The organism is Dyella kyungheensis, assembly GCF_016905005.1.
Taxonomy (GTDB): domain Bacteria; phylum Pseudomonadota; class Gammaproteobacteria; order Xanthomonadales; family Rhodanobacteraceae; genus Dyella; species Dyella kyungheensis.
In genome coordinates this window covers 168684-224336 of record NZ_JADIKC010000005.1, presented here as the reverse complement: position 1 = coordinate 224336, position 55653 = coordinate 168684, and the positions used below count along the sequence as shown (strand labels likewise).

The 55653-nt window shown below is 62.9% G+C and carries 57 protein-coding genes and 2 tRNA genes (2 of these 59 running past the window's edge); 20 read left to right on the top strand and 39 right to left on the bottom strand.

The features are described from left to right. The 5 genes from ISP20_RS12395 to ISP20_RS12375 form a co-directional block, all read right to left on the bottom strand. A protein-coding gene (locus ISP20_RS12395; RefSeq protein WP_204636403.1) for a phospholipase D family protein crosses the window boundary here: on the bottom strand, window positions 1–302 show its 5' portion. Its footprint begins 1270 nt before the window's first position; 302 of the gene's 1572 nt are visible here — the first part of the coding sequence; the start codon lies at window positions 300–302; its stop codon lies beyond the left edge, outside the window. Window positions 303–482: 180 nt separating this feature from the next. Beyond that, window positions 483–1523 carry a cell division protein ZipA gene (gene zipA, locus ISP20_RS12390; protein ID WP_204636402.1) on the bottom strand — a complete coding sequence of 347 codons (1041 nt, stop codon included), beginning with the start codon at window positions 1521–1523 and terminating at the stop codon, window positions 483–485. Between the two features lie 9 nt (window positions 1524–1532). Further along, the gene (smc, locus tag ISP20_RS12385; protein ID WP_204636401.1) at window positions 1533–5042 is read right to left on the bottom strand and encodes a chromosome segregation protein SMC; all 3510 of its coding nucleotides are present in this window, start codon (window positions 5040–5042) and stop codon (window positions 1533–1535) included. Between the two features lie 255 nt (window positions 5043–5297). Then, on the bottom strand, window positions 5298–5549 hold the full coding sequence (locus tag ISP20_RS12380) for a BolA family protein (RefSeq protein WP_425490822.1): 252 nt from the start codon (window positions 5547–5549) through the stop codon (window positions 5298–5300). An 8-nt stretch (window positions 5550–5557) separates the two neighbouring features. Beyond that, window positions 5558–5863, bottom strand: a complete 306-nt coding sequence (locus tag ISP20_RS12375) for a YciI family protein (RefSeq protein ID WP_204636399.1) — start codon at window positions 5861–5863, stop codon at window positions 5558–5560. A 156-nt stretch (window positions 5864–6019) separates the two neighbouring features. Here ISP20_RS12375 and ISP20_RS12370 point away from each other — a divergent pair, with 156 nt between their 5' ends. Next, window positions 6020–6658, top strand: a complete 639-nt coding sequence (locus ISP20_RS12370; RefSeq protein ID WP_204636398.1) for a YidC/Oxa1 family membrane protein insertase — start codon at window positions 6020–6022, stop codon at window positions 6656–6658. Between the two features lie 49 nt (window positions 6659–6707). On the opposite strand, the gene lysS is transcribed toward ISP20_RS12370, so the two are convergent. The 3 genes from lysS to prfB all read right to left on the bottom strand — a co-directional run bounded on the left by lysS (window position 6708) and on the right by prfB (window position 9824). Next, entirely contained in the window at window positions 6708–8228 is a 1521-nt protein-coding gene (gene lysS, locus ISP20_RS12365) for a lysine--tRNA ligase (RefSeq protein ID WP_204636397.1), read from the bottom strand. Between the two features lie 101 nt (window positions 8229–8329). Beyond that, the gene (locus tag ISP20_RS12360) at window positions 8330–8656 is read right to left on the bottom strand and encodes a hypothetical protein (protein ID WP_239535754.1); all 327 of its coding nucleotides are present in this window, start codon (window positions 8654–8656) and stop codon (window positions 8330–8332) included. 42 nt (window positions 8657–8698) lie between these two features. After that, window positions 8699–9824 (bottom strand): peptide chain release factor 2 gene (gene prfB / locus ISP20_RS12355; protein ID WP_204636396.1). Its coding sequence is split into 2 segments (ribosomal slippage): window positions 8699–9748 and window positions 9750–9824, totalling 1125 coding nucleotides; the frame shifts between segments, so codons are not numbered across the junction. Window positions 9825–9988: 164 nt separating this feature from the next. On the opposite strand from prfB, the gene ISP20_RS12350 reads away from it, so the two are divergent. Next, window positions 9989–11320, top strand: coding sequence for an aspartyl protease family protein (locus tag ISP20_RS12350; RefSeq protein ID WP_204636395.1), 1332 nt, complete (start codon window positions 9989–9991; stop codon window positions 11318–11320). Between the two features lie 42 nt (window positions 11321–11362). Here ISP20_RS12350 and asnB read toward each other — a convergent pair whose 3' ends face one another. From asnB to ISP20_RS12330, 5 genes are all read right to left on the bottom strand, one after another. After that, on the bottom strand, window positions 11363–13036 hold the full coding sequence (gene asnB / locus ISP20_RS12345) for an asparagine synthase B (protein ID WP_204636394.1): 1674 nt from the start codon (window positions 13034–13036) through the stop codon (window positions 11363–11365). 92 nt (window positions 13037–13128) lie between these two features. Continuing rightward, window positions 13129–13257 carry a hypothetical protein gene (locus tag ISP20_RS21735; RefSeq protein ID WP_275586806.1) on the bottom strand — a complete coding sequence of 43 codons (129 nt, stop codon included), beginning with the start codon at window positions 13255–13257 and terminating at the stop codon, window positions 13129–13131. A gap of 51 nt (window positions 13258–13308) precedes the next feature. Next, entirely contained in the window at window positions 13309–13701 is a 393-nt protein-coding gene (locus ISP20_RS12340) for a SpoIIAA family protein (protein ID WP_204636393.1), read from the bottom strand. Between the two features lie 133 nt (window positions 13702–13834). Further along, window positions 13835–14773: a TolB family protein gene (locus ISP20_RS12335; protein ID WP_204636392.1), complete on the bottom strand. Its 939-nt coding sequence runs from the start codon at window positions 14771–14773 to the stop codon at window positions 13835–13837. Between the two features lie 60 nt (window positions 14774–14833). After that, window positions 14834–15115 (bottom strand): 2-hydroxyacyl-CoA dehydratase, encoded by a 282-nt coding sequence (locus ISP20_RS12330; RefSeq protein ID WP_204636391.1) that lies wholly within the window; start codon window positions 15113–15115, stop codon window positions 14834–14836. Between the two features lie 252 nt (window positions 15116–15367). On the opposite strand from ISP20_RS12330, the gene ISP20_RS12325 reads away from it, so the two are divergent. Then, window positions 15368–15538: a hypothetical protein gene (locus ISP20_RS12325; protein WP_204636390.1), complete on the top strand. Its 171-nt coding sequence runs from the start codon at window positions 15368–15370 to the stop codon at window positions 15536–15538. Window positions 15539–15568: 30 nt separating this feature from the next. Here ISP20_RS12325 and ISP20_RS12320 read toward each other — a convergent pair whose 3' ends face one another. The 3 genes from ISP20_RS12320 to ISP20_RS12310 all read right to left on the bottom strand — a co-directional run bounded on the left by ISP20_RS12320 (window position 15569) and on the right by ISP20_RS12310 (window position 17394). Next, the gene (locus ISP20_RS12320) at window positions 15569–15988 is read right to left on the bottom strand and encodes a GFA family protein (RefSeq protein ID WP_239535752.1); all 420 of its coding nucleotides are present in this window, start codon (window positions 15986–15988) and stop codon (window positions 15569–15571) included. 85 nt (window positions 15989–16073) lie between these two features. Beyond that, complete coding sequence (locus ISP20_RS12315) at window positions 16074–16304, bottom strand: hypothetical protein (protein ID WP_204636389.1); 231 nt, start codon at window positions 16302–16304, stop codon at window positions 16074–16076. Between the two features lie 214 nt (window positions 16305–16518). Further along, window positions 16519–17394, bottom strand: a complete 876-nt coding sequence (locus ISP20_RS12310; RefSeq protein ID WP_204636388.1) for an alpha/beta fold hydrolase — start codon at window positions 17392–17394, stop codon at window positions 16519–16521. Window positions 17395–17838: 444 nt separating this feature from the next. Here ISP20_RS12310 and ISP20_RS12305 point away from each other — a divergent pair, with 444 nt between their 5' ends. From ISP20_RS12305 to ISP20_RS12290, 4 genes are all read left to right on the top strand, one after another. Then, window positions 17839–18240 (top strand): hypothetical protein, encoded by a 402-nt coding sequence (locus ISP20_RS12305; protein WP_204636387.1) that lies wholly within the window; start codon window positions 17839–17841, stop codon window positions 18238–18240. 179 nt (window positions 18241–18419) lie between these two features. Further along, entirely contained in the window at window positions 18420–19283 is an 864-nt protein-coding gene (locus ISP20_RS12300) for an AraC family transcriptional regulator (protein ID WP_204636386.1), read from the top strand. Between the two features lie 37 nt (window positions 19284–19320). Continuing rightward, window positions 19321–19728 (top strand): DUF2000 domain-containing protein, encoded by a 408-nt coding sequence (locus tag ISP20_RS12295; protein ID WP_204636385.1) that lies wholly within the window; start codon window positions 19321–19323, stop codon window positions 19726–19728. Between the two features lie 828 nt (window positions 19729–20556). Further along, window positions 20557–21024 (top strand): pilin, encoded by a 468-nt coding sequence (locus ISP20_RS12290; RefSeq protein ID WP_204636628.1) that lies wholly within the window; start codon window positions 20557–20559, stop codon window positions 21022–21024. Window positions 21025–21327: 303 nt separating this feature from the next. Here the strand turns inward: ISP20_RS12290 and ISP20_RS12285 are convergent, their stop codons facing one another. The 6 genes from ISP20_RS12285 to ISP20_RS12260 all read right to left on the bottom strand — a co-directional run bounded on the left by ISP20_RS12285 (window position 21328) and on the right by ISP20_RS12260 (window position 24689). After that, window positions 21328–21960, bottom strand: coding sequence for a BRCT domain-containing protein (locus tag ISP20_RS12285; protein ID WP_204636384.1), 633 nt, complete (start codon window positions 21958–21960; stop codon window positions 21328–21330). A 78-nt stretch (window positions 21961–22038) separates the two neighbouring features. Beyond that, window positions 22039–22218 (bottom strand): DUF3606 domain-containing protein, encoded by a 180-nt coding sequence (locus tag ISP20_RS12280; protein WP_204636383.1) that lies wholly within the window; start codon window positions 22216–22218, stop codon window positions 22039–22041. A gap of 306 nt (window positions 22219–22524) precedes the next feature. Beyond that, window positions 22525–22629: transfer RNA gene (locus ISP20_RS12275), tRNA-Leu, on the bottom strand. A gap of 39 nt (window positions 22630–22668) precedes the next feature. Continuing rightward, a complete protein-coding gene (locus tag ISP20_RS12270; RefSeq protein ID WP_204636382.1) occupies window positions 22669–23415 on the bottom strand; it encodes a hypothetical protein in 747 nt (248 codons plus the stop codon). 91 nt (window positions 23416–23506) lie between these two features. Next, window positions 23507–23749, bottom strand: a complete 243-nt coding sequence (locus ISP20_RS12265; protein ID WP_204636381.1) for a hypothetical protein — start codon at window positions 23747–23749, stop codon at window positions 23507–23509. Between the two features lie 40 nt (window positions 23750–23789). After that, window positions 23790–24689 (bottom strand): DUF4393 domain-containing protein, encoded by a 900-nt coding sequence (locus ISP20_RS12260; protein WP_204636380.1) that lies wholly within the window; start codon window positions 24687–24689, stop codon window positions 23790–23792. A gap of 591 nt (window positions 24690–25280) precedes the next feature. Between ISP20_RS12260 and ISP20_RS12255 the strand changes: the two genes are divergently transcribed. The 3 genes from ISP20_RS12255 (at window position 25281) to ISP20_RS12245 (ending at window position 27391) form a co-directional block, all read left to right on the top strand. Beyond that, a complete protein-coding gene (locus tag ISP20_RS12255; protein WP_204636379.1) occupies window positions 25281–25532 on the top strand; it encodes a hypothetical protein in 252 nt (83 codons plus the stop codon). A gap of 139 nt (window positions 25533–25671) precedes the next feature. Beyond that, window positions 25672–25986: a HigA family addiction module antitoxin gene (locus tag ISP20_RS12250; RefSeq protein ID WP_204636378.1), complete on the top strand. Its 315-nt coding sequence runs from the start codon at window positions 25672–25674 to the stop codon at window positions 25984–25986. 256 nt (window positions 25987–26242) lie between these two features. After that, the gene (locus tag ISP20_RS12245; protein WP_204636377.1) at window positions 26243–27391 is read left to right on the top strand and encodes a toll/interleukin-1 receptor domain-containing protein; all 1149 of its coding nucleotides are present in this window, start codon (window positions 26243–26245) and stop codon (window positions 27389–27391) included. A gap of 334 nt (window positions 27392–27725) precedes the next feature. Here ISP20_RS12245 and ISP20_RS12240 read toward each other — a convergent pair whose 3' ends face one another. From ISP20_RS12240 to tpiA, 5 genes are all read right to left on the bottom strand, one after another. Then, window positions 27726–28526: a hypothetical protein gene (locus ISP20_RS12240; protein ID WP_204636376.1), complete on the bottom strand. Its 801-nt coding sequence runs from the start codon at window positions 28524–28526 to the stop codon at window positions 27726–27728. 133 nt (window positions 28527–28659) lie between these two features. Continuing rightward, window positions 28660–29157 (bottom strand): P-loop nucleotide/nucleoside kinase family protein, encoded by a 498-nt coding sequence (locus ISP20_RS12235; protein WP_204636375.1) that lies wholly within the window; start codon window positions 29155–29157, stop codon window positions 28660–28662. A 112-nt stretch (window positions 29158–29269) separates the two neighbouring features. Beyond that, window positions 29270–29354, bottom strand: a tRNA-Leu gene (locus tag ISP20_RS12230). Window positions 29355–29365: 11 nt separating this feature from the next. After that, the gene (gene secG, locus ISP20_RS12225; RefSeq protein ID WP_204636374.1) at window positions 29366–29812 is read right to left on the bottom strand and encodes a preprotein translocase subunit SecG; all 447 of its coding nucleotides are present in this window, start codon (window positions 29810–29812) and stop codon (window positions 29366–29368) included. 25 nt (window positions 29813–29837) lie between these two features. Beyond that, entirely contained in the window at window positions 29838–30587 is a 750-nt protein-coding gene (gene tpiA, locus ISP20_RS12220; protein WP_204636373.1) for a triose-phosphate isomerase, read from the bottom strand. 123 nt (window positions 30588–30710) lie between these two features. Between tpiA and ISP20_RS12215 the strand changes: the two genes are divergently transcribed. Beyond that, complete coding sequence (locus ISP20_RS12215; protein ID WP_204636627.1) at window positions 30711–31523, top strand: SDR family NAD(P)-dependent oxidoreductase; 813 nt, start codon at window positions 30711–30713, stop codon at window positions 31521–31523. On the opposite strand, the gene ISP20_RS12210 is transcribed toward ISP20_RS12215, so the two are convergent. From ISP20_RS12210 to orn, 5 genes are all read right to left on the bottom strand, one after another. Then, entirely contained in the window at window positions 31499–32020 is a 522-nt protein-coding gene (locus tag ISP20_RS12210) for a hypothetical protein (RefSeq protein WP_204636372.1), read from the bottom strand. The two genes, ISP20_RS12215 and ISP20_RS12210, sit on opposite strands and share 25 nt — an antisense overlap. 505 nt (window positions 32021–32525) lie before the next feature. After that, a complete protein-coding gene (locus ISP20_RS12205; protein ID WP_204636371.1) occupies window positions 32526–33461 on the bottom strand; it encodes an isopenicillin N synthase family dioxygenase in 936 nt (311 codons plus the stop codon). Between the two features lie 103 nt (window positions 33462–33564). Continuing rightward, entirely contained in the window at window positions 33565–34911 is a 1347-nt protein-coding gene (gene glmM, locus ISP20_RS12200) for a phosphoglucosamine mutase (protein WP_204636370.1), read from the bottom strand. A 57-nt stretch (window positions 34912–34968) separates the two neighbouring features. Then, a complete protein-coding gene (gene folP, locus ISP20_RS12195) occupies window positions 34969–35877 on the bottom strand; it encodes a dihydropteroate synthase (RefSeq protein WP_204636369.1) in 909 nt (302 codons plus the stop codon). Window positions 35878–35897: 20 nt separating this feature from the next. Beyond that, window positions 35898–36458: an oligoribonuclease gene (gene orn, locus ISP20_RS12190; protein WP_204636368.1), complete on the bottom strand. Its 561-nt coding sequence runs from the start codon at window positions 36456–36458 to the stop codon at window positions 35898–35900. Between the two features lie 128 nt (window positions 36459–36586). Here orn and sbcB point away from each other — a divergent pair, with 128 nt between their 5' ends. Beyond that, a complete protein-coding gene (sbcB, locus tag ISP20_RS12185; RefSeq protein WP_204636367.1) occupies window positions 36587–38035 on the top strand; it encodes an exodeoxyribonuclease I in 1449 nt (482 codons plus the stop codon). Window positions 38036–38046: 11 nt separating this feature from the next. After that, window positions 38047–38733 (top strand): DUF2461 domain-containing protein, encoded by a 687-nt coding sequence (locus ISP20_RS12180; protein ID WP_204636366.1) that lies wholly within the window; start codon window positions 38047–38049, stop codon window positions 38731–38733. Between the two features lie 174 nt (window positions 38734–38907). Here ISP20_RS12180 and ISP20_RS12175 read toward each other — a convergent pair whose 3' ends face one another. Further along, on the bottom strand, window positions 38908–39819 hold the full coding sequence (locus ISP20_RS12175) for a LysR family transcriptional regulator (protein WP_204636365.1): 912 nt from the start codon (window positions 39817–39819) through the stop codon (window positions 38908–38910). Window positions 39820–40097: 278 nt separating this feature from the next. Further along, entirely contained in the window at window positions 40098–42689 is a 2592-nt protein-coding gene (acnB, locus tag ISP20_RS12170) for a bifunctional aconitate hydratase 2/2-methylisocitrate dehydratase (protein WP_204636364.1), read from the bottom strand. A gap of 424 nt (window positions 42690–43113) precedes the next feature. Between acnB and acnA the strand changes: the two genes are divergently transcribed. Then, on the top strand, window positions 43114–45864 hold the full coding sequence (acnA, locus tag ISP20_RS12165) for an aconitate hydratase AcnA (RefSeq protein ID WP_204636363.1): 2751 nt from the start codon (window positions 43114–43116) through the stop codon (window positions 45862–45864). A 147-nt stretch (window positions 45865–46011) separates the two neighbouring features. On the opposite strand, the gene ISP20_RS12160 is transcribed toward acnA, so the two are convergent. Continuing rightward, a complete protein-coding gene (locus ISP20_RS12160) occupies window positions 46012–46458 on the bottom strand; it encodes a hypothetical protein (RefSeq protein ID WP_204636362.1) in 447 nt (148 codons plus the stop codon). Between the two features lie 118 nt (window positions 46459–46576). On the opposite strand from ISP20_RS12160, the gene ISP20_RS12155 reads away from it, so the two are divergent. After that, on the top strand, window positions 46577–48256 hold the full coding sequence (locus tag ISP20_RS12155; RefSeq protein WP_204636361.1) for a long-chain-fatty-acid--CoA ligase: 1680 nt from the start codon (window positions 46577–46579) through the stop codon (window positions 48254–48256). 242 nt (window positions 48257–48498) lie between these two features. On the opposite strand, the gene ISP20_RS12150 is transcribed toward ISP20_RS12155, so the two are convergent. Together ISP20_RS12150 and ISP20_RS12145 are read right to left on the bottom strand one after the other, a co-directional pair. After that, window positions 48499–48867, bottom strand: coding sequence for a PilZ domain-containing protein (locus ISP20_RS12150; RefSeq protein WP_204636360.1), 369 nt, complete (start codon window positions 48865–48867; stop codon window positions 48499–48501). A 96-nt stretch (window positions 48868–48963) separates the two neighbouring features. Beyond that, complete coding sequence (locus tag ISP20_RS12145; protein WP_204636359.1) at window positions 48964–50139, bottom strand: DNA polymerase IV; 1176 nt, start codon at window positions 50137–50139, stop codon at window positions 48964–48966. Between the two features lie 474 nt (window positions 50140–50613). Between ISP20_RS12145 and ISP20_RS12140 the strand changes: the two genes are divergently transcribed. From ISP20_RS12140 to arsC, 4 genes are read left to right on the top strand one after another with little or no spacing between them, the layout of a single operon-like run. Further along, entirely contained in the window at window positions 50614–51525 is a 912-nt protein-coding gene (locus ISP20_RS12140) for a segregation and condensation protein A (RefSeq protein WP_425490820.1), read from the top strand. Window positions 51526–51575: 50 nt separating this feature from the next. Continuing rightward, entirely contained in the window at window positions 51576–52454 is an 879-nt protein-coding gene (scpB, locus tag ISP20_RS12135) for an SMC-Scp complex subunit ScpB (protein WP_204636358.1), read from the top strand. Next, the gene (locus ISP20_RS21730; protein ID WP_204636357.1) at window positions 52451–53968 is read left to right on the top strand and encodes a pseudouridine synthase; all 1518 of its coding nucleotides are present in this window, start codon (window positions 52451–52453) and stop codon (window positions 53966–53968) included. Before scpB ends, ISP20_RS21730 begins: the two co-directional genes overlap by 4 nt. An 11-nt stretch (window positions 53969–53979) precedes the next feature. Next, window positions 53980–54327 (top strand): arsenate reductase (glutaredoxin), encoded by a 348-nt coding sequence (arsC, locus tag ISP20_RS12125; protein WP_204636356.1) that lies wholly within the window; start codon window positions 53980–53982, stop codon window positions 54325–54327. Window positions 54328–54363: 36 nt separating this feature from the next. Here the strand turns inward: arsC and ISP20_RS12120 are convergent, their stop codons facing one another. Both ISP20_RS12120 and ISP20_RS12115 read right to left on the bottom strand, forming a co-directional pair. Then, window positions 54364–54579, bottom strand: a complete 216-nt coding sequence (locus tag ISP20_RS12120) for a helix-turn-helix domain-containing protein (protein ID WP_204636355.1) — start codon at window positions 54577–54579, stop codon at window positions 54364–54366. Between the two features lie 7 nt (window positions 54580–54586). Next, a complete protein-coding gene (locus tag ISP20_RS12115; RefSeq protein WP_204636354.1) occupies window positions 54587–55078 on the bottom strand; it encodes a DUF2975 domain-containing protein in 492 nt (163 codons plus the stop codon). Window positions 55079–55152: 74 nt separating this feature from the next. Between ISP20_RS12115 and ISP20_RS12110 the strand changes: the two genes are divergently transcribed. Beyond that, window positions 55153–55653, top strand: the 5' portion of a protein-coding gene (locus tag ISP20_RS12110; RefSeq protein WP_204636353.1) for a retropepsin-like aspartic protease family protein. The gene runs 831 nt beyond the window's last position; the window shows 501 of its 1332 coding nt (coding positions 1–501); it begins with the start codon at window positions 55153–55155; its stop codon lies off the right edge, out of view.

The window sequence follows — 55653 nt, the reverse complement described above, 5'->3', positions numbered from 1 at the left end:
AGGCCGCCGGTCGCATCGGAATGGAACATGTAGTACTGCAGGTCGAGCGAATGCACGGCGCGATTGGCCAGCGCAATGCGCGCCAGCAAGGCGTCGTTGGAGTCGCTGATCAGCCGCAGGCCGCTGTCGCTGCCATGTTGCGCAGCGATGCGCTTGGCGTACGCCTCCAGCGGCGCATCCGGCTGGACCGGCAGCACCGTGCTGGGAATGCGTGGGTAATCGGGACGAAGATCCGAATGGGTGCAGGCAGCCAGCGCCAACAGCCCTAGACAGGCGAGGCGACGCAACAAGGTGCAGGCCATGTTCCCTCCTTGGAAGCGACTGTGGCTGAGGTAGCAGTCGGGCGCAAGGTCTTGGATGAAGACTGCCCTTTGTGGGAGCGCACCCTGTGCGCGACTAGGCGTCGCTACGTAGCCACGCCCAGTCGCGCACAGGGTGCGCTCCCACAGGGGGAGGTTGCTGCTAGCCGGTCTCTACAGGGATCAACGCCCGAAGGTGATTTCCCGGCCTTCGTGATCGCGATCCCAACCGCGCAGCTCGTCGCGGATATGCGCCACGCGCTGGCGGCCGAGGGCATTGCGCTCCTCGTCCAGCACCTGGCCATCGAGCAGTTCGGCCAGGCGTTGCGCGGTGGGCAGCATGGCGTCCCACGCGTCGAGCGCGGGGATCGGTGCCGGCAGCGTCATGAAGAAACTCAGGCCCGGCGTACGCATGGCGTCCACGCGGCTGAGGTCGAAATTGCCGGGCTTGACCATGTTGGCGACGCTGAAGATCGGACCCAGCTCGCGCTTGCCGTCCAGCAGCCGGTGGTAAATGCCCATGTCGCCGAATTCCAGGCCGGTCTTTTCGGCGGCCACGATGAGGTCGGCGCCGTTGAAGACATTGCCCTCGCGCGCCACCACGAACAGCGTGACGATGCGTTCCACCGGCAGGCGTTCCGGGCGACGGCCAACGTCCGAGCGCGGCGGCACGCGCGGCGTCTCCGGCATCGGCGCAGGGGCCGGGGCGGCTACCGGGGCCGGCTCGGGCTCATGCACGCGCGGCGCGGCGACCTGATCGGCCCCCGTGGCCTGCGCCAGGCTTTGTTCGAACTGCTCCGGCGGTGCGCGCAGCGCATCGACAATGGATGCAGCCATGCCCAGCGGCCGGCCCACCGGTGCCGGATCGACGCGGCCCTTGCCGCCGCGATCCTTGCCGTCCGCAAGCGTGGCGCCCAGACGTTCCAGTTCCTCGCGGAAACCGACGTCGAGCTCGCCCTGTTGCGGCGACTGGCGAGCATCGAGCTCGTCCATGTGGAAATCTTCGCGCGCACTGAACGAGGGTTCGTCGGACGTCTCGCCTTCGGTACCGAAGGTCGGCTCGCGACGCTCGCCCGAGGCCATCACCACCACACGCCGCTTGCCCTGCTCCTTCTTCGGCTGGCCGAACAGCCACATCGCCGCCAGCACGACCAGGCCAAGGATGAGCATCGGGATGCCGACGGCGGCATTCCAGGCGAAAGCGAGTACGGGTTGCGCGGTCATATCAAATCCTCAAGCTGCGCCCGCAAGTTTAGCTGCTTCGGCGAGATCCACCTGCACCAGGCGCGACACGCCCGGTTCGCGCATGGTCACGCCACACAGTTGGGAAGCCGCTTCCATAGTGGCCTTGTTGTGGCTTACGAAGATGAACTGCACCTTTTCGCTCATCTCGCGCACCATGTTGGAGAAGCGCCCCACGTTGGCCTCGTCCAGCGGCGCGTCCACCTCGTCCAGCAGGCAGAACGGCGCGGGGTTGAGGCCGAAGATGGCGAACACCAGCGACACCGCGGTCAACGCCTTCTCGCCGCCGGAAAGCAGCGTGATGTTGGAAACGCGCTTGCCCGGCGGGCGCGCCATGATCGCCACGCCGGTATCGAGCAGGTCGTCGCCGGTGAGTTCGAGGTAGGCGTGGCCACCGCCGAACAGGCGCGGGAACAGTTCCTGCACGCCGGCGTTGACGCGATCGAAGGTTTCCTTGAAGCGCTGGCGCGTTTCGCGATCGATCTTCTTGATCGCCGCCTCCAGCGTTTCCATCGCGCTGACCAGGTCGGTCAGCTGGTTGTCGAGGTACGTCTTGCGCTCGCTCTGCTCGGCGTGTTCCTGGATCGCGGCCAGGTTCACCGGTTCCAGGCGAACGATCTTCTGGCCGATCTCGACCAGCTGCGTGCGCCACTGGCTGGCGTCGGCGTTCTCCGCGAGCTCGGCCAGCAGCAGCTCCAGTTCCAGGCCCGACGCGGTGATGGCTTCGGCCAGCTGCTCGGCGCGCAACTGCAGTGCCTGAGCGGCGAGGCGCTTCTGCGAGAGGTTCTCGCGCAGGCCTTGCAGCAGCTGCTCGATGCGCTGGCGCTCCTGCTCCAGGCGACGGAATTCGCCGTCGCAGTCTTCCAGCGCACGCCGCGCTTCCACCAATTGCTTGTCTACCAGCAGGCGCTGGTCGAGATAGGTCTGGCGTTCGGCTTCCAGTTCCGCGATGGGATCGGACCCGGCGGCCAGCTGTTCGGCAATTTCGCTGCGACGCGCTTCGATCTGGCGCAACTGCGTGTCCATGCGCGCCAGCGACTGTTCCAGCGACGTGAGCGAGGAGCGCTTGGACTCCATCGACAGCGCCAGCGCGTGCGCCTGGTCGGCCGCTTCGCGTGCATTCATGCGTGCTTCTTCGCGCGCTTCGAGCAGCGCGCGGCGCTCGTTCTCGAGTTCGCGACGCTGGTCTTCCATGTCGCCCATGTGGCCGACGGATTCGTCCAGGCGCGCCCGCGCCTCGCGCGTCTGCGTCTGCAATTCGTCGAGCTGGGCAATCAGGTCACTGACTTCGCCGGCGACTTTTTCCGCGCGGGCACGCGCCGTTTCCATCTTGCCGCGATGGCTCTGCACCTGGCCGGCCAGTTCCGACTGACGGCGGTGCGCGTTGTAGAGTTCACGCTGTGCATCGTCGCGCGCACGCTCGGCTTCGAACTTGCTCGTGCGCAAATCGTCCAGCGTGCCAGTGGCTTCTTCGATGCGGTCTTCCAGCGCCTGGATCTGCTCGGCCAGCGTACGCATCTCGCGCTCGCGCGCCAGCACGCCCACCTGGTTGCCCTGTGCACGACGCACGCGCGCCCAGCCCGGGCCCAGCCACTCGCCGCTGCGCGTCATCACCGACTGGTACGGCGCCAGCGCCGAGAGACCGGCAACGATCTGATGCGCGTGTTCAATCGAGTCGGCGGTGAGCACATGATTGAGGATCGACAGCGCCGCCGCCGGACCGCGCACATGCGCCGCCAGCGTGCCGGCGGTATTCACACCGCCGTCGGCGCCGTTGACCAAGGCCACGTCCGCATTCTCCAGCGCGCCGAATTCGGTCGCGAGGGTGTGCGATTCGTCCACCAGCACCGCATCGAGGAAACCGGCGAGCGCCGTTTCGACGGCTGTTTCCCAACCTGCTTCCACCTGCAGCGATTCGCCCAGGCGGCGCGATTTGTCCAACCCCAGACGCGCCAGCCAGCCGCTCGCTGCACTTTCCTCCTGGCCGAGCGCCGCGTGCTGCAGGGCTTCCAGCGAGGCGTGACGGCCACGTGCGGTCTGCAACTGCTGGCGCGCCTCGTTGAGCGACGACTGCACCTGGCGCTCTTCGTCCAACACTTTTTCGTGGCTGAGCTTGTGCTGATCGAGCAGGCTGCCCAGCGATTCGACGCGTTCGCGCTGCGTGTCGTGCTCGACCAGCAACTGCTCGGACGCGGCATCGAGTGCGGCGATATCGGTGGCCTTCTGCTCGGCCTCCAGCGCTTCGCGACGGCGTCCAAGATCGACGCCCTGGCGATCCAGGTAATTGAGCTTGGTGCGCTCCACTTCGGCAGCGCGGCTGGACTCGCCGGCCGTGCGCGTGTGCGAATCCCAGCGTTGCTGCCAGTCGGCCAGCTTGGTTTCGGTGTCTCGCAGCGATTCGGTGGTGTCGTCCTGCATCTGCTGCAGGGCCTCGAGCTTGGGCTCGCCTTCGGCCAGCGCCGTGCGCAGCGTTTCCACCTGCGTGCGGTCGTTGGCGATGTGCTCGGCCAGTTCAGCGTGTTCGCGCTCGGTCTCGCCCTGCGCACGCTGCAGGCGATCGGCGGTTTCGCGGTTGAAACGCACCTGCTGCTCGACGCGGGCGATCTCGGCGCCGACCTTGTAAACCTCGGCCTGCACCTTGTTCAGATGATCGGTGGCATCGGTGTGACGCTCGCGCACCGTTTCCATCTGCGCCTCGTGATGGCGCTGGCTGGCAACGTGCTTCTCGATCTCGATCTCGGCCGCGGACAGGCCCGAGCCTTCCTGGTCGTGCTGGCCCTTGAGGCCGCGGTATTCGAGCGCGCGCAACTCCGCTTCCTTGCGCGTCTGCTCGTCCTTCAAAGCCTTCCAGCGCTCGGCGGCGCGGGCCTGCCGGTTCAGGTGTTCGAGCTGCTTGTCCACTTCGTCGCGCACGTCGCGCACGCGGTCGAGGTTTTCGCGGGTGGCCTTGATGCGGCTCTCGGTTTCCTTGCGGCGCTCCTTGTACTTGGAGATGCCAGCGGCTTCTTCCAGATGCGTGCGCAGTTCGTCGGGCGCGGCCTCGACGATCTGGCTGATCATGCCCTGCTCGATGATCGAGTAGCTGCGCGGACCCAGGCCGGTGCCGAGGAACAGATCCGTGATATCGCGGCGGCGGCAGCGCGCGCCGTTGAGGAAGTACGCCGACTGACCGTCGCGCGTGACCTGGCGCTTCACCGAAATCTCGGCGTACTGCCCGTATTCGCCCTGGATGGTGCCGTCGGCGTTGTCGAAGATCAGCTCGACCGTGGCCTGGCCCACCGGCTTGCGCGCGTTGGAACCGGAAAAGATCACGTCGGTGAGCGAGTCGCCGCGCAAACGGCTGGCCGCGCTTTCGCCCATCACCCAGCGGATGGCGTCGATGATGTTGGACTTGCCGCAACCATTGGGACCGACCACGCCGGTCATATTGGTCGGCAGATGCAGGGTCGTCGGGTCCACGAAGGACTTGAAGCCGGCGAGTTTGATCGTAGTCAGGCGCATGCGGGCATCGGCGGCAAAAGTGGATAAGCCCGGGGGCGCCCGGGCGATGGGTCACTGTGCCAAACGCCGGCCCCAGCCGCAATGCGTTTAGACACTATGTTTCACTTTAACAGCAGCTTGTAAGCCAATGTTATAAAAGAATTTAGGTGACGAAGGAATTTGGCGGGAAGCAAGGCGTCGGGGCGTATGGGCCTGGAACGCCGCGAACTGGCTAAAAAGTAAGCACTTCCCGCCGAAACCGAGCCGCCGCGGGGCTTATTCCCCCGGCGCCTTCGCATCGATGGACAGCGCGTGGATACCGTTGTCCATCAGCCCCTGCAGGGCCGCGTAGACCAGGCGATGACGCTTGATCGAGAGCTGTCCGGCAAAGGCCGCGCTGACGATGCGCACGTGGAAATGCCCCTTCCCTTCGTTGGCGTGGCCGGCGTGCTTGTAGCCCTCGTCCAGCACCTCGAGCGTCGAAGGGTCGAGCGCCTGCTGCAGCCGCTCGCGGATCTGTTCGACCATGGACGCGCTCATGCCCGCGGCAGCGCCTTGATGAACGGCTTCACGCTGACGCTGGCGTAGACGCCGGCGTCGACGTACGGGTCGACCTTGGCCCAGGCTTCCGCCTCGGCCTGCGACGGGAATTCGGCCAGGATCAGGCTGCCGGTGAAGCCGGCCGGGCCCGGATCGTTCGATTCGATGGCGGGAAACGGGCCGGCGATCAACAGGCGGCCTTCGTCCAGCAGCTTCTGCAGGCGCTCGATATGCGCGGGGCGCGCAGCCTTACGCTTTTCCAGCGAATCGGGGACATCGGTTCCGACGATGGCAAACCACATGGGAAACACCTACGGGGCAAAAGCGAAAGTTTAGCCGACTGCGCCACTCCTCCGCTGGGTGGCCTTGCTTTTGGGTCGGCGGCGCCCATGTGGCGTGGGAAGCGGCAGTGCCATCACGGCGCTCGCACCTCGGGGACACCAAGAAGGGAGAGGTAAATGGAGCTGTGGAACGGATTTGTCACCCTGATCAACCAGGTGCTGGGCGGCCTGGCTCACGAACTGGGCAATAGCTACGGGCTCGCCATCATCGTCATGGCACTGGTGGTTCGACTGGGGCTGCTGCCGTTGACCTTGCGCACCGCCGAGCAGGGCTGGCACCAGCGACGCAAGATGGAAGCCATCAAGCCGAAGCTGGAAGAGCTGGCGAAACGCCATGCCGATGACCCGACGGCGCACGCGGCCGCGATGCGCACGCTTTACCGCGAACACGGCATCGGCGCCGGCATGGGCAGCGGGCTGCTGACCGCATTGGTGCAGGCGCCACTCGGACTGGGCGTCTACAGCGCTATCCGCCAGGGTTTGGCCGGCGCCGGATCGTTCCTGTGGATTCCACGGCTGGCACGGCCGGACATCCTGCTGGCGCTGCTGGTCGGGGCGCTTAGCTATGCGGCGATCACGCTCAACCCGGCGATGTCGACCCAGCTCAAAACCGTACTCCAGCTGTTGCCGGTGCTCGTGTCCTTCATCGTGGTGTGGCACGCCGCCGCCGGCCTTGGCCTGTACTGGGCGGCCTCCAGCGCGGTCAACGTACTGCAGTCGGCGTTGCTGCGCCGTCGTCTGCGCGCCTATCGCTGACCCATAAAAAAAGCCCCGGTCTCGCCGGGGCTTTTTCATGCGCGGGTACTCAGGCTTCCGGGCGCATATACGGGAACAGCAACACATCGCGGATCGATGCCGAACCGGTCAGCAGCATCACCAGACGGTCGATGCCGATACCCAGGCCGCCGGTCGGCGGCAGGCCCACTTCCAGCGCGCGGATGTAGTCGGCATCGAAGTGCATCGCTTCGTCGTCGCCGCCAACCTTGGCTTCCACCTGCTTCTGGAAACGGGCGGCCTGGTCTTCCGGGTCGTTCAACTCGGAGAAGCCGTTGGCCAGCTCCTTGGCGTTGATGAACAGCTCGAAGCGGTCGGTGATGCCGGGATTGGTGTCGCTCTCGCGCGCAAGCGGGGACACTTCAACCGGATGATCGGTGATGAAGGTCGGCTGGATCAGCGTGTGCTCCACCGTCTTCTCGAAGATTTCCAGCAGCAGGCGTCCCCAGCCGAAACCGTCCTTCACCTGGCAACCCAGACGCTTGGCGTGCGCGGCCATCGCCTCGCGATTGCGCAGGTCGTCGCGCTTGATCTCCGGGTTCAACTCCAGCACGGCGTCTTCCATGCTCCAGCGGCGGAACGCCGGACCCACGTCGATCTCGTTCCCTTCCCACACCAGCTTGGTGGTGCCGATCACGTTCTTGGCCGTCTCGCGGATCACTTCCTCGGTGATGTCCATGATCTCGGTGTACGTGGCGTACGCCTGGTACAACTCGAGCATGGTGAACTCGGGGTTGTGTCGGGTCGACACGCCCTCGTTGCGGAAGTTGCGGTTGATCTCGTATACGCGGTCGAAACCGCCGACCACCAGGCGCTTGAGGTACAGCTCCGGCGCCACGCGCAGGAACAGGTCCATATCGAGCGCGTTGTGATGCGTCACGAACGGACGCGCCGTGGCGCCGCCCGGGATCACGTGCATCATCGGCGTTTCCACTTCCATGAAGCGGCGCGGCTCGGCTTCCAGCCACTTGCGCATGAAGCCGATGATCTTGGAGCGCTGCGCAAACGTGCGGCGCGCTTCCTCGGTGACGATCAGGTCGACGTAGCGCTGGCGATAGCGCTGCTCCACGTCGGCCATGCCGTGATGCTTGTCCGGCAGCGGACGCAGGCTCTTGGTCAGCAGGCGCAGCACATCCACCTTCACCGACAACTCGCCCGTTCGCGTGCGCATCAGCGTGCCTTCGGCGCCGACGATGTCGCCCATGTCCCAGCTCTTGAACGCCTTGTACGTATCCTCGCCCACCGTGCCCTGGTGGATGAACAACTGGATGCGTCCGTTGACATCCTGCATCTGCACGAAGGCGACCTTACCCTGGTCGCGCTTGAGCATGACGCGACCGGCGACTTTCACGCGGCGAGCAAGGCCTTCGATGGCTTCCGCGGTCCACTTCTCCGCATCGGCAAACTCCGCCTGCAGATCGCCCGTGAACGCGTCGATCTTGAAATCGTTCGGAAACGCCACGCCCTGCCCACGCAACGCCTTGAGTTTCTCGCGGCGCTCGGCGATCAGCTTGTTCTCGTCGATGGGCTGGATATCGGTCGGTTCAGTCATGAGGTTCCCGTCGCTGCCAGCGCCTGCCTCATGTGGCGGACGCATTTTTTTGTTTGTCTTCAGATCGTCTGGGCGAAGGGTTTTCCCCGCGCCACCAATGATCAATCGTCCTTACCGAACGCGTGCTTGACGGCGTGCCTGGTGGCATTCCATCCATCACGCGCGCCGTGCCCGACGGTCAGGGCGGCATCCCTCGTGCCGTGACCCACCGCCACTCCCACATCCTTCGCGCCGTGCCCAACGGACACGGCCGCGTCCTTCGTGGCATGGCCCACGTCGCGGCCCGCGTCGCCGACCTTCTTGCCGGCCGCGCGCGCATCCTTCTTGACGCCCTGGCTGGCAGAGTTGTCCTGCGCAATGACCGTACCCTGGCATGCCATCAAGGCGACACATGCCATCAGCGTCCGAAAAGTCTTCCTGCGATTCATGCGGGCATTACCTCCGGCGTGGCCAGGTTCCATAGGTGTCGATCAGGCATCCACGCGCTTGGCACCAGCATCCAGGCCGGACTTCAAGCTCGCTTCGACGAATTCGTCGAGATCGCCGTCCAACACCTTCTGCGTATCCGAACGCTCGATGCCGGTACGCAGATCCTTGATACGGCTCTGGTCCAGCACGTAGTTGCGGATCTGGCTGCCCCAGCCGATGTCGGACTTGCTCGCTTCCAGCGCATCCTTCTCGGCATTGCGCTTCTGCAACTCCAGCTCGTACAGCTTCGCAGCCAACATCTTCATGGCGCGATCGCGGTTGGCGTGCTGGCTGCGTTCGGTCTGGCAGGCCACCACCGTATTGGTCGGGATATGCGTGATACGCACGGCCGATTCGGTCTTGTTGACGTGCTGACCACCGGCGCCGGACGAGCGGTACACGTCGGTGCGCAGATCGGCCGGGTTGATGTCGATATCGATGTCGTCGTCGACTTCCGGCGACACGAACACCGAGGTGAAGCTGGTGTGGCGGCGGTTGTCCGAATCGAACGGGCTCTTGCGCACCAGGCGGTGCACGCCGATCTCGGTCTTCAGCCAACCATAGGCGTAGTCGCCTTCCACGCGGAACGTGGCGGACTTGATGCCCGCGACTTCGCCGCCGGACACTTCCATCAGCTCGACCTTCCAGCCGCGCGATTCGGCCCAGCGCAAGTACATGCGCAGCAGGATTTCGGCCCAGTCCTGCGCCTCGGTGCCGCCGGCGCCGGCCTGGATGTCCACGAACGCGTTGTTGGCGTCCATCTTGCCGGAGAACATGCGCTGGAATTCGAGCTTGGCGACCTTGGCTTCGAGGCCGGCCAGATCGGCGATCACCGAGTTGGCGGTGTCTTCGTCGCTGTCGGCGGCGGCCATCTCCAGCAACTCGCCAGCATCGGTGAGGCCGGAGGTCAGGGTGTCGATACCGCTGACGATGGTGTCCAGGCGGGCGCGTTCGCGGCCCAGTTCCTGCGCGCGCGGCGGATCGTCCCACACGGTGGGGCTTTCCAGTTCGCGGCTTACTTCTTCGAGGCGCTCACGCTTGGTGGCGTAGTCAAAGATACCCCCTAAGCGACTCGACGCGGCCCTTGAGGTCCGCGATCTGCGCATGGATCGGATTGGTCTCGATCATGTGATTTGAAGTTCCGGATATTCAGCCTTCTAGGATAACAGAGGTGCCTCAGCGGCCGGAATGCGCCCGGTGTAAACGGCCACCGTGAACCTGCGTTCATGTGCGACGGGCCGACCGTTTCCCGGAACGGGCGACAGGAACCGCATCATCACAAGGATTGGCAGATGGGGAATACGCGTAACGATTGGCGGGCTGCGGCCTTGGCCGGCCTGCTGACCCTGGCGAGTGCGGGCGTGGCCGCCGGGGGAATCAGCGTTTCCCATCCCGTGCTTCCTGGCGCCGAAAGCATCGAACAGGAAAACACCGATCTCCAGGCGATCTGGAAGGCGATGCGCTCCGCCGACGCGGACGCACTGGTCAAGCTGTACCAGGACAACCACGACCCGGTCGTCCATGTCTGGTCGGCGATGGCGCTGGAGCGCGTGCATTTCAACCTGGATGCCGCCACCGCCGACGCCAGCGCCTGCGAAAGCGCGCTGCTCGACGTGCGGCCGCTGATTGCCCTGTCGTGCGGCCAGTTTCTCATCGGCAACCTGCAACTGGCGGGACGCTGGGCCGATTCCCGCCAGGCGGAAAGCGAGCTCATCACCCGTTTTCGCGGTCACGGCATCGACCCCGAGCTCGACAAGATGCAGGCCTGGCTAGACAGCCATGCCGACGAGCCGATGCTTTCCTACGACATCCCCGCCGGCGACGTGATCCTGCCGCTGAAGCAAAGAGAGCGACAGATACGACCGGACGACCAGACCACTCCCCGTTTCACCGTTTCTGCCAACGGCCACGAGCTGGATGCCATCCTCGACACCGGCGCCAGCGACATGATCCTGGGCCAGGACGACGCCGACCGCCTGGGCGTGAAGCCGCTCGATCGCAAAGGCCACGTCAACGGCTGGCTCGCCAAGGATGTCCCCACCCAGGCCGGGGTTCTCGAAACACTGGAGATGGGCGGCATCACCCTGCACAACGTACCGGTGACCGTGGTGCCGCGGCATATCGTGTTGATCGGCGGCAACCTGGTGGCGCCGCTGGGCACGCTGGAGATCACCCGCAGCGATATCCACGTCTTCGGCAAGGATTCTCCCGTGCCCGCCTGCGCCACGGCCATGCGCGTCAGCAGCGCGGCCTGGGGCAGCAACATTCGGCTGTATCCGCAGCTGTTGGTCAACGACACGCCTCAATCGGTGATGCTCGATACGGGCGCGAGCCACTACCTGGTCGGCACGCGCGCCGCGCTGGACGAGGTCACCACACTCCATCGCACGAAAACCATGATGGGCGACATCGGCGGCAAGCACGCGTTCGTCAATGCCGACACTGCCAAGGTCAAGCTCACCATCGCAGGCCAGCCGTTCGACATGACGTTCGATGTCTACACTGAAGCCGACAACGTCAAGCATCCCATCACGCTGGGCGCCGGCGCCCTCCGCGACATGGATTTCCTGCTGGATTTCCGCCGCCAGCATCAGTGCTTCCTGCTGCACTCCAACCTGCGTTGATCGCGCGACGGCCGTGCAAACGCGCGGCCGTCATCATAGACATCACGCCAGCGCCTGCTGATGCACCCCGCGCACCGCGCGGCCCGAAGGATCGGCCGCCGCCGCGAACGAGGGATCCCACGCCAACGCGGCAGGCGAAGAACACGCGATCGACTTGCCGCCTGGCACCGTTTCCGCGCAGGCCTGACCGGGGTAGAAACGCTCGAAGATGCGGCGATACAGATACGCCTCCTTGGTGGCCGGCGGGTTGTGCACAAAGCGCGTGGATGCAGCCGCGAATTCGCGATCACTCACCGCCTGCTCGGCATGCGCCTTGAGGCCGTCGATCCAGCCGTAACCCACGCCGTCACTGAACTGTTCTTTCTGGCGCCACAGGATTTCGTCCGGCAGCGCACCCTGGAACGCCTCACGCAACACCGCCTTCTCGATGCGACCCTGCCCCGCCATCTTGTGGCGCGCATCCATGCCCATGGCCACATCGAGGAATTCCAGATCGAGGAACGGCACGCGCGCTTCCACGCCCCAGGCCATCATCGACTTGTTCGCGCGCAGGCAGTCGTAGCTGTGCAGCGCATCGAGCTTGCGCACGGTTTCCTCGTGGAACGCCTCGGCCGATGGCGCCTTGTGGAAATACAGATAGCCCCCGAAGATCTCGTCGGATCCTTCGCCAGACAGCACCATCTTCACGCCCATTGCCTTGATTCGGCGCGCGAGCAGATACATCGGCGTGGAAGCGCGGATGGTGGTGACATCGTAGGTCTCGATATGGCGGATCACTTCCGGCAGCGCGTCCAGGCCTTCCCAGAAGGTATACACAAAGCCATGGTGCACCGTGCCCAGTGCATCGGCGGCTACTTGGGCGGCAGCCAGATCCGGCGAACCTTCCAGGCCAATGGCGAAGGAATGCAAGCGCGGCCACCAGGCTTCGGCGCGATCGTCGTCTTCCACGCGATGCCGCGCAAAGCGCGCGGCGCATGCGGCCACCAGCGAAGAATCCAGGCCGCCGGACAACAGCACGCCGTACGGTACATCGGTCATCAGCTGGCGGTGCACGGCTTGCTCGAACGCGTGACGCAGCTCGGGCAGCGGCACATCGTGTCCCTGTGTCTGCGCGTAGTCCCGCCAGGGCTTCTGATAGTAACGACGCAATTCGCCATCCGCGCTGTCGTAGACGTGCCCCGGAGGAAAGGGCGTCACGTCGTTGCACAGTCCCACCAGCGATTTCATTTCCGACGCCACGCACAGGCGCCCTTCGCCATCGTGTCCCCAGTAGAGCGGGCAAACACCGATGGGGTCGCGGGCAATGAGATAGCGCGAGGCGGCGCTGTCCCACAGGGCAAACGCGAAAATGCCGTTGAGTTGCGCTACCCAGGTCAACGGCGATTCGTTTTCCCGATACAGCGCGTTGATCACTTCGCAATCGGAGCCGGTGGTGAAGTCATAGGCGCTGGCCGCCCGAAGCTCACGGTGGTTGTAGATCTCGCCGTTCACCGCCAACGCCAGCACGTCGTCGCGCGAGCGCAGCGGTTGTGCGCCACTCGCCGGGTCGACGATGGCGAGGCGCTCGTGCACCAGGATTACCCCCGCGTCCACGAAGACGCCGCTCCAGTCCGGCCCCCGGTGACGCTGGCGTTGGGAGAGTTCCAGCGCCTGCTGGCGCAACGCCGCCAGGTCATCGCCGGGCTGGAGATCGAACATGCCGAAGATCGAACACATGACTTGGATTCCTGGTTGTCTTTCGCGTGACGGAAAACAAAAAAGGCCCGCTGGGAGCGGGCCTTTTTGCGTGTGTAATGTGTTGCTGCTGCTTACACGCCGGCCCACCCGTTGCTGCGGGTATTGGTATTGGCGTTGTTATTGTTCAGCGCGCGCAGCGGCTCGTGCGCCGACGCGGAGGCGACGGTCATGGCAACGAGCTGGGCGTGAATGCTGAGCATGGGCCCGACTTCACCACATGTCGCTTCAGCTGACAAGCGCGGCAAAAGGTTTCATTTGTTCCCATCTTCATCGGCTGGGCGCGGCTCGCTGATCCATGCCATGGCTTCATCCAGCTGCGCGTTGTGAAACAGCTTGAACTCCGCCGGCACGGCAAAACCCATGGCCGCCGCCGTCACCCGCAACCACTGCACGTCGGTGACCAGCGCCGCCCGATCCCAGCCGCTGAAATGACGAAAGCCCAGCTGCACGTCTTCCCATACGGCGCCGGGATCGAAGCCGGTGAACTCGGGACCGACGTGATAGAGCAGGCGCAGTTTCCGGTTGATCGCGAACGCCGCCTCGATGTCCGGCACGAGCACTTGCGAGTAATCCGTCGCAGTGACCTGCCCGCTCGCGCGAAACCCCAACGCGCCTGCGGGTAAACCTGGGATCTGTTCGATCATGATCGACATCCTGTGGCCTATGGACGTCTGTATCTCAAAAGCTTTGTTACGGAGGCGTCATCGAAGCAACAAGACTGCCGCGCGCCGTGGATAGGCAACGATGGCGACCGTCTCGTTTACGCGACGTCAGGGTCTAGTGCGCGGCCTTCGCGTGCGCCGCCAACCAGGGGGCCAACGGAATCTGCCAGATGTTGTACTTGCCGTTGTCCCAGTCCGCACGCACCGTGCCGGGCGCGATATCCACCATGCGGTCGCTGGCGAAATAAAGCGTCTGATGGTCAGGACTCAGGCGTGCCTCGGCATCGGAACCCGCGCTGTTCACGCCGTTGCCGAGATGGATCGGCGTGCCCCATTCGCCGTTGTCGCGAAACACGATGAACAAATCGATCCCGCGCGCCGGCGAACGGCTTGAGCCGAACACCACGAAGGATTCATCGGGCGCCACCGCCGGATCGACATCGGTGACGTGGCCATCGCTGAAGGGCAAGGCCTGCGGCTCGTCGTAGCCATTGCGGTGCCAGGCCGCGCGAAACAGCCGGAAATGCTTGGGATCAGCCGCCGGATGCATGAAATAGAGCGAGCCGTCGGCCGCCACGCTGGGCGCAAACGTCGAGTCGCTGCCATTCACCACGTCGGGCAAGCGCACGGGCGCGCTCCACCTGCCGTTGTCCCATGTCACCTTCCACAGATTGCCGCCGCGCTCGGGGAAACTGCGCCCCATGAAGAATCCATCCAGCGGCTTGCCGTGCGGCGTCTTCGGTCGATTGGAAATAAAGACGAGGAAACGCCCATCCGGCGACATGGCCGGCTCCATGTCGCTCCATTGCCCCGAGAACGGCGCAGTGACCGGCGTCGACCAACGCCCCTGCTCGAGATGACTGACCAGAATGGTCGAATTCGTACCTTCGCTGCGCGTGAAATACACGGTGCGTCCGTCCGGCGTGAACGCCGGCGCGCTATCGTGCAGCGGCCCCGAGATCACGCCGGGGGCGAAGACGGTGGGCGTGACATCCTGTGCGACGACATTCGCACCCAGCAAAGCGAACACAGCAGCGAATGCGTAGCGGAACATTCCGATCCCCCGAGAGAAGTGCCGGATGCTAGCGCCCCTGCAAGCGCGGGCAAAGTGTGCTTAGCCTTCCGGTTCCGTTTTCCGGCTGACGCGGCGCTTGCGCGGCGGTGCCGCCTCGGCCGCAGCGATCAGGCTTTGCAGATACGCAATGCCTTCCTCTTCCGGGAAGAAAGCCACCACGTCGGCCACGCTCAAGCGGTGCCGCTCGCGCAAAGCCAGAAACTCGCGACGGGCGCGATCCATCGGCTTCTCATTGGCATCGTGGCGACGCGCCTGTTGTTCCTTGTCCAGAGCGGCCAGTTCTTCCTGGAACTGCCGAAAAGCGTCTTTTTGGATGGCCATCGCAAAAGTGAGTCGCGGCGATGCGGGGCCGGCATTGTCGCACGTCATTTCATGCGATAGGGAACTTGCGTCGCCGCGCGATCGCCATCTACCGGCCGCCATGCGATAGCGCTGTCATGAGAGCGTCATGGCCCTCGATTCCTAGGAATTTCATAAGAATTACGTTCGCCAAAATCCGCGTTTGCTTTAACCGGTCATCAACGACCGGCTCGATAGGCTGAACTTCCCACGCGACAACCACCAGGAGTGCATATGGATCCGATGACCCTTGATGCGCCGATTGCCAGCGCGGAACACGACGCCCGCCGCGTATCGCCCGAGCCCGCCGAGGGCTATGTACTGGACCCCTGGTCGGGCCTTTACACGGAAACCGAGGCAACCTATCGAAGCCGGGTCCAATCCTCCCCGACGCTGATTGCCTGACACGAAAAACCCGCCGCAGCGGGGTTCTTTCTATCCCTCGGGAAATTCCCGGTATTGCGGCAGGTCGTCGGTGATCTCGAACCACGGCGCCTTCGAGCCCACGAATATGTGCTTATTGGGCCGAATGGCCGGCGCATCCACCAGCGTCCCCATCGCCACGTGCACAAAGGCGCCCTCGCGCACCACCGAATAAAGCAGCGAGCCGCAGGCCGCGCAATGCGCGTCATGCCCCTCGGGCTCACCCACGATCAGCAGGCCGCCTGCGCCCTGCACCACCCTCAGCTTCTCCCGCTCGATGCCCGCGAACGGCTTGAACGCCGAGCCCGTGGTCCGGCGACATTGCGAACAATGGCAGTTGGCGGCGTATACAAAGGCGTCCTGCACTTGGTAATGCACCGCGCCGCAATAACACTGGCCCATCAATCGCCGGTCGTCGTGCCCGCTTCCCATGGCGCCTTCTCCTCGCCGTTGCGCTGGGCCGATCTTAGCCGAGCCATACCGGGCCGTACTGACGCCCCGCGGTGCAATGGGTCAGTTACTGCCCCAGCGGGTCAGCATGTGCGCGAATCCCACGCAGCATGATTTCGGCCTGGATATGCCCCGCAATGGCCGCCTCGTCGGCGGCACGGCCATCCAGCGTATCCAGCAGGGTGGCGAACCCATACAGCCAGGCCCGCCAATACACCGCCTCGCCGCGCTCGAAGACCTCGCAGAAGACCTCGACGGGCTCGCCCTCTGCATCAATCAATGTGAAATTCATTTCCATGGCAGCAACCACTTGTTGGAGCACAGCCGTACCCAACCGCGAGACAAGGCGGCACTTGGAAATACGGAATTCCGTGCGGGGACTAAGTTGTTGTTTCTGACTTGGAGAGAATCAAGGAGCGTGCCAGCGGGCAGTGCTGGGCACTATGGCTTATGGCCAAAATAAAGAGACCCGCTGCGAGGCGGGCCTTTCGTTATTTCATTGGAACGCTTTTTTAAGCGCGCTGGACGCTCGATGCGAAGTCGGCAATATTCCGATTCAGCTGAACCTTATGAGTGAAATAGAGCCCATGCGGCGCATCCTTGTAGATAACCAGGCGAGCATTTTCGAATAGATCGCAAGCCGGCTTGGAGGTCACCTCCAGCGGAATCGAAGCATCGGCATCGCCATGGATAAACAGCATCGGCGTCTTGATACCCACCAAGTCCGGGCGGAAGTCCGTGGTCGCCTGGATATCGGCCAGCTCAATCGCAGCCTGATACGTCGCCTGATTCATCATGGCAAGCGTGGCATCGATGATTCCGCGCGAACCCTGATGCGCAAAATAAGCCTGCGACCGGCGTTCGGCCCAACCGGAGAAATCGTCTTTCAACTCCGTCTCGTTGGCGAGCAACCACTCACTGGGAATGCCGGAAGGATTGTCATCCGTCTTGATAAGGAACGGAATGGCCGCCGGAGCAAGCATGAGAACGCCCGAGATTCGCTTGTCGCCATGACGCGTCAGATAGCGCACGATCTCCGCGCTGGAGAACGAGTGGGCAACCACCACGACATCACGCAGACCCAGCGCCTCGATCAACGCCGCCAGATCATCCGCCAACGTGTCGTAGTCATAACCACGCCCCGGATCGCTTGACAGACCGTGCCCGCGCCGATCATAGGCAACGCACCGAAAACCCTGCGCCGCCAGCGGATGCATCTGATAGCCCCACATCGCCGAGTTGAGCGTCCAACCCGAGAGAAACAACAACGGCCTGCCCTTGCCCCAGTCGCGATAGAACAGCTCCGTGCCGTCGGCGGTGGTGATGTAGTTGGGGCGTGCGGCTGTGGTTTCGAGGTGGCAAGGGGCGATGGCGTGTGCGTGGACCATGATCTTCTCCGGTGGCATTGAGTGCGGTCGTTGGGTGCGCTCAATGTCAGTGAAGAGTGGTGGGGGCTCAATTACGTGGGAGGTAATCAAAAACCGGATATGAAAAATTCCGGGGCATTTAGTCGCCTTAGCTCAGGAAGCCCTCAATGCAACGTGATACGCAACACAATGTTTGACGCATCCTCTCTCTCCTAAGAGCTACACCCTTCATCCAAATTGACGCCAGTGAGCGACGACGCGCACCGTTCCATCCGCGCAGCTTGCCTGTGCAGCTATGTGCACGTTTCACGCTGATCGAGGCGAAGGACGGGTCGCAAATAGTTGCGACAAAGAAGCAAGACACTGGCCTCGTTTCAAGGAATACATCTGATCAATCGCCTTCTTGCCAGCGACAGCAAGAGGCCAGAACGTTGCGTCGCATTCACATCTAAGGAGAGAAGTGCAGTGGGCAAGAATCGTTACTTCAAGACATGGGGCCTGGCCTTCGTATTGGCCGGCAGCTTGTTAGCCACCGCTACCGCATCAGCCGCGTCCTTTGTCACTGCAACACAGGTCGTCACCATTCCGGCGGGAAGCTACCCGTCCACCATCACTGCGACATGCCCCGCCGGCTACACCGTTACAGGCGGCGGCTTTCAGGAGATCAACCAGGTTGCAAATAATGGCGGCGGATTCGATCCAGCCACTCTTGCGACGAATCCGTCGGGATATGCATGGCTCTCCACGTTTTACTTCATGGTCTACTCAAGCGCGCCGACTGCCGCGGGGGACGGCTGGACCGTCACGGGTCAAGTCATGCCTATAGCCCCCGCCACGGTGACCGTCTACGCGCGCTGCATGATGTAACAAGATCCCGAAGTCGCTGCTCAGGGCGTTGACGGTGAAAGAGTAATCACCAAAAAACGGGGTTAGGTTCACTTGTATCGTTAGCCTTCAATCCGAGAAGTAAACCTGGCCCCGTTCCCAGCAGTAAACTCCCTATCACATCCATCCGGCCGAAGGGAGCGCCGTGAGCTCCAATTCGCATGAACAACAGCCGCGAAAAATCCAGCGACGACTGGATTCGACTCTCCCGTGATCCCGATACAGGGATCGAGACGGTGCATGCGCACTTTCGCGGTCACGCGTACGACCCGCATGACCACGACGAAGTGCTCGTGGGGGTGACGCAACAGGGAGTTCAGCAATTTCGATGTCACCGGACCACCCACCGGAGCACCGAAGGGCGAGTCATGCTGATCGAGCCCGGCGCGGTTCACGATGGCTACGCTCCGCAAGAGTTCGGCTTTACCTACGCCATGCTTTATCTGCCGCAGCGTTGGCTAGCGTCCATGGCCGGTCGGCTTGATTCGGTGGACGCTTCGGGCATGGGCTCTGCTTTCCGAAAGACGGTGGCCACGGATGACAAGCTGCGGGACACCATCCAGAACGCTTTTCTCGCGCTTCATTTCAAAGAGGCCAAGCTGGCTCGCGATCAATGCCTGGACGAACTGGTTCGGCGGCTCTCCATGCACACAAGCCCGACTGTCACACCGGCATCGAATTCGCCCGACCAGGTTCTCCTCGCCCGCGATTTCCTCCACGACCAGATGGCCCGCGACATTGGCCTGGACGAATTGACCGCGCACTCCGGTATCGACCGCTTCCGCCTGACCCGCCAGTTCAAGCGCATGTTCGGCCTATCGCCGCATGCCTACCTGGTGCGATTGCGATTACGCGTAGCCCGAGCGTTGCTGGCCGGCGGCGGGACGCCAAGCCAGGTTGCGCTGGACGTGGGATTCGCCGACCAGAGCCATATGGGACGCTGGTTCCAGCGAGCGTATCGCCTCTCGCCCGCGGCCTACCAAAGCCAATGCACAAATGTTCTAGATCGCCCGCTAACGCCCTGAGGAATATGTCCGTCTCAGTGCGTGGAAGGAGAATGGAATGTTCGATACGAAAGTCGCCCTCATCGTTCGCGATGACCTGGCGAGCTGGCAGCGACTCAACGTGGCTGCCTTTTTGGCGACAGGCATCGCCGCTGCGGCGCCCGACGCCTTGGGCCTGCCCTATCTCGATGCCGCCGGCACCCCCTACGGGAACATGCTCGGCCAACCCATTTTGATTTTCCAGGCAGACCTGCATGGCCTTCAGTCGGCCCACAAAGCAGCAGTACAAGGACACCTGACAATCATTCCCTATGTCTTCTCGATGTTCTCCACCGGACACGACGAGGCGAACCGGCAGGCTTTTCTCGCCGAGGATCCTGGCAACTTGAACTTGGTGGGTCTGGGGTTGCGTGGTCCGAAAAAGGCGGTGGATAAAGCGATCAAACGTCTGTCGCTTCACCCTTGAAGTCGTCGCGAAACACGGCGATCGATCTCACCTCTCAGGCACAAAGCATGAGGCGAACGGCAGCGGGTCGACTTGGCAACTGATAAGTGGCTGCGCTCAAGCCCATCTGACCTTGTGAGCGCAGCCATCGACGTTGCGAGAAAATGAAGCTACCTGAAAAAAACCTTCCTCTCCCTTTACCCCGGTACGCTCCTGGATGTTCGAGCAAGGGGCCGCGCGAAATTGGCGGACAACATGGTGAAGAACCCATCCGCGTAATTTCTTGCGTCGCCGCTGTGACCACCCCATTTCGGTTCTCCCTAAGGGAGAGAACCCAGATCATGGCCGATGCTGCTTTAGGGCGCACGGCACGCCAACCTGCGGCGCTCGCCCCCAATCAGGACTGGGAGATGGTTGTTGCAAAGCCTCTGCGCCTTCCTATCTGGGCGAGCACTGGATTTAGACGTCCAAATAGATAACGAAAATTGTTACAAACCGGTGACCGCACGACAGCCAAAGTTTCGCGTCTAAAAGCGTGTGGACGTCACATTTCTAGTTGGGCCGAGTTGTTCATCGTTCTGGCGATAGCTATCGTCCTCGCCACACAGGGTACTTGGCATCAACGGGATCTCGAGCTCACGCGCCTTGGCGGCGGGTTGCTCCGTGCAAAGGACGATCGACACGCATTCAAGGTCTTTGCTCCATGGCCGATAGCAGGTTGCCGTCAATCTTTCCTTCGCACAGAAAATGGTGACTCTGCGTCAGCTTCGGTATTCCAAGTTGGTTGCACTTGCAACGAACAACTCGCATCACTTTTTCTCAGCCAAATTCTTGAGTGCTAGGGGGCATATGAGAATTTATCGGAACACTCGTCGGCAGGCGGGCTTTACGTTGATCGAATTGATGATCGTCGTAGCCATCCTCGGGATCTTGGCAGCGATTGCGATACCCGCGTATCAGAATTACGTGATTCGTTCTCAGGTGATGGAAGGCTTTTCGCTAGCCGAAGGTCCGAAGCTCGCACTCGAAGAGTACTACTACAGCACCGGTGAATTTCCCACCACGGAAGCTCAGGCGGGTCTGCAGAGCTCCAATGCTTATGCCGGCAAGTACGTGAGCCGTGTAGATGCACTTTCGCGGACCGGTGACATTCTGGTGCACTTCGACAACACAGATGGGCAACAGGCCAACGCCGCCATCGCCGGCCGTCAACTGGGGTTTTCCGCGGTAATCACCAATGGCACGATCCAATGGGTGTGTACCGACCGCAACATCAATGGCATCGATCTTCAATATCTGCCTCAGACCTGTCGCTGATGCACGCCGGATAGTCGGTTTCCAGCCGCGCTCTACTGCCCGAGAATGCATTGGCCCATGATGGGCATTCGGATGACGGTCGCGCTCTCGCCCCTCGCCTAGATGCGGCCACCGTCCACTCCATCATTCACCCGCATGTAGCCTGTCACCGACCATCGAACCGACCACGGTGAACGATGGTCGGCAAGTCGTCGCCAGCGAGGCCGGTGCGAAAGGCCGTCAAAAAAACGGGACGGCGGTAGTTATGCTCTTTTAACTACCTCCGTCCCGCTCTCCCCCGCTCTCCCCTGTCCCGCTCTCCCCTCAGCTTAGCGACTCAAGCCAATGCCTTTCAGGGATAATCGATATCTTCGAGCCCGCTTGGCGAAGCTCAGCAGCCTCCTGGATCTTTCGTCCATAGGATGAATGCAGCCAATCTCGCGAGCCAACTTCTCCGACTACGACGTAGTCAGTCTTCGGGCTAACCGCTGCGCGAACCGCACCACCTCGCGACTCGATCGCCTCACAAACCGCGCGCCGCTTTCCATAGCTAAAGACGCCGGTCACCACGAAGACACTTGCTGAATGCAGGATGGTAGGGAATGGATTATCAAATGGCAGTTCAGTGCTAAGGCTATTCCCACTACTGGGCGAAACCACCTCCCCTCCGACGGTGGCTGATAATGCATCAAGAAGGTCTCGTTGTTCGTCCGGATCAAGGACGCCATCATGCATTGCGTCCCGTACGCGCGGATAAAGCGTGCTAAACGGAAATGTTTCAGCGAACTCCCGATGCCGCTCCAACCAGTCCAATAGGAATGCCGCCTCTGATCTGTTCACCGCGCCGTCTGCAAGGATGCCTCGGCAAATACCGATCAGTTCGTCGACCGAACGACTATGGCGCCAAGTGTGAGTTACGGCGGCGCTCGGGGCCGACCCGTTGTCTGACTTGAACATCTCCCCTCCCCCTTTTGCTCCTTCACAAGCGCGGCGCGTAGCGAGCCTTCGAAGCCGAAGGCTCGCTACGTTTGCTGCCTAGCGCTTACCGAGATGTTGACGCACCGCATTCGCCGACACGCCAACTACCTTCACGGCGGCGCGCAACTGGGCCTCCGTGCAGCCGAATTGCTTACACCACCAACGAACTTCCCAGCTTTCGTTTACGTTGACCCTGGCCCGATCTGCCGGGCCTCGATTGTCGAGATCGTCAGACATTGCTCTCCCCCGATTCACGCGTTATCGCGCTCGCCGAGATTACGACCGAAAGTACGTATGAGCCTGTCATACTTCGAAGATCTAATTTGTAGGAATAACCTGACAGATCTAATGTACCCTCTAGTGCATTACCGAGAGCTTCGATCTTTGCGATCAGAAACGAGAAAACCGCTAATCCAAAGTCGTCTATCTCAGAACTGGGCTATTCAGCCCTGACTCCCCCAAAATCGCATCCACAAAAAACCGCCACAACGGCGGGTTTCCTCTTACTGCTGAATCCAGCGCTGAATCGCTGAATCCACTGATTGGTGCCCAAGGGGGGGGGCTCGAACCCCCGCGCCTTACGGCGCTACCACCTTAAGGTAGTGCGTCCCGTTTCCCGGTATCTTGCGACATGGCCACTTCCGGGGCCCAAAGCCCGCGTCTCCCGTACAGATCCAACCTGATCGGCTAATTCGGAGGGGCGTGGCTGGCTTCAGCCACTTGTTGAACACTACTGCCTTCTTCGGCGACGACAGAAGTCTGCTCATTGTTCGATTGCTGCGTTGCCGATTCTTCGAGCCCTGGATCCATAGGCGTTCCAGCGATCAAGACGGCTTTCTTTTCGGCCTCATCGGAATAATGGAGAAGAAGGCGGCACGCCTTCAATGCGTCTTGCACCCAGTGGGTCGCAACCATATGAAGGCTATTGCTGTCGCTCAGGTTAATAACCTTTTGGACTACAGCAGAAGCTTCCTTGCTCCACGCAAGCGCCCTAATCACGGCAGCACCAAAGTCGCCGGTTACGTTGATTGCCAAGCGATCCAGGTTGCCTATGCGATCCATATCTCGATGGTTAAGGGCATAGATCGTGTATGGGAACGCCGCGGAATCGAAATAAATAATCGCGTACTCTGTATGCTTATTAACAATCGCCTGAGCCGCGCACAGCGCTTTCACTGCTATATCCGCAAGTTTCCTCAACTCTCCGATGGGAGCCTGTAGGGCAAGCGCAGCTCGAAGATTAGCCGCGGCTTCAGAGGCAAGCGCTTCCTGTTTTCGATCTTTTCGGTCTGCCGTAGCAATATCAAGCGCCATCTTCGCCGCCTTCTTTGCCTGCCATGCGGCTGCCGCGGTTGCAATGGCTGCCAGCAACCCAACCACCACAGTGGCTACCACAATCCCCCAGGCCGCCTGCTCCGTGGCACTCAACGTCATCCACCAGCCATGGCTCGGCCAAGACTGGGGGTAGTGATGAATCGGCACCCTCGGCTTGCTCAAGTCGGGCCAAAGACCAATGCGCCAAGCATTATTCGGCCAAAATTGCTGATAGCTTTGAAGCGATGTAGGTGCCACTGCCACTTCCCCCGAGTTCTTTCCTGATCATGCTGTCCATAAGCCCGGGCAGCAACCTTTTGTTGGCATCACCAAGCCCGCTCTCTAGGGCCAGCCCGGAGAAAACGGGACCGAAGTGGCTAAACAGCCGTGCCATAGCAATGAGAAGATGTTCTAACCAACCAAGCCCCGTTTTCCACCCCACCTTCTTTCTCACGCAATAAGAATCCATCAAGCGATGATCAACGACAATAAATCTACAACTCATTGGTATGCACAGGATTCTCCCTGATTCCAACCGCAACAGAGAACAAATTCCCAAACACCGTCATTCGCAATAGTCCAAATTGCAGACCAACGCGAAACACGTGTTTCCCATCGTTCGATACCAGTCGGCCCTGCCCCTGACCTCTTTCGTGCAATTCAGCATACACGGGGTGGCTGTACGCCCACTCGTATTGCTTATCATCAGAAATTTTATTTTCGTAGCTGACGGTAATTAAGCCAAGGCGACAATAGTTATCAACCATCAGCTCGATTCTTGGATCCGGAGAACACTCCCCAGTTTCACTATCGACGATATCCAGCAGGTGGTTTTTTACCGGGATAACGTGAATAGGCCTCCCCGAGTCATCCAATTCCTCCCCCGCCAAAACAACCCGTGCAATCGGCGTATAGGCCTCCTCGAGGATCTGGCTGACAATTTGAGCTTCGAACGGGGTTGTCTGACGAAGGACATCGGCGAACGCTGGGTGCGCACCATTTGCCCGATCACAATCGATAGAAGCAGAGAGGAGATTCAAATACATCTTTCTCAAATCTTCACTCGCGTGATTGAACGCTAACCCCTGCAGCGCGGGACCAGCGATTGATGGATCTGGCTCAACCAATCTTTCTTTAGGTATAGACTCGGTCTTCTCGACAAAATCCCCAGGAAACCTCTCCTCAAAATATCTCTTAGCTTTGTCAAATGCAAAATTTACCGCCGCCAGCGGAAGCAAGGCATTATTTATAGCAGCGGTAATGGTTACAGCAGCCCTGCCTATATTATTAGCCGAAACCTTAGCCTCAGGACTTTTTCCTGCCACCTTAATTAACCCTGCAATTGCGTCTGAGGCCTTGATCACATCATCAACCACGTCCTTCTCACTGCTCATGCTGGCTCCAATCGCCACGGGTAAAAATTTCCATCCCTAACTTTATAATAAACGTCCTATCACGCTCAAGTTAATCGAAGTCGGCACAGTCATTTCATTACAAGAACGGAATCAGGCTCACTTCTATCGTTAGCCGTCAATACGAGAAGTAAACCTGAGCCCGTTATCTGGTTTTCGCGTCCCGTTCTTGCGGGATAATTTCATAGATCAGCACGCACGTTTTTGAGACCGCGCACGGCCTTCATATCCTCTAAGGGAATGGTGCTGACATTCGGTCGGCATTGCGCCGTCACGCATCGCCTCGCCCAGGTGGACACCCATCTCGCCGATCCCTGACAGACCGTGCCAAGCCTGCTTGTTAGGGTCAGTCGGTCACTCGCGCTGTCGTGTTGCACAGCCTCGCGAATGACCATGACCATCAGGTCATGAGGCGCGGGCCGTGAGTGCTAGTAACACCCACGACCCGCTAACCATCACCAACTCTAAGGAAGTTGATCATGGCTACCCGCGATCATACGGTACGCATTCGCTCGTCCGTTCCCCCCTGACGACACCCTCATTCCTCCGCTTGGCGACCCGTCATCCACAACTGTGGCATGGCCCGAAACCCTGCGCCGCGGCACGCGCGGCGACATCGCCCTGGCGTTACTCGCCCTCACGCGGCTGCGTGCCGACAGCGAGCAGCGCCGCCACGCGCAGGCACGGGGATTCCCCGGCAGACCGCTGCCATGGCCGCTTCCCGTAGCCGTCACCGCCAGCCTGGGCACGGCCATCCATTGCCTGCAGCAGTACGCCCGCCTGCTCGGTGACGAGCCTCGAGTGAACACCACACGCCTCCGATGATCGCCGTTACGGCGCATCGGCCGGCATGGCGACGCGCCGCACTCGGGCAATCACCGACGAAGCTGCCAAGCATTCACTGACACGGAGCGCTGTAAACGCTTATCCGGTGCACGGCCGTGTCCGACAGGGAGGAACCACCATGGAACTGATCCAACTCACCCCGCACTCGGAAATAGACCCCTCGCAACCCCTGCGAGCCCCCGGCGACATCCTGCTGCACGCCTACCTGATCCCGAACGCACTCAACCCCGCCCAACTTGCCCGTCGCTCTGGCATACCCGCCGACCACATCAAAGCCTTCATCGCCGACACCCACCCCATCACACCCAAGATCGCCCTCCGCCTCTCCCTCACCTTCGACACCACCGCCTTCTACTGGCTGGCACTTCAGGCGCGGTACGATCTGGAAAGGGCGAAGCCTGTGGTCCGCGCCTATCGTCCTCTTGTTGATTAAGCCAGTTAGAAGAGCAATGACGGGATCAGGTTCGCTTCTATCGACGGTCTTCAATCCGAGGAGTGAACCTGACCCCGTTATTCCGCTCCTTGGCACGAGAGGCGGTCAGCTGGGGGCGCTGGACGAGACAGGTAAATCCATACCCCCAAGCAGGACTTGGCTCCGTCCGCGCATCTCATCATCATTCTCTTGAGTTCGGGAAGTTCGCCGTCATGTGCCACGGGAGCTTTGACCATTTAGGGAGCGATGTTGACCTATGCGCTTTAACAACGGATCAGATGTCCTGTTTCACCATGCGCCACTCTCCTCGGCGCTTGAAAGTCAAGCAAAGACCGCCGCTGCACGTGTAGATTCGGTAGCCGCAAGCGTTCTTCAGGCGTTGAGCGACGAGGAGTTGATTGATCAACTTGCCGTTGACCTGCAAGTCTTGCCTCTGAAAATCGACCGCGCAGGTATGACAATGCGCAAAGAGGAAATTCAGGTTGATGTGACTGGCGATCCGAGGCGGATGCCTCGGTGGGATGGCGGACGATCCTTGATTCCTGGCGTCCGCGTCACGGTTAGCGTCCCCTTTGACGGGGACGCCGAGTTGTGGCGCCTGCGTCCAAGTACCTTCCGGTTGTCAGCTCCGCGTGGTCAAGTGCGGTCTCAGCAAAGCAATGGCGGCGTGCTCGATCTGGTCTTCGAGGTGCCAAACGATCAACTTGAGCAAGTAAAGCAAGATTTAGCGTCGCAGCTTGAAGACATCGAGTTTTTCATCGAGAACCAACGCAATGATCTGACCGGTGTCGAAACTAGGATTCGAGGAGAAATTGCTCGGGCAGTTGCAGCACGTCGAGCCCGACTGAGTAAGCAGGACGCCCTATCCGACTTGCTTGGAATCCCGGAAGTTAAGGTTCATGCAGTGGCTCCTGGGGAAGCGCGACAGGGCTCACCCCAGAATCAAACTGTCAGTTCACACTCGGCCAAGTCTATTGCGGACAAAGGGGCAGTAGACGAGTGGGATGTCTTTGTCTCGCATGCTTCAGAGGACAAGGAACCCTTCGTGCGCGCCCTCGTCTCCGCTTTGAACGATCAAGGGCTACAAGTGTGGTATGACGAACACAGCTTGCGCATCGGTGACAGCCTACGTCGCTCGATCGACAAGGGACTGGCCCATTCAAAGTTTGGCGTCGTAGTCGTCAGCGCCGCGTTTCTCTCCAAGCAATGGCCACAGAGGGAATTGGACGGCTTGGTTGCACGCGAAGATGATGGATCACGGATCATCCTACCGGTGTGGCACAACATTTCGGCTGCCGAGGTCAGGAAGGCTTCGCCCACGCTGGCGGACCGGCTTGCCATAAGTTCTGGCCGGGGCGTGGATGAGGTCGTAAAAGAGTTGATGAGGGTCTTGCGACCTGCGTGAGTTCTGTTCACCCTTCGACTAAAGCGGCTCGTAAAGCAACTGCCTGTGCCGCAAGTGGTCCCGCGACACCTATCCTTGGGCTGCTTGCTGCGAACGGTACGCAGTGAGCCGCCATTCTCAGAGCCGAAGCAGCACACTCATGGTATGCAAGGGGAGAGGATTAGTCGCCAGCCTTGGCGATCCTGCGGGCTGGTGAATTGGCTCCGATCCATGGACGCGGCCCTATCCGCCAAGTGTGGGGACCTGCCAAATAGTTGAGCAGGCGAGTACTCCGGGCATGCTGGCTGCTGCAACTCCCAGGTCGATCCCCAACTGGACGCGACTCATCTCTAAGTCACCCGGCGCCTTGAGCAGACGCCGCGGGCTTCTCTGCCTGGTCGTGGCTCAACATTTCCAGTTGGGTTTCGAAGAAGTCCTCAGCAAGTTGTTCAGGCGTTCCCCCTGTTGTCAATCCGCTGAGGCGGATCGTCGTGTCGCACGCTTTGCGGCATCTTTCTTCAAAGATAGAGATGTCTCTAAGAAGTTTCCCGCGAGCTGTATCACGCTTCTCCGTGGGCCACGTCGTCATCCATCGCCTATTGGTAGCGGCGGAAACGCGCAAGCTTTTGTACGCGTTGAGACACATTGCCAGGTCAAATCCGTCGCGTACCTCGAACTCATCGATGTGATCCATCGCGGCCTCAACGGCGCTGCAACGAGCAGATTCGATGTGTTCGTACATCTCTTCTAGGGTGAATCGCACGTCAGCGAGCATCTTCTGCCAGGCGATGGCGCGAACCAACAGCTCCCAGATTTCAGGATTGACGATTGCGGAATGCAACTTGGCGCGCCGGCGCCGCTCTCGCATTGCTGCAGCTGCCTCTTCGTTACGTAGCTGGCGCTCCGATTCAATCGCCTGCTTGGCAGTTCGCATGCCGATCACAATAGCTATGAGCGTCGCGACAGCAGCCACGGTGCCCACCAACACCTGGGCCCATTCCGCTCCTTTGCCGAACCAAAAGGAATGCTGGTGCCCGATCAGGTAATTGGTTGTGATGGCACCGAAGACGAGACCAACGATCAACGCCACAGCGATTGCCATCGAGCTTTTGGCGAAGACCATTTTCGCGCCGCCCAAAAAACGGAGGTGCTCCATGCGTGAAATCCCCTTTCTGATGGGAAGCGAGATCAAAAACCGGGGTCAGAGTGCACTTTTTCGCGAATCTAAAACATGGCTTTGAACTAAGCCATGAGATGTATTGACGGAAGATCGTCTGGCCTTAATGACTTCAATTAATCCAGCGAACCTCGTACCGCTCCAGCTCAACTTCACTAAGCGGCTCCCAACAATCGCTCGCTAGTTCAAAGAACGCGTCGGATGCCTCCATCGCGAAGGTCGTGCCCTTCTCCCTATTCCATTGCCGCACCCGCTCTCTTCGCACATCGCGCGGCGCATCGAGCAGATAGATGCTCAGCTCATAGGCGGCACTCTCAACCAACGAATAAAGCCGATTGCGACTAGCAACCTCGACCGGCCCGAGTTCGAGCACAACGTCGCGTCCTGCGCCAAGTATGTCCAATGCAGTCGCCCACATCTGGGCCAGGCACCGCTCTTTCCTTTCTGCGTACCAGCGCATCAGACCTTCGACAGGACGATCCGGGCTATATAGCCTCACAAACCACGCATCGAGTATCAGGCTAGGCGCAGCAAGCTCCTTGCTGAGCTTCGCAACAAAGGTGGATCTGCCCGCACCTACTGGGCCTTCGACCAGGTAGATCTTTGCCATGACGGATGCACTCCTTGGGTTCGACGTCTGAAACGCGCGCACAAAAAAACCGCCGATTGGCGGTTTCTCTGTTCTTTTCCAATACCGACGCATCTGCATCGCTATCTTCGATTGGTGCCCAAGGGGGGACTCGAACCCCCACGCCTTACGGCGCTACCACCTCAAGGTAGTGCGTCTACCAATTCCGCCACCTGGGCAGGTGTCTTGCTTAGTTTTTCTTTGCCGGATCCGTCGCGGCCGGTACGTCGCCTGCCGACTTGGCCGGGGCCGTGGCGGCGGGAACGTCGCCCTGGGCCGGCTTGGTGGCCTGCGGGATTTCCGCGTTGGCCGGAGCGGCGGGCTGCGCATTCTGCGTTGCAGCCGGCTTGTTGGCAAGACCGGACATCACACCCAGATCGCTGCCGTTTTCGGACTGCGGCTTGCCGTTGTGGCCCAGGTACATACCCATGCCAAGGCTGAGTGCGAAGAACAGCGCAGCCAACACCGCCGTGGAACGGGTGAGGAAGCTGGCCGAACCGCGTGCACCGAACACGGTTGCGGACGCGCCGCCACCGAAGCCCGAGCCTGCGTCGGCGCCAGCGCCGCGCTGCATCAGGATCAGCACGATCATCGCCGCGGCGATCAGAATGTAGAAGACGCTGAAGATGACGAACATGGTTCTGTTTAAGAGTCCGTAGCGCTTAATGCGCCGCAGCGCAGATTCCCAGGAAATCGGCCGATGCCAGTGAGGCGCCTCCGATCAGTCCACCATCCACGTCTGCTTGCGCGAACAATTCCGCAGCATTCGCCGCTTTGACGCTGCCGCCATAAAGCAGCCGAGTCAGACGGGCAATCATAGCATCTTCTTTTTCCAGTTGGCTACGGATGAACGCATGTACGTGCTGGGCCTGCTCCGGCGTGGCGGAATGGCCCGTGCCAATGGCCCAGAGGGGTTCGTAGGCAATCACGGCGGTATCGAAACTGCCGATGCCATTGAGATCGAGCACGGCCTTGAGCTGGCGCGCCACGACCTCTTCGGTCTCGCCGGCCTGGCGCTGGGCCAGCGTTTCACCCAGGCAGAGAATGGGGGTGAGGCCGCCGGCGCGTGCGGCGGCAAATTTGCGGGCCACCTGGGCGCAGGTTTCGCCGTGGTACTGGCGGCGCTCGGAATGCCCCACGATGGTCCATTGCGCGCCGATGTCAGCGAGCATGGCGGCGGACACTTCACCGGTATACGCGCCCTGCCCCTCGTGCTCGCTCACGTCCTGGCCGCCAAAACCCAGGCCGGAACCGGCATGCTGGCTCGCCAGCTCGCCGAGGTACGGGAACGGCGGCATCACCACCACGTCGATGGCGGTCGGCAAGGCGGCAACGATGTCGCTGACCAGAGCTGTCGCCATGCTGCGGCTACCATGCATCTTCCAGTTGCCGGCGACGAGTTTCTTGCGCATGCGCGTGTTCCATCTGCGTATAAACAGCGAAGCTTACCGATCGACCATGCCACTGGCAACGCAGTGAAGACAAACCATTGCCGTTGTGGAAAAAATCGGAAGGACCACAAGGAGACCACTTTTATGCCACCAGCCCGCCCACTCAGCCTGGTTACCGGCGCCTCCGCCGGCATCGGCGCCGCCTTCGCGCGTGAACTTGCGGCCCGCGGCCACGATCTGGTGCTCACCGCCCGGCGCGTCGAGCGGCTTGAGGCGCTGGCGCAATCGTTACGCGACCAGCATAAGGCCAGTGTGACGGTACTTCCGGCCGATCTGGCCGACCCGGCCGCGGTGCCTCAACTGTGCGAGGCACTGGAAGCACGTGGACTTAGGGTGGACTGGCTGATCAACAATGCCGGCTATGGCGTGCCCGGTACGTTCGAGGCGGTGGATTGGCCGGTGCACGAGGCCTTTATCCGCGTCCTGATGACCGCTCCGGCCGAACTGGCCTGGCGCCTGCTGCCTGGAATGCGCGAGCGCGGCTACGGGCGCATCGTCAATGTGGCGTCGCTGGCAGGGCATGTGCCGGGTTCGGCGGGCCATACGCTGTATGCGGCGAGCAAGGCCTACCTGATCAAGTTCTCGCAATCGTTAGCGCTCGAAAACCGCCATCTCGGCGTGAACGTATGTGCGCTCTGCCCGGGCTTCACCTGGTCGGAATTCCATGACGTCACCGGCTCGCGCGAGCTGATGAACAAGCTGCCGGGCTTCATGTGGCAGACCGCGGAAGACGTGGTGCGCGAAGGCTATGAGGCGGTGGAGCGCGGCGACATCATGCATGTCACTGGCGGCGTGAACCGCTTCATCAAGGCGATGATGAAGCTGTTGCCGGATCGTTTGACGCTGTGGCTGTCGGCGCGCGAATCGAAGCGCTACCGGGTGCTTGAAGAAGCTTGATGACTGGAGTGCTGCGGCGTGCAATGCAGGGTGTCGCCCACTACGTAGCTGTCGCCCTTGAGCACTTCCCAGTCGATGCGTAGGCCCTGATTTGCTTCATGCGCGTAGATGAAGCGCTGCGCTGGTTTCACTTCCGGAGCGGAGGTCCAGATGAGGCGACCGTCTTTCCAGCCGTCCGAAGAGAACACGCGGGCGCCGCCGAAGTTGTCGAGGATGGCGGCGTTGTAGCGGGTGTTCTTTGCGTCATAGCCCCAGGCTTCCAGTGCGTGGTACATCGCCGGGGGTGAGGTGTCGTCGTGGTGTTTGACGAGTGCCTTGCCGTTTAGGTCGAACTCGAAGCGCAAGGTGGAGTCGATGGTCTTGCCCGAGGCGGGGAAGATGCCGCGGCAGGTCCACTCGCCGGTTAGGGCGGCGAAGTCGTGGAAGGCTTCGTCAGGGGCGGCCACGGCATGGCTGCTTGCCAGAGCGATGATGGGCAGGAGCACCAGGGAACGCATGGACGAATCTCCGCGGGCGAAGCGCTGAGACTAGTCCTGCGCCGTTGCGGGGGAATCGACCGGAAGTCATGGAGGGTGGGCTCAAAACCGGCCCGGCTGATTTTTTGTGGGAGCGCACTTGTGCGCGACAACCTGACGGAGCGGTGCGCTCGGGCGCCCGCGTCGCGCACAAGTGCGCTCCCACAGAAAGGCTGGTTGGTTGGCGCGTTGGGATATCGAAGAGAAGCGTTGCCGCGAACACCCGGCCCTCTCCCCGAAGGAGAGGGAGAAGTGGAGTGCACCGCGTTGACGATCTACTGTGGGAGCGCACCCTGTGCGCGACAAACCTACGGAGCGGTACACCGACGCGTGGCTGTCGCGCACAGGGTGGGCTCCCACAGGAAAACCGGTTGGTTGGCGCGTGGGGATTCGAATAGAAACGTTCCCGCGAGCACCCGCCCCTCACCACCGTAAAGGTGGCAATGCCCCGGCCCTCTCCCCGGAAGGGAGAGGGAGAAGTGCGGCGTTAGATCAGCTTGATCTCGCGCAGGCGCTCCAGCAAATACTCATGCGAGGTAATGCTGGTGTTGTAGCGGCTCGGATTTTCTGCAGTGATCGTCTGCGGCAGCGGATCAAGCACCACATCCGGATTCGGATGCAGGAAGTACGGCACCGAATAACGCGGCTTGCGCGCATTGTCGTTCTGCGGATTCACCACGCGGTGCGAGGTCGACGGATACACGTGGTTGGTCAGGCGCTGCAGCATGTCGCCGATGTTCACCACGATGGCGTCGCCTTCGGTGGTGATCGGCAGCCACTCGCCTTCGCGCGTGAGCACTTCCAGGCCTTCCGCGCTGGCGCCGACCAGCAGCGTGATGAAGTTGATGTCCTCGTGCGCGCCGGCGCGCACGTTCGGGATGTTTTCTTCGGTGATCGGCGGATAGTGGATCGGGCGCAGGATGGAGTTGCCCTGGTCGATCTTGTCGTCGAAGAAGTGCTCCGGTAGCTCGATGTGCAAGGCCAATGCGCGCAGCACGCGCGAACCGAGCTGGTCGAGCGCCTCGAACAGGCCGTAGCCGTTCTGCTTGAAATCGCTGATTTCGGCCGGCCAGATGTTGGGCGGCATTACGTCGGCGAATTTCGAATCGCGCGGGATCTCGCGGCCGACGTGCCAGAATTCCTTGAGGTCGGCGAATTTGCTGTCCTTGGCCGTTTCCACCTTGTACGGCGTATAACCGCGCGCACCGCCGCTGCCGGCGATGTGGTACTTCATCTTGGTTTCTTTCGGCAGCGCGAAGAACTGCTGGAACGAATCGTAGGCGCCGTCGATCAGTTCGCGCGGAATGCCGTGGCCGCTGATGCAGCAGAAGCCGTATTCACGGTAGGCGTTGCCCAGCTCGGCCACGAATGCGGCACGGTCGGAGTCGTAACGACGGATGTCGAGAGTCGGAACTTTCTTCATGATCTGTCCACAGGTTGTGCGTGCGGTCCACTTGTCAGTCCGCCACCGCAGGGGCGGGGCACGTCGGGCCAATCCTTGGCGACCTGGGTAACGCTTTACAGGCTCACGAACGTTCTGCGGCGGATTTTACGACACCTGCGAGCTGTTCGGCCAACTGGCGCACTTCGCCCTCGTCGGCGGCCTCGATGGTCACGCGGACCAGCGGCTCGGTGCCCGAGGCGCGCAGCACCACGCGGCCGCGGCCGGCCAGGGTCTGCTCGGTTTCGGCCAGCGCGGCGCGCACTGCCTCGCTGCCCAGGGCCTCGCGGGCGCCGTCAGCACGCACGTTGATCATGATCTGGGGCATCTTGTGCAGCCCCTGGCGGGCTTCGGCCAGGTCGGCGCCGGCCAGGGCCTCGAGCACGGCCAGCGCGGAGACGATGCCGTCGCCGGTGGTGGCGCGGTCCAGGCACAGGATGTGGCCGGAGGTCTCGCCGCCGAGGTTGCCGCCGTGCTCCTTGAGTTGCTGCAGCACGTAGCGGTCGCCCACGTTGGCACGGATCAGCTTCACGTCGAGCTTGGCCAGCGCCAGTTGCAGGCCGTAGTTGCTCATCAGCGTGCCGACCACCGGACCGAGCAGCAGGCCCTGCGCGTGCCAGGCATTGGCCAGCACATAGAGGATGTCGTCGCCATCGGCCAGCTTGCCGTGGCGGTCGACCAGCTGCAGACGGTCGCCATCGCCATCGAAGGCAATGCCGATGTCCGCGCCCTGCTCGATCACCGCGCGCTGCAGTGACTGCGGGTGGGTGGAGCCGACGTCGCGATTGATGTTGAAACCGTCAGGCTTGTCGCCAAGGGTGATAACCACTGCGCCCAGTTCGCTGAACACTTTCGGCGCCACCTGGTAGGTCGCACCGTTCGCGCAGTCCAGCACGATCTTGATGCCGCGCAGGTTGAAATCTTCCGACACCGTGGACTTGCAGAACTCGGCGTAGCGCGTCACCGCATCGGCGATGCGAATGGCCTTGCCCAACTGCTCGGACGGCACCGTGGCGAAGTCCAGCTCGAGCTCTTCCTCGATCGCCAGCTCCACTTCGTCGGAAAGTTTTTCGCCGTTGGCGGAGAAGAACTTGATGCCGTTGTCGTGATGCGGGTTGTGCGAGGCACTGATGACGATGCCCGCGTCGGCCCGCAGCGAACGCGTGAGGAAGGCGACGCCTGGCGTGGGCATCGGGCCCAGCAACGACACATCGGCGCCCGCCGCGACCAGGCCGGCCTCGAGCGCGGATTCGAACATGTAACCGGACACGCGCGTGTCCTTGCCGATCACCACTTTCGGTCGCGGCCGGCCATGGCGCGCCAGCACCACGCCCACCGCGCGCCCCAGGCGCAGCATGAAGTCCGCGCTGATCGGCCACTGGCCCACGAGACCGCGAATACCGTCGGTGCCGAAATACTTCCGTTGCGTCATGGTGCTGCTCCTACCGGGTCGGCGCATGGCTGCGCCTGACGTCCTGGTCTGTCTGGTTTATTCGTCGTCCGGCCAACGCGGCGCGGAGGGTTTGTCGTCGCGACGCGCGGGCGTGTCGCCGGCCTGAACGGCCTGCCATACCGCGAGCGCGTCCAGCGTGGCCGCCACATCATGCACGCGTACCATGCGTGCGCCACGCTGCACCGCGATGACGGCGGCAGCGAGGGAGCCGGCCACGCGCTCGGCAGGTACTTGCCGGCCGGTCATGGCGCCAATCATCGATTTGCGCGACAGGCCCACGTACACGCCGCTGCCCAGGCTGGCGAAACGCTCCAGCGCGCGCAGCAGCGCAAGGTTGTGTTCGAGGTTCTTGCCGAAGCCGAAGCCCGGGTCGACCATCACCTTGCGGCGGTCGATGCCGGCCAGTTCGCAGGCGAACAAGCGGTCGGTGAGGAAGCGATGCACCTCGCCCACGACATCGTCGTACTGCGGATCGTCCTGCATGCTGCGCGGCTCGCCCAGCATATGCATCAGGCAAACCGGCACGCCGAGTTCGGCCACCGCATCCATGGCGCCGTCGCGGCGCAGCGCGTAGACGTCGTTGATCATGCCCGCGCCCGCGGCCACCGCGGCGCGCATCACTTCGGGCTTGGAGGTATCGATGGCGAGCGGCACGCTGGTGCGCACCGCCAGTTGTTCGATCACCGGTACGACGCGGCGCAGTTCTTCTTCCACCGGCACATCGTCGGAACCGGGGCGCGTGGACTCGCCGCCGATATCGAGCATGTCGGCGCCCTCTTCCACCATGCGCAAGGCGTGCGCCACGGCGTCATCCACCGAGGCGTAGCTGCCGCCGTCAGAGAACGAATCGGGGGTGACGTTGAGGATGCCCACCACGCGCGGGCGGTCCAGCTTCAGCGGCCGGCCGTTGCAGTCGAGCACGGGAGCGAACAGATCGAGGGACATGAGGACTCCCGGAGATGACGTCAGGACGCGCCGCCCAGCGGTCCCATGAACTGGCGGTAGTAGCGCAGCTCATCGACGGAATCGCGGATGTCCGACAGCGCCGTGTGCGCCGATTCCTTGGCGAAGCCCTTGCCGATCGCGGGTGCCCAGCGACGGGCCAGCTCCTTGAGGGTCGACACGTCGAGATTGCGATAATGGAAAAAGCGCTCAAGGCGCGGCATCTGGCGATGCAGGAAGCGGCGGTCCTGGCAGATGGAGTTGCCGCACATCGGCGACTTGCCGGGCACTACCCACAGCTTCAGGAAGTCGAGCGTGGCCTGCTCGGCGGCAAGATGATCGTCGGCCGAGGCGACCACCTGGTCCCACAGACCCGAGCGGCGATGCTGGTTGCGATTCCACGCATCCATGCTTTCCAGCCGCTCCAGCGCATGCCGGATCGCGAACACCGGGCCCTCGGCGAGAATGCGAAGGTCCTTGTCGGTGACGATGGTGGCGATCTCGAGGATAGAGTCGTTGTCCGTATCGAGCCCGGTCATCTCCAGGTCGATCCAGATCAGATTGTCTTCGTTCGCTTGGCTCATGCGCCCTCCTGGACGCGGAGTCTAACAGCAGGTTGCCGGCCGCCACCCTGATTTTCGGCATAGCGCTTACGCCGAACCCCCGCCGGGGGAGCGTGGAGCACGCATGAAGGCCGTGCGATGATCGCTGCATGCAGACCTTCTTCTGGCACGACTACGAGACCTTCGGCGCCGATCCCTGGCGCGACCGGCCGGTCCAGTTCGCGGGCATCCGCACGACGATGGAGCTGGAAATCGTGGGCGCGCCGGTGATGTTCTTCGGCAAGCCCCCGCGCGAGATGCCGCCGCACCCCGATGCCTGCATGATCACCGGCATCACGCCCCAGCAGGCCGAGCGCGAGGGTTGCCCGGAGGCGGATTTCGCCGCCCGCGTGCACGAGCAGCTGGCACAGCCGGGCACCTGCGGCGTGGGCTACAACTCGCTGCGCTTCGACGACGAGATCGGCCGCCAGCTGTTCTACCGCAACATGTTCGAGCCCTATGGCCGCGAATGGGAGAACGGCAACTCACGCTGGGACCTGATCGACCTGGTGCGCATGTGCCAGGCGCTGCGGCCCGAGGGCATCGAGTGGCCCCTGCGCGAGGATGGCTCGCCCAGCTTCAAGCTCGAGCATCTGGCCACCGCCAACCACCTGCGGCAGGAGCGCGCACATGACGCGTTGTCGGACGTGTATGCGCTGATCGATCTGGCCCGGCTCATCCGGGTGCGCCAACCGCGACTGTGGGATTGGTACTTCCAGCTGCGCCGCAAGCAACGCGTGTTCGAGATGCTCGATGTGGTGGCGATGACGCCGGTGGTGCACGTGTCGTCGCGCTATCCGTCCAGCCGCCACTGCCTTGCCGTGGTCGCACCGTTGGCGGCGCACCCGAGCCGCCCCGGCGAAATCATCGTCTACGACTTGAGCCACGATCCCTCGGAGCTGCTTGCCCTGGATGAAGGCGAGATCGCCGACCGCGTGTTCACCGCACGCGCCGACCTGCCCGAAGGCGTCGAGCGGATTCCGCTGCGCACCGTGCGCGCCAATCGCGCGCCGGCGCTGGCGCCGCTGTCGACGCTTAAGGGCGTGGATCTTGGCCGCCTGCAGATCGACCTGGATCGGGTGCAGGCACATCGCGACATGCTCGCCTCCGCCGATGGGCTGGCCGCGAAGCTGCGCCGTGTGTTCCAGCGCGCCGCCGATCTGCCCCCGCCGCTCGACCCCGAGCTGGCCTTGTACAGCGGCTTTCTTCCCGATGCCGACAAGCGCCTGCTCAGCGAGATCCGCGGCACGCCGCCGGACCAGCTGGCGCAGCGTGAATTCCCGTTCCGCGATCCGCGCTACCCGGAACTGCTGTTCCGCTACCGTGCCCGCAACTGGCCCGAAACGCTGAGCCTGGACGAGCAGGCGCGCTGGCAGACGTTCTGCCGTGAGCGCCTGACCCAGCCCACGCCTTTGACCAACCTTACCCTGGACGACTATTTCGCGCGCATTGCTGCATTGCGTGCCGACGATACGCGCCAGGACAAACTCGACCTCCTCGATCAACTGCAAGCCTGGGGCGAGATGCTCGCCGCCGAGTTTGTGCCCATCAGCGCCTGACCACAGACACCATGGCCACCACCTATTTTTCGCCTGCCACGTTCCGCTTTCTTCGTTCGCTGGAAAAGAACAACAACCGTGAATGGTTTCATGCGCACAAGGACCAGTACGAAACGCATGTGCGTGAGCCGTTTCTTGCCTTGATCGGCGATCTGCAGGCGCCTTTGAACAAGATCAGCAAGCACTACCGCGCCGATACGCGCAAGAACGGCGGTTCGCTGTTCCGCATCTTTCGCGACACACGGTTTTCCAACAACAAGCTGCCGTACAAGTCATGGCAGGGTGCGCGGTTCTTCCATGAGCGGCGCCATGAGATTCCAGCGCCCTCGTTCTATGTGCAGATCCAGCCGGGCGATTGCTTTGCCGGTGGCGGCATGTGGCACCCGGAGCCGGAGGCCCTAAAGCATATTCGTGGCTTTCTCGCGGATAACCCAGAGGCCTGGAAGAAAGCCACTCGCAGCAAAGCCTTCCGCGATCACTTCGAGTTCTGGGGCGAATCGTTGACCCGGCCGCCGCGTGGGTTCGATCCAGCGCATGAGTTGATCGATGACATCAAGCGCAAGGATTTTGCCTGCGGCGAGGGGTTTGACGAGAAGTTTGCGTGCTCGGCGGAGTTGTTGCCGTGGCTGGTGGACACGTACAAGCGAGTGGCGCCGATGATTGATTACCTGTGTGCGGCGCAGGAGTTGGAGTTTTGAGGTGATCAGCCAAACGGGGGCTTTCTAGCCTGTCATCCCGGCGCATGCCGGGATCCCGTAGCGGCACGAATCGGTTTTCGCCTCTAGTGCCGGGCTTCTGACTTGACGCGACAATCGCGCGCCGGGTCACTGGATCCCGGCCTGCGCCGGGATGACGAGCTAGGTAGGCAAGCCTCAGCCCACTTCATCCACCAACTTCAATCCTGGCCTCTGCTTCGCCAACTTGCGCAGCAACGCGGCAAAGTTCTGCAGGTCTTCATGCCATGGCGTCGCTTCGCGCCAATACAGCGCAATCTCGCGACCTGGCGCCTGCCCCTTGAGCTTGGCAAGCACCACATTGGGCATCGAGGCCAGTCGCTCATGCGCGAGCGCGGGCACCAGCGCATAGCCACCGCGCAGTTCCACCAGTGCGGCGAGACTTTCCAGACTCACATCCTGCACGTGACCACCGCCAAGCACATCTTCGCAATGGCTTTCGGTCATCAGCGTGGCGTCGCCGGGGTCCAGTTGCTCCAGCCCCACGCTGCGCTTGCCGGCCAGCGCATGGTCGGCGCGGAACATCACTTCCCAGGGCTCGAAGAACAGCGGACGCATGGCCGCGCCACTGACCGGCGGCACGCGCGGCGCGAGCACGGCATCGAGTTCGCCTTCGTTCAAGCGGCGCAGCAGGCCGCGCGGCTTGCCTTCGGAAAGGCTCAGGCGCGTGCCGGGAAAGTGCTGGGGAAACGGATCAATCAAGTGCGGCAACAAGTATGGACCGAGCGAGGCCGGAACACCGAGTCGCAGCTCGCCGCCAAACGCGACTTCGCCCGCGCGTGCCACTTGCTGGAGATGCTCGGCCGCGGCAAGTACCGCATCGATCTGCTCCAGCAGGCGCTGCCCGCCCGCCGTGGGCACGATGCGGCGACCGCCACGCTCGAACAGCGGCGCACCCAGCGCCTGCTCCACTTTCTGCACCTGATGCGACAGGCCCGAAGGGCTGATGTGCATCGCGCGTGCGGCGCTGTTGAAGCTGCCATGGCGGCGCACGGCTTGCACCAGCATCAGGTCGCGGAGTGAGACTACCGATAGGTGAGAGCTGATCATCCGCGGGGGCTGTCCTGGCCTTTGACGGGTGGAAGCATAAACGACGGTGGGTTAAACGTAGCCCTCCACGTTACCTCGCCCGCTTTTGCTCGTCATTCCGGCGCAGGCCGGAATCCAGTAGCGTCGGTCGCGGGTTTTCGCGCGAAGACTGCCTTTCCAGGCGACGCGACAACCGATCACTGACGTCACTGGATTCCGGCCTGCGCCGGAATGACACGCAAAAAGAAAGGGCGGCTTGCGCCGCCCTTCCCCTGCCATCTTGCGATGACTCACCGCTCTCAGGCAGTAACCGTATCGGCCACGTCCTGGTAATCGGCGATCTGATTGAAGTTCATGTACTTGTAGATCTTCTCGCCGTTGGCATCAAGCACGCCCACGTCCGTCATGTACTCGGCCTTGGTCGGGATGCGGCCCAGGCGCGAGCAGATCGCCGCGAGTTCGGCCGAGCCCAGGTAGACATTGGAGTTCTTGCCCAGGCGGTTGGGGAAGTTGCGGGTGGAGGTGGAGAACACCGTGGCGCCCTCGCGCACCTGCGCCTGGTTGCCCATGCACAGCGAGCAACCCGGCATTTCCATGCGGGCGCCGGCGGTGCCGAGCACGCCGTAGTGGCCTTCCTCGGTCAGCTGCTGCTGGTCCATCTTGGTCGGCGGGGCGACCCACAGCTTGGTCGGGATATCGCGCTTGCCTTCCAGCAACTTCGACGCCGCACGGAAGTGGCCGATGTTGGTCATGCAGGAACCGATGAACACTTCATCGATGGTCGCGCCGGCCACGTCGCTGAGCGTCTTCACGTCGTCCGGGTCGTTCGGGCAGGCCACGATGGGCTCGTGCACGTCGGCCAGGTCGATCTCGATGACGGCGGCGTATTCGGCGTCGGCATCGCGCTCCAGCAGCTGCGGGTTGGCGAGCCAGGCTTCCATCGCCTTGATGCGGCGCTGCAAGCTGCGCGGATCCTTGTAGCCCTGCGCGATCATGTACTTCAGCAGCGTGATGTTGCTGTTGATGTATTCGATGATCGGCGCCTTGTCCAGGTGCACCGTGCAACCGGCGGCCGAGCGCTCGGCGGACGCATCGGACAGTTCGAACGCCTGCTCCACCTTGAGGTTCGGCAGACCTTCGATTTCCAGGATGCGGCCGGAGAAGATGTTCTTCTTGCCCTGCTTGGCGACGGTGAGCAGGCCGCTCTTGATCGCGTACAGCGGGATCGCGTTGACCAGGTCACGCAGGGTGACGCCCGGCTGCAGTTCGCCCTTGAAGCGCACCAGCACGGATTCGGGCATATCCAGCGGCATCACACCCGTGGCGGCAGCGAAGGCCACCAGACCGGAGCCGGCCGGGAACGAAATGCCGATCGGGAAACGCGTGTGGCTGTCGCCGCCGGTGCCGACCGTGTCGGGCAGCAGCATGCGGTTGAGCCAGGAGTGGATCACGCCATCGCCCGGACGCAGCGAGATGCCGCCACGCGTGCTGATGAATTCCGGCAGCGTGTGGTGGGTCTTCACGTCCACCGGCTTCGGATAGGCAGCGGTGTGGCAGAACGACTGCATCACGAGGTCAGCCGAGAAACCCAGGCAAGCCAGGTCCTTCAGCTCGTCGCGGGTCATCGGGCCGGTGGTGTCCTGCGAACCCACCGAGGTCATCTTCGGCTCGCAATAGGTACCCGGGCGCACGCCCTGGCCTTCCGGCAGGCCGACGGCGCGGCCGACCATCTTCTGCGCCAGCGTAAAGCCCTTGCCCGTGTCGACCGGCTGCTGCGGCAGGCGGAACAAGGTGGACACCGGCAGGCCCAGCGCTTCACGCGCCTTGGCGGTGAGGCCGCGGCCCACGATCAGCGGAATGCGGCCACCGGCGCGCACTTCGTCGAACAGCACGTCGGACTTGACCTGGAACTCGGCGATCACTTCGCCGTTCTTCAGCGCCTTGCCTTCGTACGGACGCAGCTCGACCACGTCGCCCATGTTCATGCTGGAGACGTCGAGTTCGATCGGCAGCGCGCCGGCATCTTCCATGGTGTTGTAGAAGATCGGGGCGATCTTGCTGCCCAGGCACACGCCGCCGAAGCGCTTGTTCGGGATGAAGGGGATGTCTTCGCCGGTGAACCAGAGCACCGAGTTGGTGGCGGACTTGCGGCTGGAGCCGGTGCCGACCACGTCGCCGACATAAGCAACGAGGTGACCCTTTTCCTTCAGCGATTCGACGAAGGCGATCGGGCCGCGCTTGCCGTCTTCTTCCGGCTGGAACGGCGCGCCGTCGCGCTTGTTCTTCAGCATGGCGAGCGCATGCAGCGGGATGTCCGGACGCGTGGTGGCGTCGGGTGCCGGCGACAGGTCGTCGGTATTGGTTTCGCCCGGCACCTTGAACACGGTGATGGTCAGGCTTTCCGGCACTTCGGGCTTGCTGGTGAACCACTCGGCGTCGGCCCAGCTCTGCAGCACGGCCTTGGCGTTGGCGTTGCCCTTGTCGGCCTTGTCCTTGACGTCGTGGAAGGCGTCGAACATCAGCAGCGTGTGCTTGAGCGCGTTGGCGGCGACGGTGCCGATCTGCGCGTCGTCGAGCAGCTCGATCAGCGGATGGATGTTGTAGCCGCCCAACATGGTGCCCAGCAGCTCGGTGGCCTTCTCGCGCGAAATCAGCGCGCACTTTTCGGTACCGAATGCCACGGCCGCCAGGTACGAGGCCTTGACCTTGGCCGCATCGTCCACGCCGGCCGGCACGCGGTTGCTGATCAGGTCGACGAGGAACGCCTCTTCGCCAGCGGGCGGGTTCTTCAGCAGCTCGATCAGCTCGGCGGTCTGCTGGGCCGACAGCGGCAGCGGCGGGATACCCAGCGCGGCGCGCTCGGCAACATGTTGGCGGTAGGCGTTAAGCATGGGGTCTCGTCCGGTGTCTGAGGCGGCATTTCAGCCCGCTATTTTGCCAGCCGGGACCCAAGCGCCGCAACGCAAGACATTGCTTCCGCCTGCGTTCGAAATCTTGCATGGCGAATGTGCGGCAATCGCCGATGGGGTCTCTTGCGCGTTTGGGCTTTTGTCCCAAACTGAATGGGAGTGCCAAACGGAGAGGATGGATCCAGCCTTGCGTGACTCCCCTATTCGTCATCCCGGCGCAGGCCGGTATCCAGTGACCCGGTGTGGGGTCTTCGCGACAACCATGCGTGGTCGCTACTGGATCCCGGCCTGCGCCGGGATGACGAGCAGCAAGGTGGCCTTTGCAATTCCCCTCACGTTCCCTGCCCTAGGATCCCCAAGCTACGCGTTCGCGCGTTCGCCAGACTCACGCAACAGGAGTTAGCCCATGCTGGATTCATTCGCCACCCGCGACACCCTCACTGTCAACGGCAGCCAGTACAACTTCGCCAGCCTCGCCAAGCTAGGCCAGCGCTTTGACCTCAAGACCCTGCCCTATTCGCTGAAAATCCTCCTGGAAAACCTGTTGCGTCACGAGGACGGCGTCAATGTGACTTCGAAGGAAATCGAGGCCATCGCCAACTGGGACGCCAAGGCCGAACCTGATACCGAAATCGCCTTCATGCCCGCCCGCGTGGTGCTGCAGGATTTTACGGGCGTGCCCTGCGTGGTCGACCTGGCCGCGATGCGCGACGCCGTGGTGAAGCTCGGCGGCGATGCCAAGCAGATCAATCCGCTGGCGCCGGCCGAACTGGTGATCGACCACTCCGTGCAGGTGGACGTCTACGGTTCGGAATCCGCGCTGGAGAAGAACGTCGAGATCGAATTCCATCGCAACCAGGAGCGCTACGCCTTCCTGCGTTGGGGCCAGAAGGCGTTCGATAACTTCAAAGTCGTGCCGCCGCGTACCGGCATCGTGCATCAGGTGAACCTGGAGCATCTGGCACGCGTGGTGTTCACCGCCGACAAGGACGGTCAGCCCTGGGCGTACCCCGACACCGTGTTCGGCACCGACTCGCACACCACCATGATCAATGGCATCGGCGTGCTGGGCTGGGGCGTGGGCGGTATCGAGGCGGAGGCCGCGATGCTGGGCCAGCCGTCGTCCATGCTGATTCCTCAGGTGGTCGGCTTCAAGTTGACGGGCAAGCTTTCCGAGGGCGTCACCGCCACCGACCTCGTGCTCACCGTGACGCAGATGCTGCGCAAGCTCGGCGTGGTGGGCAAGTTCGTGGAATTCTTCGGCAGCGGCCTCAAGCATCTTGCACTGGCCGACCGCGCCACCATCGGCAACATGGCACCGGAATACGGCGCCACCTGCGGCATCTTCCCGATCGACCAGGAAGCGCTGAATTATTTGCACCTGTCCGGCCGCAGCGACGAGCAGATCAAACTGGTTGAAGCCTATGCCAAGGCGCAGGGCCTGTGGCACGACGAGAACGCCATCGAGCCGCGCTTCACCACCACGCTGGAACTCAACCTCGCCGACGTGAAGCCGTCGCTCGCCGGCCCCAAGCGTCCGCAGGATCGCGTGCTGCTCGAAGGCGTGCAGAAGAGTTTCCAGGATGCCGTGGGTCCGCTCACCGCCTCCCGCAGGCCGCGCACCGAGGAAACCTCGGCGTTCATCGCGGAAGGCGGCTCGGCGGCGATCGGCAATCCGGCCAACGACCTCACCAATGGCGGCGTGCGCGTCACTAAGGATGGCGAGTCGTTCAAGCTGGACGATGGCGCCGTGGTGATCGCCGCAATCACCTCGTGCACCAACACCTCCAACCCGAGCGTGATGCTCGGCGCCGGCCTGCTGGCGAAGAAAGCCGCCGCCAAGGGCCTGAAGGCCCAGCCGTGGGTGAAGACCTCGATCGGCCCCGGTTCCAAGGTGGTCACCGATTACCTGGAAAAAACCGGCCTGTTGAAGGAGCTGGAAAAAATCGGCTTCTACATCGTGGGCTATGGCTGCACCACCTGCATCGGCAATTCCGGCCCACTGCCCGCGGAAATCAGCCAGGGCATTGCCGAGGGCGATCTGGCCGTGGCCTCGGTGCTGTCGGGCAACCGCAACTTCGAAGGCCGCGTGCATCCGGAAGTGAAGATGAACTACCTGGCCTCGCCGCCGCTGGTCGTCGCCTATGCGTTGGCCGGCACGCTCGACATCGACCTCACCACGCAGCCGCTGGGCACGGGCAGCGACGGCAAGCCGGTGTTCCTCAAGGACATCTGGCCGAGCAACCAGGAGATCTCGGACCTGGTGGGCAGCGCGCTCAATCCCGAGATGTTCGAGAAGAGCTACGCCGATGTGTTCAAGGGCGACACGCGCTGGAACCACATCGCTTCGCCCGATGGCGATGTCTATCGCTGGGATGACTCCACCTACATCAAGAACCCGCCGTACTTCGAAGGCATGAGCAAGGAGCCGGGCTCGATCGAAGATGTGCACGGCGCACGCGTGCTCGGCCTGTTCGGCGACTCCATCACCACCGACCACATCTCGCCGGCCGGTTCGATCAAGAAGGACAGCCCGGCGGGCCGCTTCCTGATTTCCAAGGGCGTGGAGCCGAAGGACTTCAACTCCTACGGTTCGCGTCGCGGCAACGACGACGTGATGGTGCGCGGCACCTTCGCCAACATCCGCATCAAGAACCTGATGCTGGACGGCGTCGAAGGCGGCTACACGCTGTACGTGCCGAGTGGCGAACAGATGGCCATCTACGATGCGGCGATGAAGTACAAGGCGGACAAGACCCCGCTGGTGGTGCTGGCCGGCAAGGAATACGGCACCGGTTCGTCGCGCGACTGGGCGGCCAAGGGCACGCTGCTGCTGGGCGTGAAGGCCGTGATTGCCGAGAGCTTCGAACGCATCCACCGCTCGAACCTGGTGGGCATGGGCGTGTTGCCGCTGCAGTTCCAGGATGGCCAGAACGCTCAGTCGCTGGGCCTGACCGGCAAGGAGACGTTCGACATCACCGGCCTCGACGGCGGCGAATCGAAGACGGCCCGCGTCACGGCCAAGGACGAGAACGGCAAGACCAAGGAGTTCACCGTGAAGGTGTTGCTGCTCACGCCGAAGGAACGGGAGTTCTTCCGCCACGGCGGCATTCTGCAGTATGTGTTGCGGCAGCTGGCCGGTAAAAAGGCCGCCTGACCTTGAAGAAAACGCCGCCCAAAAGGCGGCGTTTTTCTTGCGGGCTCAGCCCCACTGTGGGAGCGCACTTGTGCGCGACAAACCTACGGAGCGGAACAGTGGGGCGTGGCAGTCGCGCGCAAGCGCGCTCCCACAGGAGGCCGCGTGTTACCCCTCATTTGTCCACGTCGCCGAATAGCAACGCCACTCGCGCCCCTCCTTCCGCCACGCCGTCTCCACCCGGTACACGCCGATCTGCGCGGGTAGCAGCTTGCCGCCGCTGGTCAGGGTGACGGTGAAGCGGGCCACGTAGCGCTCGCCGCGTGCCTCCACCTCGATCGGTCCGGTCAGGGCGTGGATCGTCTCGCCGCGGAACCTGGCCGCACGCAGCAACCCCACGATCTGCCGGCGTTCCATCTCGCCGTTGTTGCCGCTGAAGTCGTCGCTCAACAACGCGTCCAGCGCTGAGGCATCGGCCTGTTCGGCCGCCTGCTCGGCCGCCTCGACGCCCTGCCGCACCCGACTTTCGTCGGGCGTGCGATGGCAGGCCACCAGGCCGATCGCCAGGAGTGCGCAAAACAGTGGATTTTCCAGTAGTTTTCGTAGCGAAGGCATAGGGGATTCTCGTTGCGGCGCGGCTTGCTGCTATACGCGGGCGTATGCTCCAATGCCTCGACATCATCTTGCCCTACGTCACTGCTGGGCCGATACATACAGGAGCGTTGGATCCAACATGAGCATTGAGCGTCCGTGGCTGGCCCATTACCCGGAAGGCGTTCCCGCAGAGATTGATGTCAACCAGTACGCCTCGGTCGCCGCGGTGGTGGAAGAGGCCTTCGAACGCTTCCGCCAACGGCCGGCGTTCGCGAGCTTCGGCAAGATCCTCAGCTACGGTCAGATCGACGAGATGAGCCGCCAGTTCGCCGGCTATCTCACCGGCGTGCTCAAGCTCAAGCAGGGCGATCGCATCGCGATCATGATGCCCAACGTGCTGCAGTACCCGATCGCCCTGTTCGGCGCGCTGCGCGCGGGCCTGGTGGTGGTCAACACCAATCCGATGTACACCGCGCGCGAGCTCAAGCATCAGCTGGAGGACTCCGGCGCCAAGGCCATCGTGGTGCTCGACAACTTCGCCGCCACGCTGCAGCAGGTGGTGGCCGAAACGCACGTCGAGCACATCGTCACCACCGGCATCGGCGACCTGCTCGGCGCCAAGGGTGCGGTGATCAACTTCGTGCTCAAGCACGTCAAGAAGATGGTGCCGCCGTTCGAGCTGCCGCACGCGGTGCGTTTCACCGATGCGCTCTCCAAGGGCAAGCCGCATCCGCTGCCCAAGGTGCAGCTGGGCCACGACGACATCGCCTTCCTGCAATACACCGGCGGCACCACCGGCGTGGCCAAGGGCGCCATGCTCACCCACGGCAACATGGTCGCCAACATGCTGCAGGCCGGCGCATGGATCGGCAGCAACATGAAGCACGGCGAGGAAGTGGTGATTACGGCGCTGCCGCTGTATCACATCTTCTCGCTGACCGCCAACGGGCTGGTGTTCATGCGCCTGGGCGGCCTGAGCTGGCTGATCACCAATCCGCGCGACATGCCCGGTTTCGTCAAGGAATTGAAGAAGTCCAAGTTCACCGCGCTCACCGGCGTCAACACGCTGTTCAACGGCTTGCTCAATACGCCGGGTTTTGCCGAACTGGATTTCTCTCGCCTGCACCTGTCGCTGGGCGGCGGCATGGCGGTGCAGCGCGCGGTGGCCGAGCGCTGGAAGAAGGTCACGGGTTGCACCCTGGTGGAAGCCTATGGCCTGACGGAAACCTCGCCGGCGGTCTGCATCAATCCGCTGGATCTGAAGGACTACAACTCCTCCATCGGCTTGCCGATTCCTTCCACGGACGTGGCGATCTGGTCCGAGGAAAGCCAACCGCTGCCGATCGGCGAGGTGGGCGAGCTGATGGTGCGCGGTCCGCAGGTGATGAAGGGTTACTGGCAGCGTGCCGACGAAACCGCCAAGGTGCTCGGCGCCGACGGCTGGCTGCACACCGGCGACATCGCCCGCATGGACGACACCGGTTACGTCTACATCGTGGATCGCAAGAAGGACATGATCCTGGTGTCCGGTTTCAACGTGTATCCGAACGAAGTCGAAGACGTGGTGATGCAGCATCCGGGCGTGTCCGAAGTGGCCGCGGTGGGCGTGCCCGACGAGCACTCCGGGGAAGTGGTGAAGCTGTTCGTGGTGCGCAAGGACCCGAACCTCACGGTGGAAGAACTGAAGAAGTTCTGCCATGACAATCTCACGGGCTACAAGCGTCCGAAGCTGATCGAGTTCCGCGATGCGTTGCCCAAGAGCAACGTCGGGAAGATTCTGCGGCGCGAATTGCGGGATGAGAAGAAGCCGGCGGCTTGATTCGTTGTTGCAATGGATATGAAAAAGCCCGCGAAAGCGGGCTTTTTTGTGTGGATCGTGGCGACAACCTTTTACCGGGGCTACTGGATGACCAGCTTCGCTGTTGTAAAGCGCTTCCGGCCTGCGCCGGAATGACGATCAAAAAGCGAAACCCTTCCTACTCGTCATTCCGGGCGCAGGCCGGAATCCAGTAGCGATGCAAACGGTTGTCGCCGTATCGCCGATGCGCTTTTTGAAGCCCCTCAATCCTTCCACATCTCCAGAATATCCGCGTACCCGCCCAGCAAGTTCCACAGTGGCACCTGCTTGTCTTCCGGAATGCGCGTATACGCAAAACCCAGGTGCCGGTCGGAAATGCGCGCCACCTGGGCTTCCAGATGGATGTGCAGGTCGTGGCCGAAGATCATGTCCAGGATCCAGCTCTGGCCCTGTTCGCCATTCCAGCCCAGCGGGCGGCGCAGCAGCACGCCGGTGGCGGAAATATCCTCCAGTTCGGTGGGATGCGACTCGTCGCCCCGGCTCATCAGCACGGTCGTCTCGATGCGCATGCGCGCCGGACGCAGCTGCTCCGGGTCGGAACCGTTTCTGGCATTGTCTTCCGGTCTGCTCATCCTGCTCTTTCTCCCCGCATCAGACGCCTGCGCGCCGACGGCTTCATCCTGAAGAACGCATCCTCATCGTTCGATGTGGAGCGTCTCCGTTCAACTTCAATCCTGCTGCCGCGTCTTCAGGACGCCGCCGCGGACCAAACTCCCCGAACCAAACCGCGAATTGATACTGTCCTGCACCTGATCGGTCACTCGACGCTCGGCCGAGCTGTCGAACAGGTCTTGCTGCCGTTCTGCCGCGAATCCCGACAGGCTGACGCCCAATAAGCGCAAGCGCGGTCGTTGTTGCGACTTCCACCAGGCGTTAAGCAAGCCTCGTGCCAGCTCATAAAGGTCGATGGCGGAGGCGCTGGGCGCCCGCAGCTGGGCCTGCCGGGTGTGCGTGACGAAGGGCGGCTCGCGCAGCTTCACGGTGACCGTGCGCCCTTGCAGGCCGCGTTGCCTCGCCCTCGCGGCGATGCGCTCGCAATGACGCAGCAGCCAGGCCTCGGCCAGGGCGAGTTCGGTGATGTCCACGTCGTAGGTGTGCTCTGCGCCGATGGACTGTTCGGCCTGGGCCGGTTCCACCCGGCGGTCGTCCTCACCACGCGCCAGCGCCTGCAACGCGGCCACCTGACGCCCTAGCGCACTCGCCAGACGCGCCGTGTCACTTGCTGCCAATTCGCCCATGGTGCGGATGCCCAGCCGGTGCAAGGCCTGCTCGGTCACCTTGCCCACCGTCCACAAGCGCCCGACCGGCAGCGGCGCCAGCTCCTGCGCCGCCCGCTCAGCCTCGATGCGATGGAAGCCGTTCGGCTTGGACAGCTCGCTCGCCAGCTTCGCCAGCAGCTTGTTCGGGCCCATGCCCACCGAGGCATGCAACTGGGTGCGCTCCCAGATGGCGTCCTTGATGCGCCGCCCGATGGTCTCGATCGAGCCGAGCAGGCGCAGGCTGCCGGTGACGTCGAGGAAGGCCTCGTCCAGCGAGAGCCCTTCGACCAGCGGCGTCACCTCATGGAACACTTCGAACACGCGCTCGGAGACTTCCTCATAGCGCGCGTGATCGGGGCGCAGATACACGCCATCAGGACATAGGCGCCGCGCCTGGGCCGTGGGCATGGCCGAATGGACGCCGAACCGCCGCGCTTCGTAGCTGCAGGTGGAGACCACCCCGCGCGGCCCCAGGCCGCCCACGATCAGCGGCAGGCCGCGCAGCTCGGGACGGTCGCGCTGCTCCACGGACGCGTAGAAGGCGTCCATGTCGACATGGATGATGAAACGTTGGTCGGGCAGCATGTCCCTGTATTTTGCCGGTACGGGCGCATCGGGTGTACTGGACTTGCCCGCTTCCAACGGCTAATCTTGGTCTCGCTTGGGTTATAAGGGTGAGCGCACGATCGGTGAGATCGACCGCTACGGCACCCGTCCCGATGCACTCAGCCTACCGATTGAGAAGCCAGTGACGCAGGTTTCGTCACGTTGTGGCTCGCGTCCCATGTCATGTGGCCCCCACATGTCGGAGACGCTCAAAGGTGGCTCACGGCCAGCCTGATCGAAACGCCAGACGCGCGATTTCATCATGCATGCCCGCGAGGGTGACGCCATGCGCACCGGCTAGGCATCGCGCAAGTGAAGTTTCAAAAAAGGATCGCGCCTGCGGGCCACGGTCTGAGCGGGGACATTCGTCAAGCGAGTGCCGGTGGGATCAACGTTTCCTAACCTGATTGAACGCAGAGCAAGCCGTCTTGAACGGCCCAACGACATGCATTGATGAGCACTGAGCCAGTCGAGCCTCAGGCGGTCGCCGCACCGCAAGACGCGTTTGCGTCGGTACCTCAACAGCAGGAAATGCCGCTGGCCATCGTGCGCGGCGAACCGATGTTGCAGATGCCGCAGGACCTGTACATCCCGCCGGATGCGCTCGAGGTGATCCTCGAGGCCTTCGAAGGGCCGCTCGACCTTTTGCTGTACCTGATCCGCCGGCAAAACCTGGACATTCTCGACATCCCTGTCGCCGAGATCACCCGGCAGTACATGGATTACATCGAGATGATGCGCGATGTGATGCGCCTGGAGCTGGCCGCCGAATACCTGCTGATGGCAGCCATCCTCGCCGAGATCAAATCGCGCCTGCTGTTGCCCCGGCCACCCGCCGAGGAAGGCGTGGAAGAAGATCCCCGCGCCGAGCTGGTCCGCCGCCTGCAGGAGTACGAACGCTTCAAGCGGGCCGCGGAAGATATCGACGCCCTGCCCCGCATGGAGCGGGACATGGCGCCGGCCCACGCGGACGTGGGCGAGCGCAACGTGATCAAGCTGCCGCCGCCGCTCGACCTCAAGGAGATGCTGCTGGCGCTGAAGGACGTGATGCGTCGTGCCGAGTTGTTCGGTCACCACGCGATCAAGCGCGAGGCACTGAGCGTGCGACAGCGCATGGGCGAACTGCTCGGCCGCCTGACCGACCAGACGTTCCAGCGCTTCGAAACGCTGTTCGATGTCACCGAAGGCCGACTGGGCGTGGTGGTCACCTTCCTGGCCATGCTGGAGCTGGCCAAGGAAATGCTGGTGGAGATCGTGCAGGAAGAACCGCTGGCACCGATTTACGTAAGGGCAAGGGCAGGAAGCGCGGAAGAAACCGCCGCCGAACGCTATGCCGATGACGAGCCGGCCACCGCGGCCGAATAAGCCGCGCAGCCCGCCCCATTCACCGCAGCATCCGCATCCGATCCGAGGCCATGCAGATCGAGCAACTCAAACCCATCATCGAGGCGGCTTTGCTGGCATCCACCCAGCCGATGACCGTGCCTCAACTGCTGGAACTGTTCGGCGAAGAGGACGAAGTCGGCCGCGACGAGATCGCCAAGACCCTCGAAGCGCTGGCCGACGACTGCGCCGAGCGCGGCGTCGAACTGCACGAGGTCGCCTCGGGCTTCCGTTACCAGGTGAAGCAGAACGTCCATCCGTGGATCTCGCGCCTGTGGACCGAACGCCCCAGCCGTTACTCGCGCGCCCTGCTGGAAACATTGGCGCTGATCGCCTACCGCCAGCCGATCACCCGTCCCGAGATCGAACAGATCCGTGGCGTGGTGGTGTCCTCCAACATCATCAAGACGATGGAAGAGCGCGAATGGATCCGCGTGGTCGGTTACCGCGACGTACCCGGCAAGCCCGCGCTGTTCGGCACCACCCGCGCCTTCCTCGACTACTTCAATCTGAAGTCGCTGGATGAGCTGCCGCCGCTGTCGGAAATCCGCGACATGGAAGATCCGCAGATGAGCATCGCGCCGGAGCCGCTGCCCGCCCGCGTGGTGCGCGACCTGCCGATCGATCCGGACGAAGAAAACGAAACCCTGGTGGTGGCCGGCGAAGAAGACGCCGACGCCATCACCGAACCCGCCGAGCTTGACGCTCCGGCGCAGAACGAAGAAAGCCAGGCCGCCGACGCTGTCGACGAACCCGGCCACGAAACGCCCGAGGCGATGCACGTCGCCTCCTCCGAACCCGGCGATGCACCCCACGCCGAGACTCACGTTGACACTGCCGACGAGGCAGCGACCCACGCGGACGCCGATGACGGCGACGCCACGCAAGATACCGAGGAGTACCGCGCATGACTGCGCCACAGAAATCCGTTTTGACCCTCAAGCGCACCGCGCGCGACGAAACCGCACCGGCCATCGAGGAGCGCCTGCACAAGGTGCTCGCCAACGCCGGGCTCGGCTCGCGCCGCATGCTCGAGCAGCGTATCCAGGCCGGTGAGGTCGAACTCAACGGCACCGCCGCCACCATCGGCGCCAGCGTGCATGCGGGCGACCGCGTCGTGCTCGACGGCAAGCAGTTCGTGGTCGCGACCGACAACCGCGACGAAACCGAAGTGCTGGTCTATCACAAGCCCGAAGGCGTCGTGACCACCCGCGAAGATCCCGAAGGCCGTCCCACCGTGTTCGAACAGCTGCCGCGCCTGAAGGGTGCGCGCTGGGTCGCCGTGGGCCGCCTGGACATCAACACCACCGGCCTGCTGCTGCTCACCACCGATGGCGAACTCGCCAACGCGCTGATGCATCCCAAGAGCGGCCTCGAGCGCGAATACCTGTGCCGCGTGCACGGCGAAGTGCCCGACGAGATGATCGAAAAGCTCAAGGCAGGCGTGGAACTGGAAGACGGCCCGGCCCGCTTCGACGAAATCGCCATCATCAGCCGCGGCGGCAGCCACAGCTGGTTCCGCGTGGTGATCCGCGAAGGCCGCAACCGCGAAGTGCGCCGCCTGTGGGATTCCCAGGGTTTCCTGGTCAGCCGCCTCAAGCGCATCCGCTATGGCAGCGTGGAACTCCCGCGCGCCCTGCGCCGTGGCGATTGCGAATCGCTGGGCGAAGAAGCGGTCAAGGAACTGCGCAAGACCACCGGCCTCGGCTCGCCGCAGCCGGTGCTCACGCTGAGCCCGGTGCTGCATCAGCGCCGCGCGCCGCGCAACGTCACCGAGTACGTTCCCAAGGGCGGCGCCAGCGGTTCGTACAGCGCCGGCTACCAGGATGAAGCGCGCGAACTGCGCGCCTACGATCGCATTCGCGAAGAACCCACCCGCGGCAGGCAGCAGCGTGGCCGTCCGGGTCGCGAAGTGAACGGCAACGTCGCTCGTCCGGAACGCTCGGGCGGCGGCGGTGGCGGTCAGCGCAAGAACCGTCGCGGCGTGGCGCCGGGCCAGGAGCTGCCGTCCGTGCGCACCTGGTTCGCCGGTGAATCGCGCGAAGGCGGCGGCGGTGGTGGCGCGCGCGGTGGTGCGGCGAGCAATCGTCGTCCCGCCGGCGGCAAGCCGTCGTTCGGCAACCGCGCCGGTGGCGCGGAAGGTCGCAGCAGCAGCCCGTACAGCGGCTTTGGCGGCGGCGCCGGCGCCGGTGGCAACCGTGGCGGCAAGCCGGGCGGTCGTCCCGGTGGCCGACCGGGTGGCCAGGGCGGTCCCGGCGCAGGCCAAGGTGGCCAGGGTGGTCGTCCGCAGAGCCGTGGCGGCAACCGTCCGCAAGGTGGCGGTGGCCGTCCGCAAGGCGGTGGCGGTCGTCCCCAGGGCGGCGGCGGTCGTCCGCACGGTGGTGGTGGCGGCAATCGCGGCGGCGGCCGTCAAGGCAATCGCTGAGGCCAGCGTCGATGTCCGTCCGCATCTATCACAACAACCGCTGTTCCAAGTCGCGCTCCACCCTGGCGTTGCTCGAGGAACGCGGCATCGTGTGCGATGTGGTCAATTACCTGGACACGCCGCCCAGTTCGTCCGAGCTGATGCAGTTGCTCGACATGCTTGGCATGACACCGCGCGAACTGATGCGCACCAGCGAGGCCGAGTACAGTGAACTCGGCCTCGACGATCCCGCGCTGGACGACACCACGTTGATCGCGGCGATGGTCAGTCACCCGCGACTGATCGAACGCCCCATCGTGGTGTCCAACGGCAAAGCCGCGATTGGACGTCCACCGGAAGCGGTATTGTCCATTCTTTGAGTGCACGCATCCCCGCTTTGCGCGGGATGCATCGCTCTACTCTTCCTCGTCAGGCACGTAGGCCAGCAAGTCGCCCGGCTGACAGGCGAGGAATTCGCAGATCTTGCTCAGCGTTTCGAAACGCACGCCGCGCACGTGGCCGGATTTGAGCAGGGACAGATTGGATTCGGTAATACCGACGAACTCGGCGAGTTCGCGCGAACGCACCTTGCGCGTCGCCAGCATCACATCGAGTCGGACCACGATCGCCATCAGGACCTCACACGATCGAGCGCTGGTCGTCTTCGAGCCGCGCCGCCTCGTCGAACAGGCGCGCCACGAAGAAGAACACGGCCACCGGCAACAGCGACAACAGATCGTCGCCGCTGAAGGTCAGCTGGACCGAGCCTGCACCCGATTGCGACGCCAGCCAAAGCGTGGCGACCGCGGGCAGCAGCACGCGCAGTACCGCGGCTGCCATCAGCAGCGCGGCAAAGCGGCGGAAGTGCCGGGTAATGGCGCTTGAAAACAGCGCATCGGGCGTGACCCGCCCCAGCATGCGGGCGAGTTCGACCAGCGCCGCACACGTCACCAGCGCAAGCGCCCCTGCGATGCTCGCTGCCCAGGCGCGCGGCAGGCCATCGGTCGAGAGGATGGCGACCACCGTCGCGCCGGGCGCACTGCGATCGGCCCAGATGCCAGCACCGGTGATCACCAGGCAGGACAGCGCGCCCAGCCAGCAGACGATCGCCAGCGCACGCGCGGCGTGCACGATGTGCTGTGCTGTTGCACGGCCATTTCTTTCTGTATTACGATAATTTCTATTCGTCATACGGGTACCTTAGCATGAAACGCAAAGCGGATTGGCTTTACCCCCTCAGCCTCAGCGCCGCCCTCGCGGTAGCCGCCTGGGCCGTCAGCGCCACCCCGACGCCGTTGTCCCATGCCCAGGCCGAGACCGCCGTGGTCGATGCCTCCAGCGGCGAGGTCTTCCAACTGGCCCGCGCACTGCCCCGCATCGACGACCCGGACTTGGCCATGCTCGCCCGTGCCAGATTGGCCGCCGCGCGTTTGGACGCCAACGAGGCGAACCGGCTGGTCGCCCGCTACCTCGCCGCCGGCAAGCGCACGCCCGCGCAACGCGCGCTGGCCTGGCCGATCGCAGCCGACGCCAACTTCGCCCATGGCGACTACCGCAAGGCCGCCGACGCGGCGCATGCCTGGGAAAAGGCGCTGGCCGAACAGCACGCCGCCGCCGACGAACTGGCCGGCGCGCAGCAGATGGCCACCCTGGCCGATCAGCTGGCCGGCGCCACGGCGCAGCAGGTGGACGTCTATACGCCCAAA

Coding starts and splice junctions, on each gene's coding strand:
- zipA (WP_204636402.1), bottom strand. CDS start 1,523: ATGACCGCGCAACCCGTACTCGCTTTCGCCTGGAATGCCGCCGTCGGC.
- smc (WP_204636401.1), bottom strand. CDS start 5,042: ATGCGCCTGACTACGATCAAACTCGCCGGCTTCAAGTCCTTCGTGGAC.
- ISP20_RS12380 (WP_425490822.1), bottom strand. CDS start 5,549: ATGGTCGAACAGATCCGCGAGCGGCTGCAGCAGGCGCTCGACCCTTCG.
- ISP20_RS12375 (WP_204636399.1), bottom strand. CDS start 5,863: ATGTGGTTTGCCATCGTCGGAACCGATGTCCCCGATTCGCTGGAAAAG.
- ISP20_RS12370 (WP_204636398.1), top strand. CDS start 6,020: ATGGAGCTGTGGAACGGATTTGTCACCCTGATCAACCAGGTGCTGGGC.
- lysS (WP_204636397.1), bottom strand. CDS start 8,228: ATGACTGAACCGACCGATATCCAGCCCATCGACGAGAACAAGCTGATC.
- ISP20_RS12360 (WP_239535754.1), bottom strand. CDS start 8,656: ATGAATCGCAGGAAGACTTTTCGGACGCTGATGGCATGTGTCGCCTTG.
- ISP20_RS12350 (WP_204636395.1), top strand. CDS start 9,989: ATGGGGAATACGCGTAACGATTGGCGGGCTGCGGCCTTGGCCGGCCTG.
- asnB (WP_204636394.1), bottom strand. CDS start 13,036: ATGTGTTCGATCTTCGGCATGTTCGATCTCCAGCCCGGCGATGACCTG.
- ISP20_RS21735 (WP_275586806.1), bottom strand. CDS start 13,257: ATGCTCAGCATTCACGCCCAGCTCGTTGCCATGACCGTCGCCTCCGCG.
- ISP20_RS12340 (WP_204636393.1), bottom strand. CDS start 13,701: ATGATCGAACAGATCCCAGGTTTACCCGCAGGCGCGTTGGGGTTTCGC.
- ISP20_RS12335 (WP_204636392.1), bottom strand. CDS start 14,773: ATGTTCCGCTACGCATTCGCTGCTGTGTTCGCTTTGCTGGGTGCGAAT.
- ISP20_RS12330 (WP_204636391.1), bottom strand. CDS start 15,115: ATGGCCATCCAAAAAGACGCTTTTCGGCAGTTCCAGGAAGAACTGGCC.
- ISP20_RS12325 (WP_204636390.1), top strand. CDS start 15,368: ATGGATCCGATGACCCTTGATGCGCCGATTGCCAGCGCGGAACACGAC.
- ISP20_RS12320 (WP_239535752.1), bottom strand. CDS start 15,988: ATGGGAAGCGGGCACGACGACCGGCGATTGATGGGCCAGTGTTATTGC.
- ISP20_RS12315 (WP_204636389.1), bottom strand. CDS start 16,304: ATGGAAATGAATTTCACATTGATTGATGCAGAGGGCGAGCCCGTCGAG.
- ISP20_RS12310 (WP_204636388.1), bottom strand. CDS start 17,394: ATGGTCCACGCACACGCCATCGCCCCTTGCCACCTCGAAACCACAGCC.
- ISP20_RS12300 (WP_204636386.1), top strand. CDS start 18,420: ATGAACAACAGCCGCGAAAAATCCAGCGACGACTGGATTCGACTCTCC.
- ISP20_RS12295 (WP_204636385.1), top strand. CDS start 19,321: ATGTTCGATACGAAAGTCGCCCTCATCGTTCGCGATGACCTGGCGAGC.
- ISP20_RS12290 (WP_204636628.1), top strand. CDS start 20,557: ATGAGAATTTATCGGAACACTCGTCGGCAGGCGGGCTTTACGTTGATC.
- ISP20_RS12285 (WP_204636384.1), bottom strand. CDS start 21,960: ATGTTCAAGTCAGACAACGGGTCGGCCCCGAGCGCCGCCGTAACTCAC.
- ISP20_RS12280 (WP_204636383.1), bottom strand. CDS start 22,218: ATGTCTGACGATCTCGACAATCGAGGCCCGGCAGATCGGGCCAGGGTC.
- ISP20_RS12270 (WP_204636382.1), bottom strand. CDS start 23,415: ATGACGTTGAGTGCCACGGAGCAGGCGGCCTGGGGGATTGTGGTAGCC.
- ISP20_RS12260 (WP_204636380.1), bottom strand. CDS start 24,689: ATGAGCAGTGAGAAGGACGTGGTTGATGATGTGATCAAGGCCTCAGAC.
- ISP20_RS12250 (WP_204636378.1), top strand. CDS start 25,672: ATGGAACTGATCCAACTCACCCCGCACTCGGAAATAGACCCCTCGCAA.
- ISP20_RS12245 (WP_204636377.1), top strand. CDS start 26,243: ATGCGCTTTAACAACGGATCAGATGTCCTGTTTCACCATGCGCCACTC.
- ISP20_RS12240 (WP_204636376.1), bottom strand. CDS start 28,526: ATGGAGCACCTCCGTTTTTTGGGCGGCGCGAAAATGGTCTTCGCCAAA.
- ISP20_RS12235 (WP_204636375.1), bottom strand. CDS start 29,157: ATGGCAAAGATCTACCTGGTCGAAGGCCCAGTAGGTGCGGGCAGATCC.
- secG (WP_204636374.1), bottom strand. CDS start 29,812: ATGTTCGTCATCTTCAGCGTCTTCTACATTCTGATCGCCGCGGCGATG.
- tpiA (WP_204636373.1), bottom strand. CDS start 30,587: ATGCGCAAGAAACTCGTCGCCGGCAACTGGAAGATGCATGGTAGCCGC.
- ISP20_RS12215 (WP_204636627.1), top strand. CDS start 30,711: ATGCCACCAGCCCGCCCACTCAGCCTGGTTACCGGCGCCTCCGCCGGC.
- ISP20_RS12210 (WP_204636372.1), bottom strand. CDS start 32,020: ATGCGTTCCCTGGTGCTCCTGCCCATCATCGCTCTGGCAAGCAGCCAT.
- ISP20_RS12205 (WP_204636371.1), bottom strand. CDS start 33,461: ATGAAGAAAGTTCCGACTCTCGACATCCGTCGTTACGACTCCGACCGT.
- glmM (WP_204636370.1), bottom strand. CDS start 34,911: ATGACGCAACGGAAGTATTTCGGCACCGACGGTATTCGCGGTCTCGTG.
- folP (WP_204636369.1), bottom strand. CDS start 35,877: ATGTCCCTCGATCTGTTCGCTCCCGTGCTCGACTGCAACGGCCGGCCG.
- orn (WP_204636368.1), bottom strand. CDS start 36,458: ATGAGCCAAGCGAACGAAGACAATCTGATCTGGATCGACCTGGAGATG.
- sbcB (WP_204636367.1), top strand. CDS start 36,587: ATGCAGACCTTCTTCTGGCACGACTACGAGACCTTCGGCGCCGATCCC.
- ISP20_RS12180 (WP_204636366.1), top strand. CDS start 38,047: ATGGCCACCACCTATTTTTCGCCTGCCACGTTCCGCTTTCTTCGTTCG.
- ISP20_RS12175 (WP_204636365.1), bottom strand. CDS start 39,819: ATGATCAGCTCTCACCTATCGGTAGTCTCACTCCGCGACCTGATGCTG.
- acnB (WP_204636364.1), bottom strand. CDS start 42,689: ATGCTTAACGCCTACCGCCAACATGTTGCCGAGCGCGCCGCGCTGGGT.
- acnA (WP_204636363.1), top strand. CDS start 43,114: ATGCTGGATTCATTCGCCACCCGCGACACCCTCACTGTCAACGGCAGC.
- ISP20_RS12160 (WP_204636362.1), bottom strand. CDS start 46,458: ATGCCTTCGCTACGAAAACTACTGGAAAATCCACTGTTTTGCGCACTC.
- ISP20_RS12155 (WP_204636361.1), top strand. CDS start 46,577: ATGAGCATTGAGCGTCCGTGGCTGGCCCATTACCCGGAAGGCGTTCCC.
- ISP20_RS12150 (WP_204636360.1), bottom strand. CDS start 48,867: ATGAGCAGACCGGAAGACAATGCCAGAAACGGTTCCGACCCGGAGCAG.
- ISP20_RS12145 (WP_204636359.1), bottom strand. CDS start 50,139: ATGCTGCCCGACCAACGTTTCATCATCCATGTCGACATGGACGCCTTC.
- ISP20_RS12140 (WP_425490820.1), top strand. CDS start 50,614: ATGAGCACTGAGCCAGTCGAGCCTCAGGCGGTCGCCGCACCGCAAGAC.
- scpB (WP_204636358.1), top strand. CDS start 51,576: ATGCAGATCGAGCAACTCAAACCCATCATCGAGGCGGCTTTGCTGGCA.
- ISP20_RS21730 (WP_204636357.1), top strand. CDS start 52,451: ATGACTGCGCCACAGAAATCCGTTTTGACCCTCAAGCGCACCGCGCGC.
- arsC (WP_204636356.1), top strand. CDS start 53,980: ATGTCCGTCCGCATCTATCACAACAACCGCTGTTCCAAGTCGCGCTCC.
- ISP20_RS12120 (WP_204636355.1), bottom strand. CDS start 54,579: ATGGCGATCGTGGTCCGACTCGATGTGATGCTGGCGACGCGCAAGGTG.